Genomic DNA, 57,671 nt, shown 5'->3' with positions numbered 1-57,671 from the left:
CAGCAATTGAACTTGGTGAATACGACGGAACATTAGACACAATAATATTGTATTTTGAAGCTAAATTTAAATCATACATATCAAACCCTGCGCTACGTTGTGCAATTTGTTTGATACCGTATTGTTGTAACTTCGCAAATACTTCTTCTGATAAAGGATGCTGTTGTGATAAAGACAATCCATCAAAGCCTTGAACGCTATCCACGTTCTCTTCCGTTAAAAATGCTTTATTTAATTCTACTTCGACTTTATTTTCTGTTGCCCATTCTTCGATAAATGGAATATCTTCGTCTCGAACACTCATTATTTTAATTTTAGTCATGCTGTCTCATCTCTTTTCTTCTTAGTTGTTAGTCTTGATATAAATGTGATAAAGAGGCTAGTCGTTCTGCCGCTTCGGCTAATTGTTCATCATTAAGTGCTAAGGATATACGGACGTAGTGGCGTCCATTCTCCCCAAAAGGAATACCTGGTGCTACTAAAATTGATTGTTCTTGTAATAAATAGTGTTCGAACGTTTCACTGTCATAGCCAGGCGGTGTTTGAAGCCATGAATAGATACCACCTTTAGAATGCACAAATGGTAACTTCGCTTCACTTAAACGTTGTTCGAAGGCATCGCGACGACGTTTAAATGTTTCATTCTGTTGGTCTAAAAAGTCATCATAATGATTTAATGCATAGGTTGCGGCATCTTGTAAGGCACCAAACATCCCCGCATTAGTATGCGTTTGATATTTTTTAAGGGCTTGAATCATATCTTTATTACCCACTGCAAATCCTACACGGAAGCCTGACATATTATATCCTTTCGATAATGAAAAGATTTCGATTGCAACGTCTTTGCCATGTTCAGAAGCAAGAATACTCGGGTTCTTAGCGTCAAATCCAAAAGCACTGTAGGCAAAGTCGTGAACAATCTTAGTGCGTGTGCCTGTAAATTTCTGAATGGCTTCATCAAATACTTCTTTCGTCGCCGTAGAGCCTGTTGGGTTGTTTGGATACGTTAAATAAATGAGGGCAGTATTGTCTAATGTTGCTGGGTCTACTTTGTCCCAATCTGGTAAGTAATCTGGAGGATCTAAATTGAGTGGTACTGGATTGGCATCTGCAAGCATGACCCCTGCTAAATAATCTGTATAACCCGGGTTAGGTAATAAGACATTTTCTCCAGGATTGACGATACAAGTTGGTAATGCGACTAACCCATTCTTTGTACCATACAGAATGCAGACTTCTTCATCTTTATCTAACGTGACATCATATTGACGTTGATAAAAATTGACGATGGCTTCTTTGAAAGATTCTTTACCGTGGAAGGCGCCGTATTTCTGGTTCTCCGGTATACGTATAGCCTCTGCGAAGTGGTCAACAATACCTTTAGGTGTTTCTCCGTCTGGAATACCCACTGCCATATTAATAAGTGGAAGAGGTCCATGTTCAACTTTACGCCCCATTGTTTTACCGAAGTAACTTTCCGGTATCGCTGCTAATCGTTTTGATATTACCATTTGTGTCCATCCTCCTTTAAATTAAAAAAATAAAAAAGCTATATGCCATTTTTAATTAAAAGTGACATATAGCCGAAAAAAATCATATATGACACTTATCTTCAGAGGGACCGCTTTCGTTCCCACTCCTTCTCTAAATAAGTTCTATCGAATTAATTTTATTCTATCAGTTCGATAAGTATTGTCAATATTGATAATTTTCTGAAATATTGTTTGTATTTAAAAATTACTTGCCACGTGCAATATCGTCTAACATCGCTTCAGCTGTAATCTTTGCGCTTGTAAGGACAATCGGCACGCCGGCGCCTGGATGTGTACTCGCTCCAGCAAAGTATAAATCTTTATAATCTCTAGACACATTAGGTGGACGATAATAATTACTTTGTGCCAATGTCGGCATTAACCCAAATGCTGTACCAAATTTAGCATTGTAACGACTTTCGAAATCTAACGGCGTGAAGATGGTTTCTGACACCACGTCCTCACGTATATCTTTCAATGCTTCAATCGTTTGAATCTTGTTGTAAACGACTTCTTTCGCACGTTCAATTGTCGCTGGGTCGTGCCAATTAATATTTCCTGTTTTTAATTCAGGAACAGGCATCAAGACATACATTCCTGTTTGTCCTTCTGGTGCTAATGAATCATCTTCTACAGCTGGGAAATACAGATATAATGACGGGTCATCAGGCATTTTACCGCTAAATATATCATCAATATTACCTCTAAAGTCTTCGGCAAAGACAACATTGTGTACATGTACTTTATCTCGTAAATCGCGATTTATGCCAGCATACACTAGAAATGCAGAACATGAGTAGTCCATGTTTTCAACCTTTTCAGAAGAATATTTCTTAAGAGGTGAATGCGATGGCATCAGATGTTGCGCTGCATATGGGAAATCAGCTGTACAAAGTACTTTGTCGAAACGATGAATTTCGTCATTCACGCGTAAACCGTCTGCGCGTTTAAATTTAGGGTCGATGATAATTTCTTGAACATCTGAATTCAAGCGCACTTCTACGCCGAGATCTTGGCCTAACTTCAATAAACCTTGTGCTAAGCTGTACATACCGCCCTTAATGTAATACACACCATGCACCATTTCTATCATTGGAATAATCGAATAAATAGAAGGGCCTTGTTTCGGATCGATACCTATGTATAGCGTTTGAAAAGCTAAAAGTTTACGTATTTTCTCATTAGACACGTAATTATCAATGAGCTGATCTGCCTTACTAATCGTACGTAATTTCAAGCCACGATATAATGACAGCGGATTGTAGAACTCACTCGGTTTGCGGAAAGTACGCTCTAAGAAATACTTACGCGCAACTTCATAACGTTTATACACATCCGTTAGGAACGACATAAAGTCTTGCGTAGAACCCGGCTCAATCGCTTCTAACGCCTGACTCAGTTGTGGCAAATCAGTAGAGACACTCACTTTATCTTTATCTGAGAAGTATATATCAAAGATGTGCGTTAACTGTCGCATGTCTATATAATCTTCGTAGTTCTTACCACTTTCTTCAAATACTGCTTTATATACATCAGGCACCATAACGATGGTGGGCCCCATATCGAAGGTGAAGCCATCTTTTTTGAACTGACTCATGCGTCCGCCAACTTGTTCGTTTTTCTCAAATAGGGTAACTTGATGACCATGCGCAGCCAACCTTGCCGCTGCTGCTAAACCTGTCACCCCTGCGCCTACTACGGCTATTTTCATACCATTACCACCTAAGCTTTATATTTTTTCTTTAAACTACGGTAAATCTTATTCTTCTTCCAAGTTGACACATAGACGCGTTTATCAAGCGTATAATCTGCTTTTCTCACTTCATTTAAAATGCCTCGATACACTTCAGCAGCTAATTCAATAATCATACGTGATTCTTTATTGTACACATCTAAATTGTTAAGTACAGCATCATAGTTATCATCAGCTAACTTGGCGTAAAATTCCCAAATACGTTGATAATTCTCTGATGGTTTATCACGATCAATTTCTTTTTCAATAGAAACATCAAATTCATTTAGGCGTTCAATACTAAAGTAAATACGACCATTACGATAGTCTTCCCCTACATCACGTAAAATATTTGTAAGCTGTAATGCTTCACCTAATTGTTTACCATTATCATAAGCCTCTTTTGTTGGTGGCGTAGATAAGATTGGAATAAGCAATACGCCCACCGTACCTGCTACCCCGTAACAATAGTCTAGTAGACCTTGATCGGTTTCAAACATTTCAAAGTGTTGATCCGCTTCTACAGTGTCAATCAAGTCATAGAGGGCCTGATAATTCATTTGAAAATGTTTACTCGTATCAGCAAAAGCCAACATGATTTGTTCATCACTTTCAAATGCCTTAGGTATACTAGCGTGAGCTTCAATTAACTGAACATCACGGCGGATTTTATGTAAATACTCAACATCTTGATGTATATCGATACTATCATCAACAATTCGACACACGGCATAAATTGCCCACACCGCTTGGCGTTGTTGTTCTGGTAACATATCAAAAGCATATGAAAAACTCTTTGAATAATCCTTCATAATTTGATGACAATATTGATAACTTTCCTCTATAGTTCTCATGGAGAGCCCCCTGTTTATGCGTTAATGATTAATATTAAAAGTACGTCCTTTCCATTGTACCGTTTTTTTAAAATGAATATGACGATAAGAATTCATAAAAATGAAAATAAATGCTAAAAATAGTATTGGACTTAACATTAAAGACCATGTTGAAAACGAGCCAATACGTTTATGTAATTGAATAAATTGTAGCGTAGCTAAGCCACAGGATAAACTAATACGCTTAAAAGAAATAGATTTTGATAAAAAGCTAAGCATTAAGACAAATGGCATTAGCATATTTCCTATCATCCATATGATGATTAGAGTCATAATACGCCCCTGTGTCTGAGAGGCGCCTACTGCTAAATGTTTGGTCCAGCCTTCAATTAAGCTTCTTAGTCCTTCTTCATACATTCTAAATCCCACATAGTTTTGGCCTTCATAACAAGTCACTGGCAACTGTTGTTGTTTGAAAGCTTCACCTAATGCGAATCCTTCAATAATATGATTACGTGCATTGTAATGGCCTTGTGTTAAAGTATAATCGGCTTGATTCATCACCGTTACAGGACCGAATGCTAACGATTGTGGTTCCTTCTTTGCCACACTTGAGAATTGATTCATTCCCACTACCGTCATTAAATTGAATAAAGCCGATAACTGTTCATATGGCTTTTTAACGTAATGATACGGTTGAATGCTTAATAATCCACGATATCGTTGTTTCTCATAACTTTGTATGATGGCCTCTAAAGCTTGGTCATCTAATAATACGACATCTGCATCGATAAATATGACGATATCTGAAGTTGCGTAGTTCATTCCTTGATAACAAGCGAAAGATTTGCCATACCACCGTTTGTTCTTCTCATCCTCAGTTACAGCGTAGACGTTCGCACCCCATTCTTTCGCGACTCGAACCGTGTCATCTTGCGAGCCGTCATCCATTACAATGATTTCTCCTTGTATCGTTTGTCGCTTCAAACTTTTAAGTAAATGTGGTAACCGTTTAGCTTCATCTCTTGCAGGAATAACGATACTGATAGATTGAGAGATGCTAGCAGTATTTTCTTTTTGAAAATGTAGCAATTGACGTCGATTGTACATCAAATACCCACTTAATATAGACGTCCCTATCAAGCCGTGCAATAGCGATTCTAATACTTTCACTAGCGATTCTCTCCTTTCATCTATTCTTGCAAGTCAGCGTGTTCTCTATCATTAATTTTATCAGCAACTTGTTGCCCACTTAGCGTCACCATTGGCATACCGCCACCAGGATTAACAGAACCACCTACAAAGTAGAGATTCTCAAAATACTGACTTTGTTTAGGGAACTTAAAGCCCTTATTTTTCTTACGATCAGCTACCACACCATAAATAGCGCCCTTATTTGAAGCGTAATAACGCTCAATATCATGCGGTGTCCATATATCTTCATATATTATATGTTGTCTTAAATCCGTTAAGCCCATTCGTTCTAATTTATCTAATACGCGTTCACGAAATTTATTATATTGTACTTCGGTAAACGGTGTATCTTGAATATATGGAATATGCGGTAATACTTTTAAATTCTCACAACCTGCAGGTGCTTGCGTTTTATCTGTTTTGTTACTATTCACGAGATAAATTGTAGGATCTTGAGGTAAGACCTTTTCATGAAAGACTTCATGATAATTGCGTTTAGAATCGCTTGAGAATAAGAAATTATGATGTGCTAATTGCGGGTACTGTTTATCCACGCCTAGATGCATGACATATCCTGAACTTGCAGGTTCAAATGTCTTCTCTAATTTCGCTAGCTTTTTCTTTGAAAAGTGCAACAAGTCTCGATAAGTTGGAATCACTTCTCTATTAGAAACAATGTAATCTGCATCAACATAGTCGCCGTCATCTAATCTCACGCCTGTTACATGATTAAAATATGTATTAATGCTTTGGACATCTATTCCGGTGTGAATCATTACGCCTTCTTCCCTAGCAAGTTGTTCTAAGGCTTGTGCTAAATGATGAATGCCACCTTTAACGTACCATAAACCTTGTTCATATTGCATATGAATGAGTAATGTTAATACTGCTGGTGCGTCATAAGAAGACGATCCTACATATTTAATAAAGTAACCCAGCATATCTCTCAATTCCTGTTTATCAACATATCGATTAATGGCTTCTTGCATCGTTGAAAAGTAATCTACACCTTTTAAAGAATTGAAAGGCCCTTGATATTTAATAATTTCGCTTACCGTATCTAAGCCTAATGCAAAATATCCTTCTTCAGTAAAGCGATGTATTCTTTCGGCATATTGTAAAAATTGATGTAACTGTTGGACGTCTTCTTCATTTAAACTTTGATTCATTTGAGACATTATTGTTAAATCTTCATATAAATCAATCACTTCGCCATTAGTAAAGAAACTTCGCCACTGTAAAGGTAAACACTCAATAGTGACATAGTCTGACATTTTTTTATGACTATATCTAAATAAATTTTCAAAGATATAAGGCATGGTAAGGATAGAAGGTCCTAAATCAAAACCAAAGCCTTCTTCTTCTAGACGATTTACCTTTCCACCAATATGATTATTCTTCTCGTAAAGATTCACTTCGAAGCCACTTTGCGCTAAACGAATTGCTGCTGAAATACCACCTAATCCGCCACCAATAACTATTATTTTTTTCTTAGTCACGATGGGCACCTCTTTTCAATTTTAATTGGTACACTTTTTCTAATCTTGGACGATTATAACGTTGGGTTATTATAATAGGAAGATTCGCTAATATAACATAAAAAATATTAATGATTTTAAGATATGTCGGTGCTTTTAGAAACGCTAGCACAGGTAGCATTGATAGCCAATGTACAAACTCTGCTCGTCTCATTTCTATTATCATTGTGTGTAAATCATTCAAATTAAATGATGTTAATTGTTTTTTATTATATATTTTTTGGTTCAACTGACTACCTTCAGGTATGTAATGTTTCCATTTATTGGTCTTAAATAAGTCATTCCATATCTTGCCTTCCTTTTCCCAAGAAAATGACTTAAAAAGTTGGCTATACTTTATAAAGAAAGCATGAGGAAGCCTAGTACCTAAAGTAGCTAACATCATTTGAGTCATAAACCAATACATACTATGAAAAATTCCAAGTTTTAATATCTTTTTAAATGTCATTTTGCCCAACACTTTCTCATTATTTCACTTTATACATAGTTTTAATTTATTCCCTATATTAAAAAAAGCTAAACTATTCTATATTTGGGCATAAAAAAAGAGGCCGACATGTGTCGACCTCTCTTCTCGATAACTCGATGTGCTATCCAGTTATCTTAGTAAATCTTACCACCAACCGTGAGAAGCACGGAAAGCAATTGCGTTATCCATTGAACCGTAACGGCTGTTAGCGTAGTTAATCATACCTTTAGTTTGTTGAGCTACTGAACCAGTACCCCATGATTCCATAGTTTGACCTAAACCTCTGTAACCGTATGGGTTAACAGCGTTAGGGTTACCGCCTGATTCTGGCATTACGATAGCGTTCCAAGCAGCTTCAGTACCACCGTTAGCTAAGAATTGAGATTTAACTGAACCACCAGTTGAAGCTGATTGTGGTGCAGAGTATGAAGCTGTGTTGTTGCTGTATGATGGAGCAGATACAGTTTTAACTTGAGCATGGCTAGCTTGTTGGTTAGAGCTTACTGATTGGTTTGAACCTTGGTTGTAAGATGCTGAGTAATCAGTTGCTTGAGATTGTTGAGCTGGAGCAGCTTGAGTAGTTGTAGCTGCAGCTGTGTCAGCACCACCAGTGTAAGTGTAGTTCCAAGACCAAGTTGAACCGTTTGAAGTGAAGTTGTATTTGAAACCATCTTTAACGAATGAAATGTTATAAGCGCCAGCTTGTACTGGGTGAGCGTTTAATTGAGATGGGTTATTTTGAGCTAAGTTAGCTAATTGTGCGTAGTTTGAAGTTTGTTCAGATGCGTGTGCACTGTGATCTGTAGTTAATGCATAACCTGTTACTCCTAATGCTACTGCTAATGACGAAGCGATAACTGTCTTTTTCATAAAAATAATTCCTCCAAGAATTTAGTTTATATTTTCGATTTGTTAATTTCTTTGTGTTAATGCGTTTGTGTTTTTTGTTTAACTTTTGACATTAGCTACTATAACACAAAAAAATACGAATAATATTACGCTTATCTTACAAAAAATTACAATAGAGATTATATTTTGTAATATTGAAATATTACTGAAGTGTGTTGTAACAATACATTTTTAGGTTTTGAGTTTAAAATTTCATTATGAAATAAGGATTTACATTACTCTTTTAAGAATTTTACAATCGTTTTACATAATTCGTAATATTACAAATTACGACTTTGTTACACACCTGTAATATTTCTAACATCTTGTTTTTCATTAAATTTTTCTATTTAAAACAAAAAAATCAAGAAACTATTCTATAAAATAGTCTCTTGAAATGATTTACTTGGTTAAAAACTATAATATCAATTACTTATTTTTAATAATCTTTTACGCCCCATAGTACTTTTTCACATTTTCGAATAATGTATTTTAGTATTTCTATGCGTGACGTTTTTTTATGATCTGCTGGAACAACTAACCATGGCGCATAAGAGGTATTCGTTTTTTCAATCATATCGTGACTCGCTTCGACATATAAATCCCATTTTTCACGATTACGCCAATCTTCGTCAGTAATCTTCCATTGTTTATCGACATTTTGTTCACGATCTTTAAATCGTTTTAATTGTTCATCTTTATCTAATGTAAGGAAGAATTTTAAAAGAATAGCCCCTTCATCTGTCCACATTTTCTCAAAAGAATTAATTTCATCGTACGCACGTTGCCATTCTTTTGTAGTGGCGAAGCCTTCAATTCGTTCAACAAGTACGCGACCATACCAACTGCGGTCAAATAACTCAATGTGTCCGCTTCTTGGCATATCTTTCGCAAAACGCCATAAATAATGATGCTTTAGTTCTACATCTGTTGGCGCACTAATTCCATTTACTTCATAACCTGTTGGGTCAAGTTTTTCTCTGATACGTTTAATATTGCCACCTTTCCCGGCTGCATCCATACCTTCAAATACTAAGATAAGCGGAATCTTTCTATCATATAAAGCAAATTGAATTTCTCGCATACGTTGTTGTAATTCAGTAATTAATTGCTTATATTCACCTTTTGATACTTTATCTACATTAATATCGAATAAATCTGTTTTAAAGTCTGGCGTGAATTCACCATCAACGTGCTTTTCTTGTTTTTGATGTTTATCAATCGCATGTTCTAAACGTTCTATAATATGATGATACATTTTTTCTATCGCATTTTGTCGTTCGGTATAATCAATAATCTTCCATTGTTTATCTCTTTTAATAAATTGATGCATATCATCTAAATACGTTTCAGTAGGTAAGACATTGCCATATTCTTGTACCTTCCAACGCATTAAAGGATTCTCTTTTGTTTGTTTAATGTGTTCTTGGCGTTTTTCTTCATTAATTTCAATGAAGAATTTAATAATTTCATAGTTATCTTTTTTCAGCATTTTTTCAAAAGAATAAATCTGTTCTTTTAAAACATCATAATTTTTATATCTATTATGTTTAATTTCATTCTCACGATAATCTAAATAATGTGAATACCAACTACGGAAATAAACATTAATATCTCCTTTTGCAGGTAAAGTGTTCCAATATTTTTGTAAGAATTGATATCTTAAATCATCTGATTGTGGTGATTGCGTGGCAATAAAGCGTGTATATTTTGCGTCAAAGTTTAATAATAATTCATTTGATAAACGCGTTTTACCTGATGCCGGAACCCCTTCAAATAGTATCATGACAGGAATGCCTAATTCGTGTGTTTGTCTTGTTAACTCTGCCGTTCTTAGTGCTAATGTTTCAATTTTATTAGCCATATACCATCCATCCTTTTGTTTAATTACTATTTATTTTATTGTAACACTATTACTCACAAGCTATTTTATAATAATTTTATTTTTCGAAAAATGAGGAACCAATAATTGGTCATAAAGACATCCTTATCAATTCCTCACAATAGTATTATTTCAAAAATTTACAGCCTTAGCCCATAAATTTATAAATATCGTTAGTATATAATTTTAAAACTTTACGTAAGACAATATCTAGAATAAATGCAGTTAATAACGGTACAACGAAGAATCCTAATACAATTAATAGGATACTCATTATAGCTGAATCCACATGTAAAAACTTAAACGCACTGATTGGTCCGATCATACCGATGAAACCAAAACCTGCGGATTCTTTTGTACCGGCAATACCAATTAAACTTCCAGCGATACCTGAAACTGCTGCAGTAATTAAAATAGGTAACATAATAATTGGATATTTAACCATGTTAGGCATCATCATTTTTACCCCACCGAAGAAGATAGAAATTGGTACGGCAACACGATTCACTTGGCTAGTACCAATGAGTAATACTGCTTCAGTAGCTGAAATTCCAATAGATGCTGATCCAGCAGCTAAACCTGTAATACCAATCGCAATCGCAATTGCTACCGTTGATAACGGCGAAATAATAATGAAGCTAAATACCATAGAAATTAACATACACATTAAGACTGGTTGTAATTCAGTGAAACTATTAACTATATTTCCAATACCAGTTGTAATCATATGGACATAAGGTAGAATTAGCACACCAATTGTCGCTGATAATCCACCCACTACAGTTGGATAAACGATAAGCGCCATACTGCCTACGCGTTTTTCTACTAATAAGATTAAAAGCACTGCAATGGCAGCAGTAATCATCGTATTAATTAAGTCACCGATACCTGCAATAACCCAAACGCCATTTTTAAATTGTGCGGCGCCACTTCCCACATATGATGCACATGCCACGACAGCAATCGCAAGTGGTGTCATTTCAAATTTCAAGGCGATAAGTGCTCCGATTAAAGCTGGAACAGTAAACTGCATTGCTTGTACGACATGTAGAAAAGTCGCAAACACGGGATGATGATGCATGAGCGCTTTAAAGATTTCACCCAAAATGGCATTAGGTACTAAACCAACAACAATCCCGATTGCTACACCGGAAAGTACTCTAAATGTAAAATCTTTGACTCCTATATTTTTAAGCTCTGTTGTCATATTGATACCTCCTAAGATGTTGATACACACTTAAATTAGTGATGATGCATCTTACTATATCACAATATCTAAATTTTCAGAATATTTATTTAATATTTTATTTTTAAATAGTACAATTTAAGCACAAAATGAAGAAACCGAAGTTCAAATATTTAATTTTTTAGTCCTACCCCTTCCTTAAATGAGCTTTAATAATAGAAGAAAATAATAAAAAAGAAACGTATTTCTACTATTATAATAGTAAAAATACGTTTACATAATTGTGTAACTATTTCTTTATCATTTAATCATTAATTGCTGGGTCTTTTTTTACTTCGTCTAAATCAATGCCTTCTTTACGTTTTTCTTTTTTGTAACGTAAGAACATTAAACATAATACTGCTAACCATGCTGGTGCAACTAATACACCAATTCTAATATCTTTATCTAATGCGAGTACGATAAAGATAAAGACGAAAAACGTTAAAATTAGATATGCGCTTACTTTATCACCTGGTAATCTAAATTTACTTTGTTCATGTAATTCCGGTTTATTTTTCAAGAAACCAAGATAAGCAATCATAATAATTGTCCAGATGATGATATTAAGTACGGTAGATACCGTTGTAATATATACAAATACTTCAGTAGCATTTGGAATAACGTAGTTTAATACTACGGCGATTAGTAATAAGCCACATGTGATTAAGATTGAGTAGTATGGCACGCCGTGTTTATTCGTTTTTTGTAAAAATGGAGGCGCCTGTTTACGTGCAGCTAAACCATACATTGTTCTACTGTCTGCAAAGATACCACTATTACACGCAGATGCTGCAGCAGTTAATACAACAAAGTTAATAACACCGGCCGCAAATGGAATACCCACTAAGCCAAACAATTTTACATATGGGCTGTCAGCTGGATTCAATTTATCCCACGGTACTACTGACATCACGACTGCTAATGAACCGATATAAAAGATTAGAATTCTATAAGGTACATTATTGATCGCTTGGGGAATAGTTTTATGAGGATTTTTCGTTTCTCCAGCCGTAATACCAATGAGCTCAATTCCAATGAATGAAAAGATAGCCATTTGGAATGAGAGTAAGAACCCTGTCATACCATGTGGGAAGAAACCGCCGTGGCTCCAAATATTAGATAATTTCGCTGTACCACTTGCTGTGTGAGTACCCATGACAATCATGACAATACCCACTACGATTAATGCAATAATCGTTGTTACTTTAATTAATGCGAACCAAAACTCTAATTCCCCAAATATTTTAGCGCTCATTAAATTCAAAACCATCAATACTAATACTGTAAATAAAGCCGTTAACCAACTTGGAATAGTCGACCACCAGAAATTCACATACTTCGCAACTGCTGTTACCTCTGCCATACCTGCTACGATCCATGTAAACCAGTACGTCCAACCTACAATAAATCCTGCCAATGGTCCGATATAAGTGTGCGCAATATCGGCAAATGATTTAAATCCTAAATTCGAAAGAAGCATCTCTCCCATTGCTCTCATGAATAAGAATAATACCAAGCCTACAACAATGTAGGTTAATAAGATAGATGGTCCAGCCAAATGAATCGATTGACCTGCCCCTAAAAATAATCCCGTCCCTATTGCTCCGCCAATTGCAATTAATTGAATATGCCTATTAGACAATCCTCTTTGTAGTTTATCTTCCATAGTCTTCTTCTCCATCCTATGGAGTAAGCTATTCAGTTTGAAAAGTTCTAGATGTACAGTTAAACAACATACCCCTTTGTTTTTTTAAAATGCTGAGTAACAAGTAACTTTTTGAATATTTATACTTCTTAGTTTAATAATATGCTTCAATTTATCTGAAAAATCAAATTATTTTAACTTTATGTTAATTTTCTTATATCATCTATATTTATACCTAATGCATGGACAATTCCTTTATGATGTACTTCGGTAATAAGTTGTGCAATTTCTCTTTCATCAACGTCATCTTTATGTAATGACCAATATTCAAACGTATTAATAATGATAGCTACAAGATACTCTTTGCCTAGGTCGATACGTACCTTAGAGCCACTGCCAATTTGATTTAGAAAGTCAAGTCGATGTGAGACCACTTTTCTAATTTTCATACGGAAACTAATAATACCTGGATTTGTTAATAACACTTTCAATACATCTGAATAAGGGTCTAAAGACTTAAAGAGATTGACGATACTTTTTGTTTTAAAGATATTCATCTCATCAAATTGACTTACATCAAATTCTCGTTGTGTTTTAATATAATTTAAAATTTCATCTTCGATATCAGATAATAATTCATATTTATCCTCGTAGTATCTATAAAATGTACTTCTAGTTACATATGCTTCCTCAGCAATTTCATTAATCGTCACTTCTTCAAAATTTTTATGTTGTAACAATTTAATTAATGCTTCTTTAAGTAATCGTTGTGTTAGTTGTGTTTTTCTGCTATAACTCATTTTTTCACCCTTCCATAGTTATCAATATAATACATTTTAATACATTGTGTATTATTTTAAACACTGAAGATTATTTTGTTCTCCTTTTTTCTAAAAAAAGTTGTTACATTTAATCAGTACTTTTAAAGGAGGATTATTATGTCAGAGAATATAAATACAAAATTCGATTTAGATACTCATGGAAAACCATATAGTAAATTCATGGTCATGGTTGTGATTTTGCTTGCAACATTTGCTGGAGCTTTAATGCAAACATCATTGGGTACTGCACTACCAACATTAATGAAAGACTTTGATATAGATTTCAGTACAGCTCAACAAGCTACTACATGGTTCTTATTAGCGAACGGAATAATGGTGCCTGTATCAGCTTACTTAGCTACACGATTTTCTACTAAATGGCTACACGTCATTGCATACGGCATTTTATTAGTCGGTTTAGTTTTAACAGCTATCGCTCCATCAAATAGTGATAGTTGGATTATATTTTTAACTGGTCGTATCGTTACAGCAATCGCTGTTGGTTTAATGATGCCTTTAATGCAAATTATTATTATTAATATGTTTCCACCAAATAAACGTGGAACTGCAATGGGACTAAGTGGTTTAGCTGTAGGTCTTGCACCAGCACTTGGACCAACATTTGCTGGATGGATACTAGATAAAGACCACGTCATTTTAGGACTAACAATTAGTGATTCATGGAGAAATATATTTGTCATCCCAATTATTGTTGTTGCTATTGCATTCGTTTTAAGTTTCATCTTCATGAAAGACGTCATACCAAATAGAAAAATCAAATTAGACATCTTATCTCTTATTCTCTCTAGCATTGGATTTGGACTATTTTTATGGAGTTTCTCAAATGTCTCTAGCGAAGGATGGGGAAGCTTCAATTACGTCATATTACCATTAACAATTAGCTTAATTATTATAGCTTGGTTCTGTATACGTCAATTTAAATTAGACGATCCATTCTTAGACTTACGTGTATTTAAATCTAAAGGGTTTGTAGTTGCGACAATCGGACTTATCGTCGTTACTATGGCGATGTACGGGGTCGAAATGATGTTACCAACTTATTTACAAAATATTCATGGGTTCTCACCTTTTAAATCTGGTTTAACATTATTAGCCGGCGCATTAATGTTAGGTTTTATATCACCCATTTCTGGTGCCCTTTATAACAAAGTAGGTATAAAACGTTTAGCCTTTGTTGGATTTTTAATTTTATCATTTGCTTCATTACCATTTGGATTTTTAACTGATACAACATCGCCTACACTTATTTTGGTTTTATACTCAATTCGTATGTTTGGTGTTGCTTTAATGATGATGCCATTAACTACAAATGCAATGGATGCACTTCCAACTGAAATGGGTACACATGGTACTGCATCAAACAACACTGCTAGACAAGTTGCATCTTCTATTGCTGTAGCTTTACTTACATCTATTACACAAAACATAATTAACAATAATATGCCATCTAAAAGTTTAAAAGATGCTAATCCATTACAGTTTGCCGAACACGCACAACAAGCTTCTATTGATGGATTTAACACAGCTTTCTTAATAGGTGTAGCTTTTGCAGTAATTGGTTTAATAATTGTTCCTTTCTTGAAAATGAATAATTCAGAAAGTGAGGAAAAATAAATGATTATTTTAATAGTATTAACAATAGCTATGTTTGCATCATGGCTACTCATTCCACATAAACTTACTCGTTATATTTTAGGTTCAATTACAACTTTATTATTCATAGGTTTAATCATCGGCATTGTGTTAAATATGACACATCACTTCGGTATGGAAAAAACGACAGTCAATGAACCAGAGAAACAAATATATTCAGCTGGTTCAGACAAATCACCTACGAATATGTTAATTGCAAATGAAATTGGTAATAATTCTTATAACTATGTCATGGTGTATAAAGATAAACAAAGTGATGATAAACCATCTGCTCACTTTAAACCAAGTACTAACAAAGAAGATGTATCTGACTCAGTAAAGAAAGTAGCATATTATGAAACATCTAACGTCAATAAAGCTACAGTAAAAACTAAAAAAGAATACTGGACTTGGAAAAATGATTATTATCGCTATTTATTTGATTACGGTAAAGAGGATAAAGAACTGATTAAACAAACATCAGTAGTAACTGTGCCAAGTGACACATGGGTAGTCTTAGACGCAAAAGAAGCGAAAAAACTTCAAAAACAACAACGATCGATGTCATCTAAATCACAAGATAAAATGAAAGAGGCACTTCAAAAGAAAATGATATCTTATAAAAAAGAACATCCTAAGGCTTCTGAAAAAGAAATGAAAGATTATTTAAACACGGAAAAACAACGTTTAGCTACACAACAAATTAAAGAAATGCTTAAGTAAATTTAAATTTTAATTCCATAGATTGCCCACAAATTCTACGACTTTGTGGGCATTTCTTTATGTATTTTCAAAGAACTGAGTACCCTTTTTCGAAAAAAGTTATATAATTAACTTTATTATTATATAAATATAAAATAATATATTTATACGAGTTAGTGTGAGTTATGGAATATAAAGGAGGTTCAAGAAAATGAATATAGACCAAATCAATCTTCAATTTAACAAGACAGTGACAAACTATGATTCTGTGTTAATTGTCTTAACCTATCAAGACCAATTCGTTTTTGTTAAGAATAAAAAAAGAGCGTGGGAATTGACTGGAGGAAAGATTGATAATAATGAAACGATGAATGAGACTGCTATTAGAGAAGCTTATGAAGAATCTGGTGCCATTATCAATGAAAGTGATATTGAATATATAGGATACTATGTACTTCCTAACGGGCATACTACTACAATTGTGAAAGCTGAAGTAAGTTATTTTGAAGATATTCCCAAAGAATCAGAAACTACTGAAAGAATACTTACGAAAGAACCACTAGATAAAAGTGTATTATCGTTTCAAGATGGATTATATGAAGAAATATTTAGAGGCGCGTCATGAATAATACTAAAAAAGGTTATTTATTTAATATCATTTCCGTAGCTATCATGTCTTTGACGCCCATATTAAATAAAGTTTCACTCACTGATTTGTCACCTATCCAAGCGAGTTTTTTAAATGCTTTATTTTCAACTTTAATATTATTAATAACTGTATTACTTGCTAAAAGTAGAATTAAAATACATCACAATAAGTTTATTTGGTTATTAGGTATTACTAATACAATAGGCATTTTACTTCAATATGTAAGTTTAAGTTTGTTAGATCCAGTTAGCGTAGGATTATTAGGAAGATTTTATATTATATTTGCGTTACTTCTTTCAGTGCTCTTTCTGAATGAAACGTTATCTAAACATGATGCACTTCCTATTGCGTTTGCTATCATAGGTTCATTTTTAATCACTCATTTTTCAGGTGATTTTAACAGTATATTAGGTGTGATTGCCGCCCTATCTTATACATTCTTTTTTGCATTAACGAATATGTTAGCTAAAAAGACCGTAAATAACATCGATTCAAAAACCATTCTGCTATACAATCAAGCGACTTCTACTTTGTTATTAGGCATCATATTAATTGTGACGAATCATTTACATACTATACATATAGGTATAGGTTTATTTTCTATTTTACTTTCTGCTTTGTGTAGTGGCGTAATAGGACTGTTATTATTCTATGAAGGTCTTAAATACATTTCATTTCGTGAAGCGAATATTATCAGAACCCTCAATCCTATATTCGTGTTTATATTTTCTTTTCCATTTTTCCCTTTACCATTGACGCCTAAATTTATAACCGGTGCAATATTAATCATTATTTCTATCATTTATATGAATCTATATAAAGATAAAAAAACGTCTTCATAATAACTTTTTTATTAAAAGTGCCCCCAACATTAGACTTCAACCTAACTTTGGGGGCATATGAATTGATTCAATTTATAAAATTTATTTAACTAACAAACTAAGAAATTATATTTATGTCCATCTGGATCTGCAAAAGTTGCACCGTAATAGCCTTGGTATACACCAGGTTCATCTATCACTTTGCCACCTGACTCTACAACTTTTTTAATTAAGACATCTACTTCCTCATTTGTTTTGACTCCTAATGAAATGATTACTTCATTAGGTTGAGAAGATACTGCATCATGCGTAACTTTTTCAAAATGATTATTCTCAATTAAGATAACAATAGTTTTCCCTATTTGAATTCCTAACATTTTATCTAACATATCTGGATTTTTATTTATTTCAAATCCTAAATTCTTATAAAATTGTTTGCTACGTTCCAAATCTTCTACGTGCAAATTAAACCACATTGATTGAATCATGTGCATTACCTCATTTTCCAAAAAAATTAGAAACCTACTTTATTAATCCATTGTTCTAGCGTTAAGTGATTTGGATTGATGTCGTCCATTTGATTGAAATCAACTACATAACCTTTCTCTTCAAGCCAGCCACGTTCAGCAGTGCCACTTGAAAATGACCCTTTAATTTCTGTAGGTTTACCAGTAACTGTGGCAAATGTTCTCACTACTTCATTTAATGTAAGTTCATCTGAAGCAATTTCGATAGCTTGATGATTAAAACGTTCAATATTTGCGAAAATATTAGCAGCAATTCTAGCGATATCGATAGATGAAATCATCGCAAATTTCACATCTCGGTTAATAAATTCTGGGATAATAATTTCACCATCTTCAACTTTAGTAATTCTTAAGAAATTGTCCATAAAGAACGATGGTTTAATGATTGTGTAGTTTAATGAGCTTGCTTTAAGCTCATTCTCAATCTTAGCAAGTGCTTCAAAGTGAGGGCCTGTGCGATCACGGTTCACGCCACCCGCTGTACTGTAAACCATGTATTCTACTCCTTGTTGTTCTGCTATATGAATAATCATTTTGCCTTGGCGTAATTCTTCTTCTACATTATCAACAATGATAGGTTGAACACTATAAGCACCGTATTGACCTTTCATTGCTTGTTTTAAACTATCCTCATTACTTAAGTCGCCTTCGAAGATTTCTAAGTTTTCATTATCAATAGATATTAATTTGTCATTATTTTTATTACGTGTAAAGGCACGTACTTTCCAATCATCTTCTAATAATTGTTTGACTACTGCATTACCTTGTTTTCCTGTAGCGCCAATAACTAAAATACTTTTATCCATTACTTATCTCTCCTATTGTAAGAACCAATAATCTTCTTTTTCGCCCTTTAAGTACGTGTATTCTTTAGGTGTATCACCATTCATTTTTATATCTTTATTAATTAAGTCACGAATGTCCCAAACTAAATGAATAAATTTTTGTAATTTATTTCCAAAGAAGCCATTTGGCGCATCCATGTTCAATACCTTTTCCACATCTTCCACAGAAATATTCATCTCTCCGGCAATATTTTCTAAACTTAACGTTGATTCATGGAAATGAGCTTTAAGTTCTTCACTTGTCACACGTCTTTGTTCTTTATTTAATGACATCTTCATCCACTCTTTTCTAAAAATTTTTCCAATGTCCAAAACTTAAATATTTGAAATATAAATTAACACGTTTTATAATAAACGGAGCATTATCCGTTTGTCAATAATATGAATTTTAAAGAGGTGGTATGATGCGTAAAGATGCATTAAAGAATCGGCAACGTATTGAAGATAAAGCGATTGAATTGTTTCGTGATGAAGGCGTAGATAATGTAAGCATGAATCGATTGTCTAAAGAACTAAATATTGGTATGGGCACCCTTTATCGTCATTTTAAAGATAAAGGAGATTTATGTTACCACATTATTGAACACGACTTCGACGACATTATGAATCAAATGCTTGAAATTAAACAACGCTATACTTCTAAAAAAGATATTATGAGCCATTCACTCGACATATTTTTACAATTTAAAACGGATAATAGCGATTTACTTACTTGTATTGAAGGTAACGATAATGCTCAATTATTCAGAGCAAGTAACTTTTTCAAGAATTTAAATCAGTATTATTTTGACTTATTTAATGATTACGATAACGATGCATGGGCTATATTCAAAACAGACATGCTTTTAAAATCTTTAACAACTGCAACATTTGAATTTCAAAAAAATGTAAGACAATTATCAAATGAAACATTCCGTGATAATTTAATTCGACTATATTTACCTAATGAGGTGACAGAATAATGGAAAGAATCACTTTAATTACTGGTGGAAATAAAGGTTTAGGCTTTGAAACAGCGAAAGAACTAAAAGAACAAGGCCATAAAGTTTATATTGGCTCTCGTGATGAAGCACGCGGTCAAAAAGCAGCTGAGGAACTTGGCGTAGATTACGTCCAACTTGATGTCACAGATGACACTTCAGTTCAAAATGCTTATAACACAATCAAAGATAAAGAAGGACATTTAGACGTATTAGTTAATAATGCGGGCATCTCTGGCGGGTTCGCTAAACCTGCAGATTTAACTGTTGAAGACGTGGAGAAAGTTTATAACACAAACGTCTTTGGTATTGTAAGAATGATGCATACATTTGTTCCACTTCTTGAAAAGTCAGAACAACCTGTTGTAGTAAATGTAAGTAGTGGTTTAGGTTCATTTGGTATGGTAACTAACCCAGACACACAAGAATCTAAAGTGAACTCACTCGCTTACTGTTCATCTAAATCTGCAGTCACAATGTTAACATTGCAATACTCTAAAGGTTTACCGCATATTCAAATTAACGCTGCAGACCCAGGTTCAACAAACACTGATTTAGTTGGTGACTTCAGTAATAACTCTAAACCAGCCTCTGAAGGTGTGATTCCAATTGTAAAACTTGCAACAATTGATAAAGATGGTCCAACTGGTACATTCATCGATGGTAACGGCACAATGCCTTGGTAATTTAACCTTTATGAATAATTAATATCTAGGAGGCTTTTTCAAATGAAAAGTATTAACTTTGAAGAACATTATGTTGTAGATGAAATCCAACAGGAAACAATGAAACACATGTCATCTGATTCTAAAGGTGTCCCAATGAAGACAATGCTTGAAGGTTTAGAACAAAAGTCTGGTTTTACTGATGCAGACGAAATTAAACATCATGATAAACGTATCAAATTCATGGATGAACAAGATGTTCAAATGCAAGTTTTATCTTACGGTAACGGTGCGCCTTCTAACTTAGAAGGCGAACGAGCTATCGAATTATGTAAGAAAGCAAATGACACTTTAGCAGAATATGTACAAGAACATCCTGACCGCTTCGTAGGCTTTGCGACATTACCTATTAATGAACCAGAAGCTGCTATCGAAGAATTTAAACGTTGCGTAAATGAACTTGGATTTAAGGGCGCCTTAATTATGGGTCATCCTAAGAGTGGTTTCTTAGACCAAGATGAATACGATGGTTTATTCGCTGCAGCTGAAGCAATGGATGCACCAATTTATCTACACCCATCACCAGTGCCTAGCGATGTGTATCAAGCGTATTACAAAGGTAATTATCCTGATGTGACTGCCGCAACATTTGCTTGTTTCGGTTATGGTTGGCATGTTGATGTAGGGATTCATGCAATTCACCTAGTATTAGCAGGTATTTTAGACCGTTACCCTAACCTAAACTTAATCATTGGACATTGGGGCGAATTCGTACCATTCTTCTTAGAACGTATGGATAATATCTTATTTGCTGACCACTTAAAACACCCTATTAGCTATTATTTCAAAAATAATTTCTATATCACACCAAGTGGTATGTTAACAAAACCACAATTCGACTTAATTAAAACAGAAGTTGGTGTTGATCGAATTCTTTACTCAGCAGACTATCCTTATGTAGAACCTGAAAACTTAGGTACTTTCTTAAGCGAATTAGGTTTAACTGAAGAAGAACAGGAAAAAATTAGTTATAAAAACGGGGCTAAATTACTAGGCCTAGATAAATAAAGAAGTGTAGTTGTGGATAATCCTAGTGGAAAAGAAAGAGTCTCAAGACTACAGGCTTGAGCCTTTTCCACCGGAAAGTGACACAACTTAAACGAGTGACCCTCTATCTTAGAACATTTTCAAGAATTAAGATAAAAAATATATTAATCGGAGGTTATATATATGGAAACTTTAGAATTAAAAGGTGCTAAATTACGTTATCACAAAGTAGGAAATGGACCGGTATTAATTTGCATTCCTGGCGCTAACGGCACAGGCGATATCTACATGCCATTTGCACAACAATTAAAAGACAAATTCACAGTTGTTGCTGTAGACCGTCGTGGCTATGGTCAAAGCGAATTAACAGAACCCCTACCAGATGAAGTATCAAACCCAGACAGTCGCTACCGTGTTAAACGCGACGCTCAAGACATCGCAGAATTAGCAAAACACTTAAGCGACGAACCTGTCTATGTATTAGGTTCAAGTTCAGGTGCCATCGTAGCAATGCACGTATTAAAAGAACACTCTGATATTGTTAAACGCATTGCTTTCCACGAACCACCAATCAATACATTCTTACCAAATGCTAAGTATTGGCAAGATAAAAATGCTGAAATTATTGATATTGCTGTCAACGAAGGCATGCCTCAAGCAATGAAATTATTCGGTGAAACATTAAATACTAGTAAACTTGACCAACAATATATGTCTAAACCGGCGCAAGCTGAAGACGACGCTGAAAGTAAAAAACGCTTTGAAGAAATGTTAGGTTGGTTCAAATATGAAATTCGTCAATATACTGAATCAGATATTTCTATCGAAGACTTAAACAAACATAAAGATATCATTACTTTATTAAATGGTACCGCTTCTAGAGATTCATTCCCTCAAGAAGTCAACTTCTACATTTCTGAACAAACTGGCATCAAAATCGTTGATATCCCTGGTGGCCACCTTGGTTATGTTCAAGAGCCAGAAGGTTTCGCAAATGTAGTACTTGAAATGTGGGGATAACCAACATAAAGGAGTGTTCGGACTGTGCTTTTCACAAGAAATAAGCCGTATACGAATGAAACGTTATTAGCGAAAGAAGACATTCTAGAACTGATTCAATTTGAGCGTTTCTGTCGTGATAATTCACTATGGAATAGCATGGCGTCATGTTTCGCTGATGATTCCTACGTTAATATTTCATGGTTTAAAGGAACAGGTCATGAATTCGTTGTTTCTTCAAAAGAGATGAATCGATACGCACCACATCAAATTCATAATTCACAAATTTGGATTAACGACACACGTGCGGTAGCGATTATGCAAGCAACGATTCAAACACGTTTAACGATTCAGAATGTGGAGATGGAACTTCAATCTGATGCCAAGTTAGTTTATTGCGTTGAAAAAGATGACCAAGGTGTTTGGTACATTACGCGTCTTGAATGTATTTATGAAAAAGACAGCTTAACACCGATCAAACCAACGACCATTAATTTACCTAAACAAGATTTTGAAGGCTATCGACAAAGTTACGCATGCTTGTCTTATGCTTTAAATGAAATTGGTTATGACGTAAACAGCGAACTTCAAGGTATTGATCGACCAGATGAGGTCAACGCATATTATGAAGAAATCGACAGTTGGTTAACTTTTAAAGAAAAGGAAGCGTAAATAGATATGAAGAAAATTGATTTACATGCACATTATATTTCACCTGGATTCTCAAAATTCTTAGATAAATATTTCAATGGTAAAGGTGACGGTGTAGCAACACCTGCCTTCTCTCCTGAGGGATATTTAGATTTAATGAATCGTATGGAAATTGAATATGGTGTACTCTCTATTTCAAGCCCTCACATCAGTGCTGCTCCTGATAATGAGATGGTTGAATTAGCGAAAGAAGTAAATGACTATGCGTCTTCTTTCACTCATAAATATCCTGAGCAATTAGGGTTCTTTGCGACATTGCCATTACCGTTAGTGGATGAAAGTATTACGACTATTGATGAAGCGTTGGATCAGCAAGGTGCATTAGGTTTCACTTTACCTACTAATGCACGCGGAATCTATATCGGTGATGACCGTTTAGATAGTGTATTAGCTAAGTTAAATGAACGTCACGCACTCGTTGCATTGCACCCTAATGAACCGAAACCAAATATTGAAGCGATGAGTGAAGTCGTTCCTGCACCATTAATGGAATTCATCTTTGATACAACACGTACTATCATTTATATGAGTCAAAACAATGTGTTCAGTAAGTATCCAAACATTAAGTGGATTGTCCCTCATTGTGGCGCATTATTACCAGTGATTGCGCAACGCGTCGCTATGGGTAATAAGATGTTTGGTAGCGAACGTCAACCTGATGATTTAGAACAAGTAATGAAGGAACTTTATTTCGATTTAGCTGGAAAAGTATTACCCTATCAACTGCCAAATCTTGCTCAATGCGTAGATATGGATAAAATCGTATATGGTTCAGATGCACCATATACAACAGATCAAGTTGTTACAATGTTAGCGGATGAACTTGAATCAACAGAATTAATCTCACGTCACGAACTCGAAAAAATGTTATATGACAATGGTAAACAGTTGATCAAAACAGTTACAGATGGTGAATAATAAATATGGAGGCATAGGTACATTGATACCTATGCCTCCATAATTTATATCTTTATGCTAATATTTCATCCATTGAGCGGTTAACGCTACTTGCATACATATTGCCAAATTTAAGTAAGTGCACCATAAATAAATATAATCTATAAAATTCTAAACGTTTACGTGCGCCTTTTCCAGAAGGATAATGTTTCTCATATTCATCATAAAATTCTTGGGTAAAGCCACCAAACACAGTGGTAATGCCTAAATCAAATTCTCTATCGCCGTAAAATGGTGCTGGGTCGAATAGCGCCGGACGCCCATCCTTAAGGAACATATAATTGCCGCCCCATAAATCGCCATGTAATAACGACGGTTTACTACGATGCGCCTCCAATTCATTTATCATTACAGTACGCACTTGTTCATACACTTTATTATCTTCTTCGTTCCATAGCCCTTTACGCATCAATTCATCTCTTAAGTGATCCATGCGACGTTCCACAAAGATTTCAATCCATGAATCGGACCATGAATTATCGAATGAAATATCCCCGCCTTCATGTGGCAAATCAAATCCAAATTGTCCATCCGATTGTTGTTGACTATGCATCTTAGCTACAAGTTGCCCTAACTCACGTTGACTTCCGCTCGTTCCTTCATCTAAATAGCTTAAGATTAAGTACGCATCACCGTTAATTTCACCATTCGCAATGACGCGTGGCGCTGTTACATCCGCTTCTTCAAACGCATTAAGTCCCGCAATTTCCGCTGCATAGAAAGACTTGTCACGATTGCGTTGAACTAATAAGAAATACGTATCATCTTGCGTCGTTACCTTAAACGCTTCGTTCACATCCCCACCACTCACTGGTGCAATGTCTTGTATATGATCTAACGGTAATTGGTCTTGCCATTCTTTTTTCATGATGTTAGCCTCCTTAGATTTTTTATCAGTATTTAATTATTATATTTCCTGAAAATGCCTCCGCTAATCTTTCACGAAAATCTCTTTATTCAAATTTGTAATTAAAGTTAAGGCAAATTTTCAAACACTAAAGAATTTAACTATGCAATTACTGGTGAAAATGCTAGTCTAATATAAGAATGTTTTTCAATGATATTAAATGAGGATAGTAAGCCTCAAATACAATGAAATAGGAGCATTATTATGTACAAATTAATTAAACCACTTTTATTCAAATTCGACCCTGAAAAAGCACACGGCATGACTATCGACGCTTTGAAGTTTGCACAAAAACAACCTTTCTTATTACCAATCATCCACAAACTATTCACTTATGATAACCCATCACTATCTCAAACCATTAAAGGTATTACATTTAATAACCCTGTTGGCTTAGCTGCAGGTTTCGATAAATCATGTGAGGTACCTAAAGCACTTCAACATGCTGGTTTCGGTGCCTTAGAGTTAGGCGGTATTACACCTAAACCGCAAGACGGTAACCCAAAACCACGTATGTATCGTTTAATTGAAGATAACGCGTTAATTAACCGCATGGGCTTCAATAACATTGGTATGAATAGAGCGTTGTGGAACTTACGTCGTCATGCGTACAACATCCCTGTTGGCTTAAATGTAGGTGTAAATAAAACAACACCTTATAATGAACGCTATCAAGACTACATCAAAGTAATTGATACATTTAAAGCTGATGTCTCGTTCTTCACTGTTAATATTAGTTCTCCAAATACTGAGAATTTACAAAGTTTCCATGATAAAGATGAATTTTCAATGTTATGTCAAGCATTGAAAGATTTTAAAGCTCATACCGAAGTTAATGTTCCTATTTTCTTAAAATTAACTTCAGATTTAGAACTCGATGGTTTTAAAAATATTTTACCAGCGATTACAGAAACATTTGACGGTATGATCTTAGCCAATACTACACGTAAACGTGACGACTTAACATCATCTAATAAAGTGGAAGATGGCGGCCTAAGTGGTAAACCCCTTTTCAAAAGAAACTTAGAGTTAGTGAAATGGGCGTACCAACAAACTAATGGTGAATTCTTAATTATTGGTACAGGTGGTATCTTTAGTGCACAAGATGCAATTCAAATGATGAGAAATGGTGCATCATTAGTACAAATTTATTCATCTTTAGTCATTGAAGGACCTGGATTAACTAAGAAAATCAATAAAGACATCGCGACTTATTTAAAACAAAACAACTATAATAACGTAAGTGAGATTATTGGTTTAGACGCCAAATAATCATAAATATACTTTACTTCCCGACAGAAAGTAATATACTGAAACCAAAGATAAGAAAGTTTATCGGAGGAGTATTGCATGGCTATAGAAGATAAAGAGAAAAATCCAGCTAACCAACAATCAGCGACAAAAGAAACCGAAACTTCTACGCAAAATACCAAACAACATGATGATGACGATAATAGTATTGGCTATAACGGAGAGAAAAAAACTGCCCTCGATCTTGAAATCGAACGTGAATTATTAGAAATGATGGAAAATGAAGATCCTGAACCTGAAAAACAGAAAAAAGGTCTAAAAATAGTCGGCCTTCTTTCTACAGGAATCATCGCAGTTTTAGCTATTATTCGTTTTATCAACCGTACAATATAAAAAATAATTATCCCAACTTGATTTAAAATATAAGCTCAAGTTGGGATATTTTTATGGTATTTAAAATTGTTGAAGAAATGCTTTTGCTTCTTGATTAATCGTTTTAAAATCAATACCTTGTGCCATAGCAGCAAAGACACAACCACAATAACACTGTCTAAAGATATTATAATCATTACACATTTCAATCGATCGCTCATAACCTTTATTTTTCTTAAAGTCGCTTGGTAAATAGCTCACATCATATATATTTTGAACTTCCATACCTAATTCATTAATAAGTTGCGCATTCTTTTTAGGTGATAATGTTAACGCACTACCAAAATAGTCATACCCATATTTCACTGCTGCTTCTGCCACTAATTCTAGACGCATTTCAAAACATGCTGTACAACGTAATCCACCTTCTGGCTCATCAGTTAAACCACGAGATTTTGCCATTTTCATAAATTCATGAGGTTTATATTCCGCTTCAATATATTGAACATTCTGGCCAGTTCGAGCATTAAAATCTTTAACGAATTGTTCTTGAACTTTAGCGCGACGTAAATATTCATTTTTAGGATGAATATTAGGATTAGCAAAATAAATTGCTACATCTGCATATTGTGTTAAATACTCTAGTGTATAGGTGCTACACGGTGCACAACAGCTATGGAGTAGAATTTTAGGACGTAATTCTTGGCGTTCCCATTGATTAATTAACTTTTTCAATACTCTGTCATAGTTAATTTTTTGATTCTTCATTTTCGCTATAATCGGATCAGCTTTTAACATAAAAATACTCCTTAAATATTCTATAAATTAATTATATAATATTTAAGGAGTTTAATATATCAATATTCTTTCTTTATCATTAGTACATAATAGATAAACATTATACCGCCAAATAATAACCCTGAGATACAACACTTCACAAACTGACTTTGAAAATGAGGCGCCTCATGGAAAATATACGGGAAGAGCACCCCAGTTAAAATAAACGTCACTATAGCAAAGTAGAATACTAAAAATATACATTTAATAGCCTTTTTCTTTATTAAATTTTGATATTCTTTTCGAGAGTAAACTTTAGATTCGTCTAAACGATTTCTTCTATTTATATATAATGAAACAATAGTTAATAGCGCAAATAAAACTAAAAGACTTATTGTTCCGAAACTTATTGAATTTTTAGTGGCATCCACAAGAAAACTTATAAAACTTAATATCGCAATAACAATATATGTTAATAAAAACATAATAGCTAGATTATGTTCTAATACGCTTTGTTCACGTTCGTCTCTGCCAGTAGAATTTTGAGTAAACCAGTTAAATAATTTTTCATTAAATTTATTCATTATGCTCTACCCCTTTTTTGTATTCTTTTATAATTTTGCTTTTTCCTAAAAAGTATGCAAGTAATCCAAACATTAAACCAGCTATAATATTTTTGAAGAAAAGCATACCTAATTCAATAGCTTCATGAGAAAAATATAGTTGAATTAAATCGAATAGCATCATAAAAGCGCCAAATATTACTGTTGCTAGCACACAACTCATCTTATGTTTCTTTAATAACTGTTGATATTCTTCTTTAGAATATACACGCTCTTCATCTAGTTTTTTCTTTCTAATACCAATCAGTAAAAATATATTAACCACAAAGAACAGGACAAATATTCCAATGGTAGGAATATTAACACGCTGCACTACAACATCATTAATTAAACTAATTGTTACTAATATTAATAATCCAAAATAAGCAATTAAAAAAGCAGTGGTAAACTGTGCATAAATTTCTTGCTGTTCTCTCTCATCTCGTTCACTTGTAGTTCCGATTACTCGATTAATCATCTTATCTCGAAAATTAGCCATTATTAATCACCTCTAAATCACTAATAGCTTCTTTATGTCAAATATAAACGACACAATTAACTATAATTTGCTGATTTCATAGTGTTATGGTACAATAAATGTAATAAAAAACGCCTAGACAATTTTGAGAGACTGACTAGGTGTAAAAATAAAGGACATATTACTGACTTTTACCAAGCCAATATGTATCTCCAATATCTATTATTGGGCCGACGTTTTCTTAATGGCAGTTAAGAAAACGTTTATTTTTTTTATTTTAATTTAAATATTAAGATAATTAAATAACCCGACATTAATAGAAGTTCATTCATTGGTAGATGAACCATTATATTTATTGTCATCATGATCTCCTCCTCTCACCCAATAGGATTAATAGAGTTGGAGGTACACAATAACGTAATAGGTTCCCTCATTTTTATGATATCAATTATACATCGTATTCCATAGAATAAAATTTAACATTGTATGTAAAATAACATATATCTAATATAGTATAATTTGATTATATATCAATATTATATTATAGTAATTGTAACAAAACGCACTTAGTGTTTTGAGAGGGCTTTAGTTATAAAAATAACTGGATTGCTTATTTATCGGAAGATGAACCATTATATAAATAGTTATCATGATTTCCCCTCACACCCAATGGGAATAATAGTTTTGGAAACATATCATAACGTAATAAGTTCATTTTATAGCTCTTATCATACGAGCAGTAAAAAATACCTAGACTTCTCTAGGTGTAAAAATTAAGGACATATTACTGACTTAAAGCTAAGCCAATATGTATCTCCAATATCTATTATTGGGCTAACGTTTTCTTAACGGCAATTAAGAAAACGTTTATTTTTATATTTATTTATTAATTTCTCTTTGTATAATAGTGGCCGGACCGTGATTCACGATGTCATAAAAGTAATTAATTAAATCTTCTTTAGGTATACGTTGATTGTCTTCTACCCAATGTCTTAAAAAGGATAATCCTGCTCCTGAAACATAGCTCATAAAATATGAAAATGGTATACCGCTTATTTCTCCCTTCATGCTTGTAAAGCTGTTTAAGTAATTATTTAGCAAGCTATATAGTTTTTCATGTAATGTAGAATCTTTACCAACTTTAAACATTAATTGATAAAATTCGATATTTTCTTCAATATGAGAAATTAAAAATTCCATTATTTCTCGTAAATCATCAGTAGTAAATTTGCCTCCACTGTTTTGTTTACTTTCTTCAATAAACACTCTAACTTTTTCCACTTGTTCATCTTCCATTTTTTCTAATAAATCATATTTATCTAAATAATGCGTATAGAATGTACCACGATTAATATCAGCTAAATCAGTAATTTGTTGTACTGTTATTTCATTAAAATTATGTTGATGAAGTAATTCAAGAAATGCTTGTTTAATTGCATTTTGTGATTTTCTAACTCTACGATCTTGAACCATAGTTTAGACCTCTCTTTATACGGTATGTTCTTATACAATTATATCTATTTTGTTGGTTTTCGTACAATGTCCCCTCTGTTGATTGTTGTATGTTCTTACTTTAACCCTTACTATGAAAGTGTATTCGGAAGTGCATTTTCAAAAAAGAAAGGATGAACTAAGATGATAAAAAATAATTTAGGAAATCCAAAATTAGAAGTTACAAATGTGGAAGAAGTAAAAGAAGGATTAAATCATATCGTAGTAGATAGCGTGCAATACGGTAATCAAGAAATGATTATGGAAAAAGATGTACCTGTTACTATGAAAGATGACGAAATATTATATGTAAATGTGTTCCGTCCAAATAAAGATGGTCAATTTCCAGTAGTCATGTCTGCGGACACGTATGGCAAAGATAATAAACCTAAAATTACAAATATGGGGGCTGCTTGGCCAACATTAGGTTCTATTCCTACATCAAGCTTTACTCCTGAAGAATCTCCTGATCCTGGTTTCTGGGTGCCAAATGATTATGTCGTGGTCAAAGTCGCATTACGAGGCAGCGCTGGTTCTAATGGCGTCTTATCTCCTTGGTCTAAACGTGAAGCAGAAGATTATTATGAAGTAATTGAATGGGCGGCTAAACAAGAATGGAGTAACGGTAATATTGGTACAAATGGTGTGTCTTACCTAGCTGTAACACAATGGTGGGTAGCATCTCTAAATCCGCCTCACTTAAAAGCAATGATTCCATGGGAAGGATTAAACGATATGTATCGTGAAGTTGCCTTTCATGGTGGCATACCAGATACTGGATTCTTCCGTTTCTGGATTCAAGGTATCTTCGCAAGATGGGAAGACAATCCAAATATCGAAGACTTAATTCAAGCGCAAAAAGACCATCCATTATTTGATGATTTCTGGAAACAACGTCAAGCACCACTTTCTAACATCACTACACCGTTGTTAACTTGCGCAAGTTGGTCTACGCAAGGCTTACACAATAGAGGTTCTTTCGAAGGGTTTAAACAAGCAAGTTCTGAAAATAAATGGCTTTATGTACATGGTCGTAAAGAATGGGAAAGTTATTATGCTCGTGAAAATCTTGAACGTCAAAAAGAATTCTTCGACTATTATCTAAAAGAAGAAGATAATGATTGGTTAGAAACACCGCATGTGATTTATGAAGTTCGTGACAAATTCTATCGTGGCCAATTCAAAACAGCGGAGAACTTCCCGCTTCCAAACACTAATTATCAAGCTTTATATTTAAATAATTCAGATATGTCACTTAATGAAGAATCTATATCAACAGATGCAGTTGCTAGTTATAACTCAGAAAGTAATGAAGATGAATTACGCTACACATATACTTTCAATCAAGATACAGAACTCGTGGGTAATATGAAATTAAAATTATGGGTAGCTGCTGAAAAAGCAGATGATTTAGATTTATTTGCGGGAATTAAAAAATTAGATCGTAGAGGCAATGAAGTTCACTTCCCTGATTTCAACCATATTGAAAAAGGACAAGTCGCAACAGGCTGGTTACGTGCTTCTCATCGTGAACTTGATAAAACTAAATCTACTATTGCACAACCATGGCATACACATGAACATGAATATAAAGTGAGCCCCAATGAAATTGTGCCAGTTGAAATCGAATTATTGCCATCTGGTACATTATTTAGAGAAGGCGAATCTCTAGTAGTCGTTGTTAAAGGTAACGAAATTATTAAAGGTAATAGCACACCACTACCAAATATGAAAACACGTTACGAACACGAAGAAACTGTAAATAAAGGTAATCACTTAGTTTATACTGGTGGCGATTATGATTCACACTTGATTATTCCAGTGATTGAATAATAGAATTAACCAGTAAGAGAGAAATCAATGCGATTTCTCTCTTTATTAATGTTGCACGATATTATCTTTCTCATCATATTCAGTAACATCACCTTCTGGGGATACGCTATAATAATAAACAACCTTACCACTCTCATCAGTGAGTTTAACTTTAAAATATATTTGCATATATTTTTCTACATCTTTGACATGATATTTTTTAAATCACTGTAGCCTTTCTCTTTTTCGTAGTTTTTGACTTTAGTCATTACCTTGTCAGCTGTTTCTTTACTCACTTTGTTATTATCAAAGTATTTAGTAGACTGCTTATCGAAGTCATCATCTGATTCTTCTATGTCATTACTTTTGCTTTCTTTTGCTTTACTCTCTTTCTTATTTTTATCTTCATCTTCTGATTTACTATCTTCTTCGTCATCTTTGGACTTTGCCATTTCTTTATCTTCATTTTTATCTTTTTGCTCTTTATAATTATCAATTTCTTTATCATTAAATTTCAATGTAATCTCAACTAAACCATTTAAAATTTCATTACCTTTTTTATCTTTAATATTTACGACATTAGTTTTAAATGTTTTGTTTTTATCGTATTTACCTATAGCATAAATTTGAACATCTTCATTTGCACCAAATGGCCCATAATCTTTTGAGCTATCATATTCCCCTTGATTTCTATCATTGATATAAATTTGAATATCATCACTATCAAACTTACTACTATTTTCAATACTTTCAATGCGCACACGTTTTTCTCCAAAATCCTCTTTAACTACTGTGTGTGTTCCAGCCATATTTAAGTAAAGTTTTCCTTGTCGCTCTTTACCATTTACTTTTTTCACTGCAGGCATTGAATAATTGCCCATAGTAAAGTTTCCAACATCTACGACACTTTTCTTTTTCAACTTGATATCATGTTTTTTCCATTATGAGTATAGGTCAGTGTACCTTCATCTTCAGAATACATAGCCACATCTAATCGAGGTATATCATATACATATTTATCAAAGAATACATATTTTTTACCTCTTTTTTCTGCACTAAAAAGTTGTGTTTTTAAATCAGTAGATACAATTGCTCCACTTGAATGACCTACTTTAGCTTCTAATATCGCCTTTCCGATCTTATCTGCATAGCTATTAAGTTGTCCATATTGGTTCAACACATCTATAAAAGCATTGGCCTCTTCTTCTGTTAAATTTTTATTTTTAGATGTTAAGTACTTAGATAAAGTTTTAGCATCCTTATGTTTTATAGCCTGAACAATATGTTCTGCGTCTTTTTCAGGTGATAATTGGTGTTTTAATACAAAGAAAGCCACTAATAAAGAAATAATTAAAGTGACCACTATGATAGAAGAAAGTATATAAATTTTTTTCGATTTTCTCGGTTCATTTTGAAAAGGCGGAACCGAACTAGTCTCTGTGACTAGTCGAGTTCCACATTGTGTACACACTTTCTGGCCCGGAACTATTTTGCTTCCGCAATGTTTACAATAAGCCATGACGTCCACTTCCTAAGATATCCCATAAATACTTCGTACTCCAGAATTGGTTAATAAGTGATGAACCGTAGAAATAAAATACCAAGCTCACGATAATAATAAGAATAATTGAACTGTAAAAACTTGGCACACGCAATAATTGATGTGCACTATATTTAGAAATTAAATAAATACCTGCGCTAATTAATACAAAGAAGGATAATACTATAAGAAGACCGCCAACTTTATATAATTGAAGGAAGATAGAAATTAATCCTAACAACAATATAGAAACTGTAAGTGTATTCACTAATACAAAATCAGAAAGTACTTTCTTAAATGGTATAGGTTGCACTACTGTTAAACGTATAACGGCAAACGTCGCAATACTTACTACACCTGTTAAAATAGCAACACCTACAACTATACGTGCAGTAATTGACGTACGTGTAATACCGAATTCTTCAATGGCATCAGGTATAAATGAATGCACAAATAATCCTACGATAAATAATCCTAGAATAATTAAAGAAATTAATAAAGTATAACTAAAGGCATGTGGACTTTTAATAGTAGCATCATGACTACTAAATGCTTGTCTGAAGAACTGTTTACTTTCATTTAGTACTGCTCTGACTTTAAAAGTAAACGGACCTGGGGCATAGCGTTGTTGATATGATGGGTAACCTTGCGCATATTGCGATTGGTAATGTTCATTTTGATTTACGTTTTGAGAATGAACATTCTGATTTGAATGTACTTCACTTGTACTTTCAGCATTAGGTGTAGATTGTGTTGTTGATGTTACTACTTTCTGAGTATTGCTTTGATTATGATCCAAGTTTGATGATTCTGATGTTGATAGCGTTGATTGTGGAGTTGCAGCGGGCAATTTTGTTCCACATTCTCCGCAGAATAAATCTCCTGGTTGATATGTCTGACCACAATTTGGACATTGCATCTTAATGTACCTCCGAAATATGAAATTTTAAGTTATTATACCATTAAATCATATTGCGTAATATATTATTTTAATAATTTTAAATATAAAAAAGAGATAAGTATGTCATCTCCAATGATGTACACTTATCTCTTCATTATTTTTTATGAAAGTATATTCACTTTATTCTGCTTCTCTAATTTCATCATGAACATCTGCATAATCAATTTCAGTTTCTGTGAATGTCTTATTATCAACTGGGAAATGTTGTTCGAATGTTTCAAAGTTTTGAATTTCTACTTTAACATCATCCACTTCAAAATCTAAGACATGTCCACCAAAGTTGCGGTCATCGTTTGCAAAATGAATATGGAAACCAGCTGAACCAATGCCATGGAATAATTCTGGTGTGAAGAAACCAATAATTGTTCCTTTAATATCTTCACGTGTTTCTTCAGGTTGACGACGTGCAGAATCAATTAAACGTGTATAAGGTGGTTCTTGTTTAGGCATCATACGTACATGCATCTTTTTGAAAGTACCACTAATTTTTACAGCTGAGAACAAATTATCGCTTAACATATGTTCTTTAACTTCGTTTAACACTGTTTCAGAATCTTTATCAGCTGTTTGATACGCTTGATCCGCTTCGAAACGCGTAATTGTAGCATATGGTGTCATTTCGTCACCATTCAATTTCTTAAATTCTTTGTGTTCATTAGCATGATAAGCTTCGCCATTAAGGAAGATAACTTCGCCATTAGAACCAGTTAATGTAGCTAGTCCTGAATCACCATGTTCTAATAACTCATTAATTGTAGCGGTACCTTCTAATAGTCCGGCCATCAATGTACCTAATGTACCGTGTTGATATAATACGTGACTCATATTATTATTCACTCCCGTTGATTTGTTTGCTTAAAATTAGTTTAAAGAATCTGGTAATACGTTTGTAGATAACTTAATGTTATCTTTGTAGTTTACTGGAATATCGATTAATACTGGACCTTCAGTTTCATAGCCTTCTTTAAGTGCAGCTTCAAGTTCTTCTTGGCTTCTTACGCGAAGACCTTTAGCACCAAATGATTCAGCATATTTTACATAGTCAACTGGTCCAAATTCAACACCAGATGAACGGTTGTATTTCATTTCTTCTTGGAATTCTACCATATTATATTTACCATCATTCCAGATTAATTGGATGATGTTTAATTTTTTACGGACAGCTGTTTCAAGATCTTGACCTGAGAATAAGAAACCACCGTCACCTGCAACTGATACAACTTGTGTATTAGGTCGTACTAAAGCAGCTGCGATTGCCCATGGTAACGCCACACCTAATGTTTGCATACCATTACTGAATAATAAGTGTCTAGGGTTATAGCTTCTAAATTTACGAGCCATCCAAATGTAATGACTACCTACGTCTACAGTAACAGTTGTATCGTCAGTTAACGTGTTTTGCAACGTTTCAATGATTTCTAACGGATGCATCACACCATCTTCATGTGTATATTTAATTCCAGTTGCTTCAATAATATCCGCTCTTAATTGTTCTAAATCATCTAAATGTTTTTGATCAATGATTGTGCCATCAATATGTTCTGATAATAATTGGATTGTACCAGCAATATTACCTACTAATTCTTTTTTAGGACGTAAGTAATTAGTAATCTCTGCTTGAACTTCATCAATTACAATAATTTCTGTATCTAATTCTTTATTCCAGTTACTTGCTTCATATTCAATTGGGTCATAACCGATAGTTACTACTAAATCAGCTTTTCTTAATAATTCGTCACCTACTTGGTTACGGAATAAACCAACACGACCAAAGAAGTGATTCTCTAATTCGCGGTTAAGGACGCCAGCACCTTGGAATGTTTCTACAACTGGTAAGTTTGTTTTTTGAACTAATTGACGAATTGCTTCAGTTTCTTTCTCACTTGAACTTCTCATACCTGCAAGTAATACAGGGAATTTAGCTTCTTTAATATCGTTAATAACTTCTTTAATATCATCTACTGATGGAACGCCTAAACGTGGTTGTTGGCATAAATCAATAGCTTTTGATTGTACAGGAGCTGAAATAACGTCTTGTGGAATACTGATGAAACTTGCACCATTTTTACCTGAAGTAGCAGTACGAATTGCATTAGTCATAACTTCAGATAATGATTCAGGATCTTGAACTTCTGCACTGTATTTAGTAGATGATTTCAATAATGAAACATTATCTACCGCTTGGTGCGTTTGACGTAATAAGTCATTACGTTTAACTTGACCACCAATTGCTAAAACAGGGTCCCCTTCTGAAGTCGCTGTTAATAATCCAGTTGTTAAATTACTTACCCCAGGACCACTTGTTACTAAAGCTACACCTGGATTACCTGTAATACGTCCTACACCTTGAGCCATCATAGCCGCATTTTGTTCATGACGTGTTACGATAAGTTCTGGACCATCATCTTCTAAAGCATTAAATAGATAATCAATTTTCGCTCCAGGAATCCCAAATACATAATCAACGTTATTATTTTTCAAAGTATCAATGACCATATCCGCAGCAGAATAATTTTCTTTAGTCATTTACATTCATATCCTTTCAAACAATCTTTTAGTTTTATATAAAAAAGAAGCCACATTACACATGTCTATTTTTTAAGGGAAAAAGAGGGAAAGACTTAGTTACATGTTTATTGCGGCTTCTTTATATTTAAGTTACTTCATTATTTCAATGTTGCATTGTAATCTCAGTTAAATAAGCATATACAAATGTGAGATGGGAGTCTTCTATTTTATATGTCATTCTTGTGTAAACAATTCACTTCTACATAGTGACTATTGCTTCTTACAATCTTTTAGGGGAATGATTGTAAAACACATGGATAGAAACATTTGAATATGATGTAACTTCATTACGTTTTATATTATAGTACGCTTTGATGTATTAATAAAATACATATTTTCGATAGAAACCATTCCATTTTGGAATAGGTCAACTAACTTTAAACAATTTATACGTATTTTTTCACTTTAAAAGGTCTAATCACTTGACTTATCGATAATTATTAGAGTGCTATTAGAGACAATAATCATACTTTTTATCTTTTTGGTGTTATTTTATACTTTTTTATTGTTTTTATTTCTTTTATATCTGATATAATCAAGTCTATCATTTAAAATTTACTTGTTAGGTTATGTCATTTTATAAAAAGTAAGAAAACTTGAAATTTTCTGAAATTTTAGACAAAATATCAAGTTTTTGTGCTATGATAATACATGTCAATTAATTAACAAGTTATTAAATAGAGAGAACAAAATATTCAGTGGAGGTTCATCATCATGGCCAATGTTTTCAAAAATTTTACCAGAAAAGAAGATCCCACTATCTATCAAAGTAAAGATGGACACTTAAAACGTACTTTACGTGTTCGAGATTTTCTTGCATTAGGTGTAGGTACTATCGTATCAACAGCTATTTTCACCCTACCTGGAGTTGTAGCTGCTGAACATGCAGGACCTGCAGTATCATTATCATTCTTATTAGCTGCTATCGTAGCTGGTTTAGTAGCTTTTTCATATGCAGAAATGGCGTCAACAATGCCATTTGCCGGTTCGGCGTATTCATGGATTAACGTATTATTTGGAGAATTTGCTGGATGGGTAGCCGGTTGGGCACTTCTAGCCGAGTACTTCATTGCCGTCGCCTTTGTAGCTTCCGGTTTCTCCGCTAACTTGCGCGGACTTATTTCACCATTAGGTATTGTCTTACCTAAGTCATTGTCTAATCCTTTTGGTGCTGACGGTGGCGTTATTGATATTATCGCTGCACTCGTGATTATTATTACAGCTATTATCTTATCTCGTGGTGTGACAGAAGCAGCACGTGTGGAGAATGTTTTAGTTATTTTAAAAGTATTTGCAATTGTTTTATTCGTAATCGTGGGCTTAACAGCTATACATGCTTCAAACTATGTGCCATTTATTCCTGAACATAAAGTAACAGAAAACGGTGACTTCGGTGGATGGCAAGGTATTTATGCTGGGGTATCAATGATCTTCTTAGCATATATCGGATTTGACTCAATCGCTGCAAACTCTGCAGAAGCGATTAATCCAGAGAAAACAATGCCTCGTGGTATCTTAGGTTCTTTAGCAGTAGCGATTGTATTATTCGTAGCAGTAGCATTAGTATTAGTAGGTATGTTCCACTATTCTAGATATGCAGGTAACGCTGAACCTGTAGGCTGGGCGTTACGTCAAAGTGGACATGGTATTATTGCAGCAGTCACACAAGCGATTTCAGTTATTGGTATGTTTACTGCCTTAATCGGTATGATGTTAGCTGGTTCACGTTTACTTTACTCATTTGGACGTGACGGCTTATTACCTTCTTGGTTATCAAAATTAAATCATAATCATTTACCAAATAGAGCACTTTTAATCTTAACAATTATCGGTGTGTTAATCGGTTCAATGTTCCCATTCGCGTTCTTAGCACAATTAATTTCAGCAGGTACATTAGTTGCATTCATGTTCGTATCTCTTGCAATGTATAGCCTAAGAAAACGTGAAGGTAAAGACTTACCAGTACCAGCATTTAAAGTGCCAGGTTTCCCAGTATTACCAGTTATCACATTTATTCTTGTTTTACTTGTATTCTGGGGCTTAAGCTTCGATGCTAAACTTTATACTTTAATTTGGTTCCTTGTAGGTATTGTTATTTACACGTTCTATGGTGTAAAACACTCTAAGAAAAATGAGGAAAAAGATTACATCGTACCTAAAGACTAAATATTATATGAAAAGCGGTAGGCGAAATGCCTACCGCTTTTTTCAGACACATACAAATGCCTATCTCAAATCTCGAGATAGGCTTTATTAATGTCTATAGCTCTTTTACCAACCTTGGCCTTCGATACTATAATTATCTAATTGTCCTTTTTCTAATGCTTGTAGAGCATCTTCAATAACATCTAAAGCGTGATCAAGTTGTTCATACGTAATAACTAATGGCGGTTGGAAGCGTAGTACATTGCCTGCTACTGCGATAATGACGACGCCATGGTCAAAACAGTAATTGCAAATCTTCAGCGCTTCTTTAGATACTCTGGTCTTCGCTTGTTTATCTGACACAATATCAATACCAATTGATAAACCTATACCTCGTACATTGCCTACATAATGATATTTCTCTACCCATTGATCCATGCGCTGACGTACGTGGTGTCCCTTTTCAGAACTAGCAGTTAACAGATTGTCTTCTTCAATCATCCCCAGGGTTGCTAAAGCCGCTTCACAACTTACTGGGTTTGCACCAGTTGTAAACAGGTGAGCTGGGGCTTCTAGGCTATCGATAATTTCCTTACGTCCCACGATAGCTGACATCGGTAAACCGCCAGCCAATGATTTACCGAACGTAATTAAATCTGGCGTAAAGTTGAAATGCTCTACCGAACTCCAAGTACCTGTGCGACCAAGCCCTTGTTGAATGTCATCTACCGCAAGTAAAATGCCATGTTCGTGACACAAAGCTTCAAGTGCTTTGAAATAACCTTCTACCGGTTCAAGTAAGCCTCCGTCGCCTTGAATCGTTTCGACTACGATACACGCCACTTCTTCAGCCGGCACATATTTTGCAAACATTTCTTTAAGCGGAGCGAGATATTCTTCGATTGTATTCGCATTTGGTTGTTCATACATCCCTCTATATTTATCTGGAAAAGGAATATGGTAAAAGCCATTAAGCAATGGGCCATAGTGTTTACGCATATTCAAACTAATCGCCGACATAGAGAGTGAGCCAAACGTTGACCCATGATACGCATTTGTAAAACTAATGATATAAGGACGCCCTGTATATGCGCGTGCAAATTTAATAATTCCATCATTGGCATCCGAGCCACTCAATCCAAACGTTACACGTTTTTCATAATCCCCTGGCGCAATTTCACATAGTTTTTTAGATAACTTAACTGCTGGTTCATGGTACATGTAAGCAGGCGTATAATGAATAAACTTCTCCGCCTGTTTTTTAATCGCATCAGTGACACGTTTCGGTGCATGTCCCACATTTTGAGAACTTGCACTGGAAAGTAAATCAATGTATTCTTTCCCATCCACATCGACTAATGTTGCCCCGTATCCATGATCAATGGCTAACGGATAATATTTAATTCTCCCAGATGCTGCAAAATATCGTCCGTCTTCATTAATTAATTCCTCTGCCTTACTCATGATTACTCATCCTCCCATAACGTGCTATCCCATATACTTTTATATTTTTGAAAAGTTTGGCATTTGCAATCAACTTCTTTTAATGATAGTAATCAATATCTTACTAATAATTATCAGATTTGTAAATATATTCTGAATACTTAAAATAATAAAAACTAACTAATATTAAATATAAAAAAGAAGCAGGATAGAAATTAAAAATAATTTCGTCGTCCTGCTCCGATAAAGATAACTGATATTGAAAAAGGGCTTAATATAAGTGTACTTTTAATTCAGCTGGCTATTATCAAAAAATTAATTGAGACTGAAACATTTATTTTGTTTCGACTTCTTTCTAATTACTTTCGTATGGGATAACATCATCGCCATATTCTTTTTTAATATAATCTTTTATTTCTTTAGATTGCATCACTTTTAATAATTCTTGGAACTTTTTATCATTTTTATGTCCCTCTTGAACTGCGATAATGTTGGCAAATGGTGATGATTTACCTTCCATTACAATTGCATCTTTAGACGGTTTTAAACCATTATCAATGGCATAGTTGGAATTCATAATGACTGCTGCACCTTCACCGTTTTTATATGTTTTAGGTAAAAACTCAGCACCTTGTTGATGATTAAATTTTAAATTCTTTTTATTTTCAGCAATATCTTCAAACTTAGCATCTTCAATTTTGACACCTTTTTTCAACTTAATCAGACCTTCATCTACAAAAAATGATAAAAATCGTCCTTCCTCTGCAGGGTTATTTGAAACATAGATGGTTGATCCTTCAGGAATATCTTTCAAATGTTTATATTTTTTACTATAGACACCCATTGGCGTTGTAAATACTTTACCTAATTCTTCTATTTTATAGCCATGACTTTTCTTCTCAGCTTTTAGATACGGTACGTGTTGGAAGAAGTTAGCATCTACATCGCCTTTATCTAATAATTTATTTGGTACTTTATAATCATTAACCTCTTTAACTTCTAGATCATAACCCTTTTTCTTTAATTGTTCTTTAGCTTTCTTCAACACATCTCCATGGGGTGCAGGTGAAGCAGCAACTGTGATTGTCTTATCATCCTCTTTATCTTTGCCACATCCTGCTAACACGATAATTAAAACTAAAATACTGATCATACTTAACCATTTTCTCATGTATATCGACACCTCTTTTTTAAAATGATTCAACTACACTTCAACTCTTAAATAGTTAGAAGACATAAAAAAATACTTTCTATTATTTAAGAGAAAGTATCGATACACTTTCTCTTATCTCTTAAAGTATTGTCTACTTTATGTGAATTAGCACCATTTCGTTACACGACGGTTGCTGGGCTTCTTAGGGCACATCCCTCCACCACTCTTGATAAGAGTTAACAAGTTTTATTGAATTGATATTATATTAGCATTAGAGATAAACAGAATCAATATATTTTTAGAATATTCTAACAAATAAATGTGTAATTGATAATTATATAGGGAATAATAATTTAAATTGCCAAAAAGGAAGGACCATTATGTTACGCTACGCCTACCACTTACTCAGTGCTTTGTTTATCAGTATAATTTTGCTTATTACAATGGCAGTTATAGATGTGTTAGCACAGTCGACTCATTTAACATTATTACTAATTAATATAGATTTTCTTGCAGATCCGAGTAAAACACCATTAATTCTTGAATTACTAATCCATGTATTTATTGGTTTTATCATTTATATTATTTTCTTAGCGATTTATCATGTTTCTAAACCATTCTATAAAATCAGTTACTTTTTATTATTCATTGTTTTTGCGGTATTATACCCCCTATTAATTGTTATGGCTCAACGCTCATTTTTCCACTTTAATTGGGGAGAATATGGTTTATGGATGATTGCGCACTTGATTTTTATGATTTTAATGGCTTTTGCAATTCCTTACTTTTCAAAAAAGAAATTCTAAAACAACTACATGAAAATCTTAAAAAAATCTTTACTATCATTAACTTATATTTACAAACTATCGTTTCTTTAACTTAGGTTAAAAATTCAATATTGTTTACTTTAAACCCCTATTCAATTGTTATATCAGTGCTACACTAAAGCTGTAAATGATAATAAATGAAATGGGGTTTTCAATGTGAAGAAGGTCTCTTTAATTGCATCAACTGTTTTAACTAGTACAGTATTACTAACTGTAGCAAATCCAGCTCATGCATCTGCTTCAGAAGTTGTAACACAAGATAATGCCCAACAAGTTGCAACGATGGCGATGTCAAACAGTGGAGGCAACCCTAATTTACAAAACTTCGAAAAAGCAGTAGATAAAGGCGATTACTATGAAATCGTTAGTCAAAATAAATTGAATGCCGGTAATGGTATTTACAGAGTTTACAAAACTGGCGAAGTAGATTATAAAAACGATAAATATAGCCAATTTAGTAGACTCCAAGATGGCGAAACACACGCTGAACATGGCATTGCCAAAGCAGCTGAAGTAGAACCTCAACATAAAGGGAAATCTAAAGTTGCATCAGTAGATTGTGCACGTGAACTTAACGCATACTATGTAGGAAATGTTGATTCTTCAGAAGTTCCTTCTGCCAAACAAGTCAAAGCGCACACATCAAAACAACATGCCTCATATAAAACTTTGCCTCAAACTGGCGAAGGACAACATGAACCTACTAGTCAATTATTCGGTAGCTTATTCCTCTTATTAGGAAGCGCCTTAATGATAAATAGAGCAAACAAAAAAGTTTCATAATATAAAAAGTACGCCTTTCAACCACATCAGTTGAAAGGCGTAACTTATGTCATTATTGATTATCTTGATTGCTTTGTTTGTCTTTGTTGTCATTACCTTGGCTATTTTCACTATCAGAATCTTTGTTATTGTCTTTTGATTCTTGTTCTACACCTTCAGGATCTTGCTCTTTCGCATTACCTTTTTTAGGATTGTAGTTTGCACCTTGAGTATATTCATTACCAGCGTTCCATAATAAGAATTCATTCACACCATTATCTTTCAATGCTTGTACCTGTTCTGAAACTTGTTTAGCATCATAATCGATATAATTACCGCTACCTAAGTATGAAGCTGTGAAATCTTGAATCCATGGACGAGAAATAGGTTTATCTTTACCAAGTGTATCCAATAAGTTATTTTCTTTTTGAATGTAACGGTTAACTGTTTTATATGGCTCAGTGTCAGGTGCTTGTAAACCGAAATCGCCATTGCTCCAGTGAGATGGATAAATCATTGATGAAATCGCATCTACATTTTTAGAGATTTTAGGGAAACTTTGACCAATACCTGGTGCATCTTTAACTAATGCAGAGTAACCGAATACGTCAGCAGAAACATTTACACCCATTGGTTTTAATTCTTTATTCGCATGTTCTAAGAATTTAGTAATCGTATCAACACGTTGATCTCCAGAACTTAATTTACTATTTTTATAGTCCCCTTTGTTGTATGTTAAACTGTCTGCTTCATTTTCAAATCCTTCTGGGAAACGTACATAGTCAAATTGAATGTCTTGGAAACCAGCTTTAGCAGCCGCTTTAGCTACTGTGATATCGTAATCCCAAACTTCTTTCATAAATGGATTAATAAAGCTATCGCCTTTACCATTTGTCCATACTGAGCCATCACTATTTTTAAATGACCATTCAGGATGTTCATTTGCCAATTTAGTATCTTTAAACGTTACGATACGTGCAATTGGATAAATATTGTTATCATGTAATTTTTCCAACAATTTCTTACCATCAACAATATCTAATGTATTTTTGTCTACATTTTTATTACCAGTATTTAATTTCATCGTAATGTTACCTTCGTCATCTTTTACGTCGATAACCATTGTATTCAACTTAGAATCTTTGATGAATTTAATTAGCTCATCTAATTTTTCACCTTGTGTTGAATTACTAGTAACATAAATACCTTTAACGCCATCTTTAGGATATTCGACTTTGTTAGAATTATCGTTCTTCTCGTTATTCTTTTTCAACTTGTCACTTTGACTATTACTAGATGATTGTTCGTTCTTTTGGTTGTCCCCTTTTTGTCCACTATCAGAAGAATTATCTCCATTACTACAAGCGGCGAGTAACAAAGCACTTGTTGTTAGTACAGCAAATATTTTGTTCTTTTTCATTCCCTTAGCCTCCGAAAATTAATTATATGTATAATTAGGCTCTCATTATTTAGAATAGTAAGCGATTTGTAAGGTTTAAAATATCCTAAATAAAAGAACCCAACTTTTATCTAGAATAGCATACTTTTATTAAGAATATTCAATCATATAAAATTTTATAAAATAAATTGTCTAATGATTGTATATTTTTAAATCCAAACAATATTAATAGTGTCCTCAGATATTTAATTCTTTATAAATATGACGAGCATTATCAATCAGCCATTAGATTTCATCAATGTGATATAGAGGGACATGATATTTTTCATGTAATCGCAATGATAAAGTTGACTTACCTGATCCTGGACTTCCAATAACTAAAATACGATAATTCATCATTTCTCCTTCATATAGTTTATTTTTTTAAAATCAATTCTTTAAATAAGTACAATTTATTGAACTATAAACTGTTAATTAAGAATTTTCAATAAATATAAGTTATTTAGCTTGAGAATGTAATTGATTTTTATCATAATAAATATGAAAGTTAATTAAAGGAGTGGAAAGAGTAATGAATAAAGAACAATTAGAAAAAGTATCTAAAGGAAAAGGATTTATCGCAGCATTAGACCAAAGTGGCGGTAGTACTCCTAAAGCTTTAAAAGAATATGGTGTCAATGAAGATCAATACAGCAACGATGACGAAATGTTCCAACTTGTACACGATATGCGTACTAGAGTTGTTACTTCACCTTCATTCTCTGCAGACAAAATTTTAGGTGCGATTCTTTTCGAACAAACAATGGATCGCGAAGTTGAAGGCAAATATACTGGCGACTACTTAGCTGATAAAGGCGTTGTTCCTTTCTTAAAAGTCGACAAAGGTTTAGCTGAACAACAAAACGGTGTTCAATTAATGAAACCTATCGACAACTTAGATGAAACTTTAGACCGTGCGGTAGAACGTCACATCTTCGGTACTAAAATGCGTTCAAATATCTTAGAATTAAATGAACAAGGTATTAAAGACGTTGTTGAACAACAATTTGAAATCGCTAAAAGAATCATTGCTAAAGGTTTAGTACCAATCATCGAACCTGAAGTAAACATTAATGCTAAAGACAAAGCTAAAATTGAAGAAGTATTAAAAGATGAACTTAAAAAAGGTTTAGATGCTTTAAACGATGATCAATTAGTAATGTTAAAATTAACTATCCCAACTAATGCTAACTTATACAAAGAATTAGCAGATCATCCAAATGTTGTACGTGTAGTTGTATTATCAGGCGGTTACAGCAGAGACGAAGCTAACAAATTATTAAAAGATAACGACGAATTAATCGCAAGCTTCTCACGTGCATTAGCAAGTGACTTACGCGCTAGCCAATCACAAGAAGAATTCGACAAAGCATTAGGCGAAGCAGTAGACTCAATCTACGACGCATCAGTAAATAAAAACTAAGGCGCGTAAGTGAGCGCTTAGGTTTTGAGCAGAACCGAAAAGTGAGCAAAACTGTTCTTCAAGTTTTGTCGAGCTTTGAGTATTTCTGCCGAAAAAACCTGCTCACTGTAGCCCGATTATCATTCCGGCGAAGTTCATTACTTCGCTCGAAAGTAAATGAAATGCCGACTGGTTCAATTGGACCAGTCGGCATTTTTAATATCTACTTCCATATGCCCCCAGAAGAATTATTTATAGATTTTTTCTAATTTTTCTTTAGTTTCTTCAATTAATGCATCTAATTCTTTTTTCTTTTTTTCATCTTGCATTGCACTTTGGCTAGCTTTCATAAAACCATGGAAGACTTCTTGTAATTGTTCACGAGATGCTTTCATTTGTTCAAAATCTACATTTTTGAATTTTTCTAAGCGTTGTGTAAATTCATCTTGATCAATATTTTCTTCTAAAAATTGTTTACCTTCATCTGTAATAGTATAGATTTTTTTATTACCTTCTTTTGAAATTGATACGAATTCTCTGTCTTCTAACATTCGTAAAATAGGATAAACTGAACCTGGACTTGGTGAATAAAATCCTTTAAAACGTTCTTCTAAATCTTTAATAATTTGATAACCATGGCGTGATTCTTCTTCTAACATTTTTAAAATAACAAATTGTAAATTTCCTTTTTTGAAGAATCTATCACGTCCACCTCGGCCACCAAAGCCTTCAAAACCTCTAGGTCCTTTACCTCCATCAAATTGTTCAAATCTTTGCATACCTTGTCTCATATCTTGCATATGTCTTCTAAACATCATATTAATCACCTTTTCTTTAATTATTATTCAATTACTTTTCGATATATCGGTATAATAAACGATATATCGTTAAATGTAAGGCGATATATCGGAATAAATTTCTAAAAAAATAAATACCGCTCCAACAAACCTTGTCAGAACAGTACTTATACGTTTTAAATATTTTCAAATTCTTCATTCACAAGTTGCTCTAAATTACCGAATAGTGGTTTCCACTCTTCAATTGTATAACGAGAAACTAAGCCCTTATACCAAAAAGGATCTTTCTCAAGTAACGTCATTAACATATCTTGATTTTTAACTTTAAATATTAAATATGCTTCTTTCACATCTTTACGCTCATCAACAGTTGGACCAGAAACAATTAGATGCCCTTGTTTAATCAACTTCTTTAAATATAAGACATGTGGAATAACGTACTTCTTCCATCTTTTTAAATCAGTGTGTTCAAATTTTACGATATAGTGTTTCATAATGCCCCTCTCTCTAAATATGAATCAATATTTTACCAAATTTACCGCCAGTTACGACAGGTACATTATCGCCATATTTATCTTGTACATATTGTTCCACACTCGCAAGTTGTTGTTCATCTAGCTCAATCTCAACCTCTTTTAACCATTGCGGTAATTGCTGCATAACATCATCAAGCGTTTTATCGTTGTGTTGAGTATGACGCTCGATTAATGTCTCATACGTGTAGTCATTGAAATACAGTAATTGAAGTAAATAATACATATCCGCTGTCATTTCCTGACTTTCTACTCTTAAAAATGCTATAATCTCATCAACAATTGAGTTTTCCTTAGGCCCAGCAATTAAACTGACATATACATATTTCTGTGCAATATCGATTGCCTTATTAACCGCTTCCCACGTCGTAACTGCCGGACACATAGACGCAAATACTAAATCATGATAACTTAATTCTTCAATTCGTACATCTTCAAACGATTGATTAATGGTATCTAGCGTTACACCATAGTGATGAGCATTTTCTTGTAACATGTCATGTAATATTGGAGATGGCTCTAAGCTTGTAACTTTTGCGCCTTCTTTAGCAAATGGAACACTAAACACACCTGAGGCGGCACCCACGTCTAATATACTTAAATTGCTAAATGAACCGGTTTGTTTTTCGACCCAATCCATAATACGTTTTGTACGTTTCTGGCTTTCTTCAGTAAATGAATTTTTATTAAAGTTTTTTGCCCACTTTTCAAATCCAGGTGCAGATGGATCACCTAAACCTGCACGCTTCATTCTTTTATCTTGAGTGTTCTCATCATTTTCCCAAGCTTCTTCCCAAAATTGGTTACTAAATATATCTTTTTGCATAAGGAAACTCCTTTTCCAGATTATATATTGCTATCTTACCTTCCCATTCACCCTTCATAAACTCATACGCTTACTATTAAAAAAGCTTTTAATCACTCATATTTAAGAGAACATCCATCTCCTAAAAGTAATTAAAAGCTTAGTTTTTATTTCACAACATCTAATAAAATTCTAAAATTATAATTCTTCTCCGTTTGACTCAATCACTTTGCGATACCAGTAAAATGAATCTTTCTTCGTACGTTCTAATGAGCCATTACCTTCATTATCACGATCAACGTGAATGAAACCATAACGTTTTTTCATTTCACCAGTTGTAAATGACACAATATCAATAATACCCCATGGTGTGTAACCCATTAATTCCACGCCATCTCTATCTACGGCATCAATGGCTGCTTCAATATGTTCACGTAAATACTCGATACGGTAGTCATCATGGATATTGCCATTCTCATCAAACTCATCTACTGCTCCAAATCCATTTTCAACAATAAATAAAGGAATTTGATAACGATTATATAATGCATTCAATGTATAACGTAAACCAACTGGGTCAATTGCCCATCCCCAATCACTCTTCTTGATATAAGGATTGTCCACTGAATTTGGTAAGCCACCATTCACAATATTATCTTCAACGCTTGCTTCGTTATCATGTTTAACCACAGTAGACATATAATAACTGAAACCAATGTAATCTACCTTACCTTCGCGTAAAATCTCATTGTCCCCATCTTGCCAGCCGATATTGAAGCCTTCACGTTCAAACATCTTCTTAGCATAACCTGGGTAATAACCACGTGCTTGTACATCTGGGAAGAAGAAACGCATACGACTCGCTACTTCAGCTTCCATAATATCTTGAGGATTACAACTATATGGATAAATTGGCACGTGAGAAATCATAGCACCAATTTCAAACTCTGGATTAATTTCTTTCCCAATTTTAACCGCTTTAGCACTCGCAATTAATTCATTATGCGCTACTTGGTATAACACTTCTTCTCGATTATCATCTTCAGTTAGTGACACACCTGAATTCGTCCATAAAAAGATAGGATTGTTAATATCCATTTGGTTATTAATTTCATTAAATGTCATCCAATATTTCACTTTATCTCTGTAACGTTTAAATACAGTTTCTGCAAAATGAGCAAAGAAGTCTGCTACTTTACGATTTCTAAAACCACCATATTCACGAGCTAAATGTAATGGCATTTCAAAATGTGAAAGCGTAATAACAGGTTGAATATCATATTTTAATAATTCATCAAATAAGTCATCATAGAATTTTAAACCTTCTTCATTCGGTTCAAATTCATCACCATTTGGGAAAATACGTGTCCAAGCAATTGATGTTCTTAAACATTTTAAACCCATTTCGCTAAACAATTTTACATCGTCTTTATAACGATTGTAGAAATCAATCCCTACGTGGTTAGGATAATATTTACCAGGTTCTACGTCTTGCGTAATTTCACGTGCTTTACCGTGTGCACCTGCAGTCATCACGTCAATAACACTTAAACCTTTACCACCTTGATCATAGCCACCTTCAAATTGGTTTGCTGCTAATGCGCCACCCCATAAAAAGTCTTTCGGTAATTTAGACATTATTAAAACCCCTCTATTTTTTTCTTTAAATATATCAAATAATCTTGGATTATAATAACAATTGCTAAAATAACTCTTATATAAAAAAACTACTGACAAAGTTAATCTTTATCAGCAGTTTCGTTATTATGATATTATTTCTCGTCATAAAAACCTAATTGAAGGTCTTTAGAAGTTTGACGACGTATTTTTCTCATTAACTCAACGTCAGTAATTAATGATTCACCATATGAAGGAATCATTTCTTTAATTTTAGCGTTCCATCCGCCAATTTGCTCTGGGAAGTTCTTTTCAAGCACTTCTAACGCTACTGATACTGATGTAGAAGCCCCTGGTGATTCACCAAGTAAAGCAATTACAGAATGGTCTTCAGAATTAACCACTTCTGTACCGAATTGGATAAATCCTTTACCTTCTTTTTCAGTATCTTTAATAACTTGAACACGTTTACCTGCAGTGTATAATTCCCAATCTTCATCACGAGCTTCAGGGTAGAACGTACGTAAGTGGTTCATACAACCTTCTTTAGTCATAATGATTTGGTCGAATGAATATTTAAGTAATGGTAAGTTTTTAACAGCTGCAGCTAACATAGTCGTAATATTGTAAGGTTTAACAGATTTGAATAAATCTAAGTTTGAACCATTTTTAAGGAATTTAGGACCTACATTTGCGAATGGTCCGAATAATAAAGTTCTTTCACCTTCAATATAACGTGCATCTAAGTGAGGCACAGTCATTGGTGGTGTGCCTGGTGGCTCTTTACCATATACTTTTGTATCATGTTGTTCAATTACTTGTGGGTTAGTACAAGCTAAGAATTGTCCTGTAATTGGGAAACCACCTAAATGTTTACTTTCAGGGATGCCTGTTTTTTGTAATAAAGGAATTGCGGCACCGCCAGCACCGATAAATACATAATCAGTTTCTTCTTCAAATACGTTACCAGTTTTACGGTCTTTAATTTTAACTGACCATTTACCATTAGATAAGCGTTCAAAGTCTAACACTTGATAACTGTATTTAACTTCGACATTATCGTCTTCTTCTAAGTGTTTCGCCATTTTACGAGTTAATTCACCGAAGTTAACGTCAGTACCTTCGTCGATTTTACTAGCAGCCATTTTGCCATCATCAACGCGGCCTTTCATCATTAATGGAATCCATTTTCTCATTACTTCGATGTCTTCAGTATATTCAATGTTATCGAACATTGGCGCTTCTTTCATCGCTTCGTAACGTTTTTTCAAGAATTTTTTATTATTAACGCCTCTAACAAAACTAATATGAGGTAGAGGATTAATAAATTCTCTTGGGTTCTCAATATGACCTGCTTTTACTAAGTGACCCCAGAATTGTTTAGAAATCTCGAATTCTTCGTTGATTTCTTTCGCTTTTTCGATATCAATTGATCCATCTGGTTGTTGTACAGTATAGTTCAATTCACATAATGCAGCGTGACCAGTACCCGCATTATGGCGTTCGTTAGAACTTTCAAGACCTGGGCGATCCATACGTTCATAAAGCTTGATGTTCCAATTAGGCTCAAGCTCGTTTAACATTGAACCAAATGTAGTACTTAGAACACCAGCACCAATTAAAATCACACTTTTTGATTCTGTCATGGTTGTACACCTCTTCAAATTTATTTAATTAACAATTTAATAAATATTACTTACTCTCCCTATGTTTAAGTAACATTTAAATGTAAGAATTGTTTGTTAAGCCTTTCACTACTATGGTAAAACAAATATGGTAAATTGTAAATCTAATAAACTTAAATAAAATTTCAATCTAATATATTCTTGATTTAATATATTTGCTTTCAATCCCCCTTTTGAAAAATTAGGCATCCAATTGCCTAAATGACAACTGAACACCTTCACTTTCTTCATCTATTTTCTACTTTATAATTTAGAGTGTAAGAACTTTTCAATATAAAAAGCAGATTCCTCAATAGATTTATATTCTGTATTAATCACGGTCGCATTTAATTTCTTAAATACTTCCTCTGCATACGCAAGTTCTTTCTTAATACGATCAAGATTGTTATATCGTGATTCACTTGATAACCCTAATGTTTCCGCACGATTTTTACGAATGTTCGCAATGTACTGTGGGCTTGCTGTTAATCCAAACACTTTTAGTCCTTTTTGTTTATAAACATTATCTGGAATGTTAATTTCTGGAACTAATGGGATATTCGCAATTTTGTAGCCTTTGTTCGCTAAATACATACTTAATGGTGTTTTAGATGTGCGAGACACACCAACAATTAGCGCATCCGCTTCACCTATATCAGTAAAGTGTTTACCATCGTCATATTTAACTGAATACTCAATTGCTTCGATGCGTTTGAAGTATTCTTCATTTAGTTTACGTAAGGCGCCACTTTCCATTAACGGTTCATGTTTTGTCACCTTTTCAATAATACTAATTAAATCAGACATATAGTCGACGTAAGGAATCTCATGTTCACGCGCAAATTCATGACCTAATGCATTAAACGATTCACTCACAAGTGTCGTCGCAACAATCGCATGTTGTTCTCGCGCTAAATTTAAAATATTTAAAAATTCTTCTTCATCTTTAATGTATGGAAATTTCTTGATTTCAACATTTGTTAAATCTGGAAATTGCGTTAAAGTCGCATGAATCATACGTTGTGCTGTTTCGCCAATAGAATCAGATACTATAAATAACTTTAAAACTTGTTCATTAGATTGCGTTTCGTTCACGTTATTACTCGCTTTCCTCCACTTGACTCTGCGCTGTCGCTAAAATTGCACCTGGCACACGGAATGGTGAACATGACACATAATCGATAGCTAATTGATTGAAGCGACGAATTGACTTCGCATCGCCACCTAATTCACCACATACGCCAATTTTAATATTAGAATTTACTTTTTTCGCCTGTTCGACTGCAATTTCGATTAATTTGCCAACACCGTCTTTATCCAATGTTTGGAATGGGTCAAGCTTCAATATATTACTTTCAGTATACACATTTATGAATTTACCTGCATCATCTCTAGAGAAACCATATGTCAATTGTGTTAAATCGTTCGTACCGAAACTGAAGAAATCACAATGTTGAGCTAACTCATCTGCCACTAAGCATGCACGTGGTGTTTCAATCATCGTACCTATTAAGTAATCGACTTTATCATCTTTCTCTTCTCCCAATTTCTCAATTGTTTTAACCAGTTTCTCTTTAAGCGTTGTAAACTCTTCCACAGTTGATACTAATGGAATCATGATTTCAGGTTTACATGCTATACCCTCTTTTTTAAGTTTTAATACGCTACCCATAATTGCTTCAACTTGCATCTCGTATAATTCTGGATATGTGATAGCTAAACGACAGCCTCGGTGGCCTAACATTGGGTTCACTTCATGTAAGTCTACAATGCGCTTATTCAATGTTTCTTTAGAAACGTCGAGTTGTTGTGCTACATTTTCAACATCTTCATCTGAATTAGGTAAAAATTCATGTAAAGGTGGGTCAAGTAAACGCACAATGGTAGGACGTTCTCCTGATAGTCTGAAGATTGCTTCAAAGTCTTCAATTTGGTATTTACGGATATTATTCAATGCTTCTACGCGTTGTTCATATGAAGATGATAAGATGAAACGACGCATCTCAACAAGACGTTCAGCACCAAAGAACATGTGCTCAGTTCGCACTAAACCAATGCCTTTCGCATTAAAATTATAGCCCGCTTCAATATCTTGAGGTGTTTCGGCATTCATGCGCACATCTAAACGTGCAACCTCTTCAGACCATTCCATAAAGTTCGCAAATTCTTCACTATGCTCTGCACTTACTGTTTTAATTTCGCCATGATAAATATCCCCGTTAGCGCCGTCAACAGAAATTATGTCGCCTTCATGTAATTCGCCCCCATCGTAATAAACCGTCTTAGCCACAGTATTGATTTCTAAATTAGAGCATCCTGTCACACAGCATTTACCCATACCACGTGCTACAACCGCTGCGTGAGATGTCATCCCACCATGCGTAGTTACAATCGCTTCACTCGCTACCATACCTTCAATATCTTCTGGCGACGTTTCTGGACGCATTAAGATGACTTTCTTACCTGCATCGGCTTGTGCTTTCGCATCTTCAGCTGAGAAGACGATTTGACCTGTTGCCGCACCTGGACTTGCTGGTAAGCCCATTTTTGAAATGGCTGTCGCTTCTTTTAAAGATTTTTCTTCAAAATTAGGATGCAATAATTGATCGATAGATTTTGCTTCTACTTTCGTTACAGCTTCGTCTTTAGTAAGTAAGCCTTCTTCTACTAAATCAACCGCAATTTTAATCGCAGCACGTGCTGTACGTTTACCATTACGTGTTTGTAATAAATATAATTTGCCATTTTCGATTGTAAATTCAATATCTTGCATATCTTTATAATGTTGTTCTAATTGTTTCGTCACATCTACGAATTCTTGATGAACTTCTGGCATTTGGTCATGCAACGTTGAAATATCTTTAGGCGTACGAATACCTGCAACCACGTCTTCACCTTGGGCATTTAACAAGTATTCACCAAACAATTTATTCTCACCTGTCACTGGATTACGCGTAAAGGCTACTCCTGTACCACTATTATCACCACTGTTACCAAAGACCATCTCTTGGATGTTTACCGCAGTACCGATATCGTGTGGAATATCATTTAAATCACGGTAGATACGTGCACGGTCGTTATCCCAAGATTTAAACACCGCTTCAATCGCTTCTTCAAGTTGTTTTAATGGTTCTTGTGGAAAAGGTTTATACACTTCTTCTACATAAATTTCTTTGAAACGTTCACAAATTTCTTGTAATCCCTCAGCTGTAATTGCAGCGTCATTCTCAAAGTTATGGCGTTGTTTATAGTCTTCAAAGTATGTATCAAAGGCTTGCATTGGCACGTTATATACAACTTCACCAAACATTTGTAATAAACGTCGGTAACAGTCATATGCGAAACGCGCGTCCCCTGTTTTCTCAGCTAGCTTCTTCACGTTGTCATCATTTAAACCTAAGTTAAGAATCGTATCCATCATACCAGGCATTGAAATTTTCGCCCCACTACGTACAGATACTAATAATAAATTGCTATCTGAAGAGAATGTTTTACCCGTTCTTTCTGAAAACGCTGCAAGATGATCAACCAATTGCGTTTTAACTTCCGTCGATAGTGATTGACCTTGGCGTAAGTATTCAATACACGCCTCCGTCGTAATTGTAAAACCATCTGGTACAGGAAGCCCTAAACGTTTCATTTCAGAAAGGTTTGCCCCTTTACCTCCAAGTAAATCTTTCATCGATTTTTGTCCTTCATCAAAAGCATATATATATTTAGTCATATATGTCACCTCAATTAATTATTATGTCACACTAATTATTTTAAAGTATGTCATATAATCAATTTGAATACAAATAAAATCATATTCATTAAGCAAACGTTTACAAAAAAGACACAAATAATGCGATATATTAGTGCATATATTTGACTACATGCTACTAACATATCGACATTAATTGTGTCATACTATTTCTTAACATTAATTTATACTGAACTATATTTTTCAAAATAATCAATAGAAAATTGCTTAAATGACTCTGCCACAGCCGTAAAGTAATGGGAGGTCTTGTAGCCAATCCCTATCATACGATAGCAATTAGGACTGTTTATAGGTATTGCTACGATATTATTATCGTCGTGAATTAAAGCTTGTTTTGGTGTGAATGAGATACCAATATTCATTGCCACAAGCTTTAATATGGCACTCGAATCTTCTACTTCAACTTGGTAGTTTGGCGTGATGCCCTCATTTCCCAAAATAGTATCTATAATATCACGAAAGCCATAACCGCTGATCTGACCAATTAAACCTTCATTCCTAATTTCTTGCAAAGAAACAATGTTACGTTTAGCCAAATAATGCTGTTTGCTCACTGTTAAGTAAATATCATCTTGAAGTAGTGGTATCCAAGTAATATCCTTGTGGACAATAGGTATGGTTGAAATTGCGAAATCTACTTTATCATCTAATATAAGTTGAGTCGCACGTTCCGAGGTTGCTTGATATTGTTTAATCTTTGTCCTAGGATGCTCTCTTAAATATTGTTGGACTAAAGTGGGCATCACATGCGGAAATGTTACCGCAAAGCTCACTTGCCCTTGTTCTAATCCAGTAATATTTTTTAAGATACGTTCACCTTCATTAAGAGCATTAAATGCTTTGTCCACCTGCAATTTCATAAGTTCGCCATATTGATTTAAATGAATTTGACGTCCTTTACGATTAAATAACTTTACTCCTAATTCCTCTTCTAATGAATGTATCGCTTTACTTAACGCAGGTTGTGAAATATTAAGGTGTTTTGCAGCTTGAGTTATATTATTTACTTCTGCTACCACTTTAAAGTAGTTAAGTTTCGTTATTTCCACGTAAACAATCACCTCCAATTAATAACTTTAAGTTATTAATAAATAGTTATTATGAATTATACATTATCAATTTCTGATGCTACCATAAAATTGTACATTATTTATTTTTTAAATTTTCAAAAAGAGGGATAATTATGAGATTAGAAAATAAAGTTGCATTAATTACAGGTTCAGGCGGTGGTATGGGATATGAAACCGCTAAACGTTTTGTCGAAGAAGGCGCAACAGTCGTTGTATCAGATTTAAAAGAAGATATCGTCAATGAGGCTGTTGAAACGCTCTCAAAAGCTACTAATAACAATGTTTATGGATATGTATTAGATGTATCCAAAGAAGCAAGTGTTGAAGAAACATTTACTCGTATTAAAGACGAAATTGGTAAATTGGATATTCTAATTAATTGCGCTGGCATTACTGGTGCAGATAAGACAACGGATCAATTGACTGAAGAAGAATGGGATCAAGTTTTTGCGGTAGACGTCAAAGGCGTATTCTTCTGCACAAAACATGCCGTGCCGTTAATGCGCGAAAACGGTGGAGGTTCAATCGTCAACTTCTCTTCTATCTTGGGATTAGTGGGTACTGACGAACTAACGCCATACGCTGCTGCTAAAGGTGCGGTTACCAATATGACGCGCCAAGATGCCATTAGCTTTGGTAAAGATCATATCCGTGTTAACTCTGTACACCCAGGTACTATCTTAACGCCATTAGTGAAAAAATTAGGCGAAGAAACAGAAGGTGGCTTAGAAGCCTATACAGCTAAAATGTCTGAACGTCACCCTATCGGCTATTTAGGTGAGCCCGTAGATGTTGCTAATGCAGTATTATTCTTAGCTAGTGATGAAGCACGTTTCATTACAGGCGCTGCACTAACAGTTGACGGGGGTTACACAGCTAGATAGTATTTTGTCGTTAAACCATTAAAAGCTATACTAAACACTATTAAATACACTAAACAAGGCTGAGACACTTTATTATTGTCCCAGCCTGTTTTTTATTGTTATTTATTTTTAATAACCTGAAGTTAATTATTCACCATGTTCTGCGCGATATTTCTCAACTTCTGCATCACGTAATTCTACGCGACGAATCTTACCTGAATTTGTCTTTGGTAAATCTTCTACAAACTCAATCGCACGTGGATATTTATACGGTGCGACTTCTTGTTTCGCAAACGTTTGTAATTCTCTCAC

Annotated in this window: 56 protein-coding genes and 1 riboswitch (2 of these 57 cut by a window edge); of the genes, 18 read left to right on the top strand and 38 right to left on the bottom strand. The window is 34.0% G+C overall.

Annotated elements, in window-relative coordinates:
- The 12 genes from CD128_RS03665 to CD128_RS03610 all read right to left on the bottom strand — a co-directional run.
- Positions 1–322, bottom strand: partial view of a D-lactate dehydrogenase gene (locus CD128_RS03665; protein ID WP_103328729.1) — the beginning only. It extends 677 nt beyond the left edge of the window; 322 of the gene's 999 nt are visible here — the first part of the coding sequence; the start codon lies at positions 320–322; its stop codon lies off the left edge, out of view.
- A 28-nt stretch (positions 323–350) separates the two neighbouring features.
- Positions 351–1,511 carry an aminotransferase class I/II-fold pyridoxal phosphate-dependent enzyme gene (locus CD128_RS03660; RefSeq protein WP_103328728.1) on the bottom strand — a complete coding sequence of 387 codons (1,161 nt, stop codon included), beginning with the start codon at positions 1,509–1,511 and terminating at the stop codon, positions 351–353.
- A 226-nt stretch (positions 1,512–1,737) separates the two neighbouring features.
- On the bottom strand, positions 1,738–3,243 hold the full coding sequence (locus CD128_RS03655; RefSeq protein ID WP_103328727.1) for a phytoene desaturase family protein: 1,506 nt from the start codon (positions 3,241–3,243) through the stop codon (positions 1,738–1,740).
- A gap of 11 nt (positions 3,244–3,254) precedes the next feature.
- Positions 3,255–4,118: a phytoene/squalene synthase family protein gene (locus CD128_RS03650; RefSeq protein ID WP_103328726.1), complete on the bottom strand. Its 864-nt coding sequence runs from the start codon at positions 4,116–4,118 to the stop codon at positions 3,255–3,257.
- 21 nt (positions 4,119–4,139) lie between these two features.
- Positions 4,140–5,270: a glycosyltransferase family A protein gene (locus CD128_RS03645; RefSeq protein ID WP_103328725.1), complete on the bottom strand. Its 1,131-nt coding sequence runs from the start codon at positions 5,268–5,270 to the stop codon at positions 4,140–4,142.
- Between the two features lie 20 nt (positions 5,271–5,290).
- Positions 5,291–6,790 carry a phytoene desaturase family protein gene (locus CD128_RS03640; protein WP_103328724.1) on the bottom strand — a complete coding sequence of 500 codons (1,500 nt, stop codon included), beginning with the start codon at positions 6,788–6,790 and terminating at the stop codon, positions 5,291–5,293.
- The gene (locus tag CD128_RS03635) at positions 6,783–7,277 is read right to left on the bottom strand and encodes a glycosyl-4,4'-diaponeurosporenoate acyltransferase CrtO family protein (RefSeq protein WP_103328723.1); all 495 of its coding nucleotides are present in this window, start codon (positions 7,275–7,277) and stop codon (positions 6,783–6,785) included. Before CD128_RS03635 ends, CD128_RS03640 begins: the two co-directional genes overlap by 8 nt.
- Positions 7,278–7,442: 165 nt before the next feature.
- Complete coding sequence (locus tag CD128_RS03630; protein ID WP_103328722.1) at positions 7,443–8,168, bottom strand: aggregation-promoting factor C-terminal-like domain-containing protein; 726 nt, start codon at positions 8,166–8,168, stop codon at positions 7,443–7,445.
- A gap of 457 nt (positions 8,169–8,625) precedes the next feature.
- Positions 8,626–10,050, bottom strand: coding sequence for a phosphate--AMP phosphotransferase (locus CD128_RS03625; protein ID WP_103328721.1), 1,425 nt, complete (start codon positions 10,048–10,050; stop codon positions 8,626–8,628).
- A 166-nt stretch (positions 10,051–10,216) separates the two neighbouring features.
- Positions 10,217–11,275 (bottom strand): PTS transporter subunit IIC, encoded by a 1,059-nt coding sequence (locus CD128_RS03620; protein ID WP_103328720.1) that lies wholly within the window; start codon positions 11,273–11,275, stop codon positions 10,217–10,219.
- 283 nt (positions 11,276–11,558) lie between these two features.
- Positions 11,559–12,962, bottom strand: coding sequence for an amino acid permease (locus CD128_RS03615; RefSeq protein ID WP_103328719.1), 1,404 nt, complete (start codon positions 12,960–12,962; stop codon positions 11,559–11,561).
- A gap of 179 nt (positions 12,963–13,141) precedes the next feature.
- A complete protein-coding gene (locus tag CD128_RS03610; protein ID WP_103328718.1) occupies positions 13,142–13,741 on the bottom strand; it encodes a TetR family transcriptional regulator in 600 nt (199 codons plus the stop codon).
- 138 nt (positions 13,742–13,879) lie between these two features.
- On the opposite strand from CD128_RS03610, the gene CD128_RS03605 reads away from it, so the two are divergent.
- The 4 genes from CD128_RS03605 to CD128_RS03590 all read left to right on the top strand — a co-directional run bounded on the left by CD128_RS03605 (position 13,880) and on the right by CD128_RS03590 (position 17,608).
- Positions 13,880–15,397, top strand: coding sequence for an MDR family MFS transporter (locus tag CD128_RS03605; protein WP_103328717.1), 1,518 nt, complete (start codon positions 13,880–13,882; stop codon positions 15,395–15,397).
- Positions 15,398–16,138, top strand: a complete 741-nt coding sequence (locus CD128_RS03600; protein ID WP_103328716.1) for a DUF4811 domain-containing protein — start codon at positions 15,398–15,400, stop codon at positions 16,136–16,138. It begins immediately after the preceding gene.
- Positions 16,139–16,328: 190 nt separating this feature from the next.
- On the top strand, positions 16,329–16,742 hold the full coding sequence (locus CD128_RS03595; RefSeq protein ID WP_103328715.1) for an NUDIX domain-containing protein: 414 nt from the start codon (positions 16,329–16,331) through the stop codon (positions 16,740–16,742).
- Positions 16,739–17,608 (top strand): DMT family transporter, encoded by an 870-nt coding sequence (locus CD128_RS03590; protein ID WP_103328714.1) that lies wholly within the window; start codon positions 16,739–16,741, stop codon positions 17,606–17,608. The genes CD128_RS03595 and CD128_RS03590 overlap by 4 nt, the downstream gene beginning before the upstream one ends.
- 89 nt (positions 17,609–17,697) lie before the next feature.
- On the opposite strand, the gene CD128_RS03585 is transcribed toward CD128_RS03590, so the two are convergent.
- Genes CD128_RS03585 through CD128_RS03575 form a run of 3 tightly spaced genes read right to left on the bottom strand, consistent with a single transcriptional unit; the run spans position 17,698 to position 19,232 of the window.
- Positions 17,698–18,075 (bottom strand): VOC family protein, encoded by a 378-nt coding sequence (locus tag CD128_RS03585; RefSeq protein WP_103328713.1) that lies wholly within the window; start codon positions 18,073–18,075, stop codon positions 17,698–17,700.
- 26 nt (positions 18,076–18,101) lie between these two features.
- Positions 18,102–18,920 (bottom strand): NmrA/HSCARG family protein, encoded by an 819-nt coding sequence (locus CD128_RS03580; protein WP_103328712.1) that lies wholly within the window; start codon positions 18,918–18,920, stop codon positions 18,102–18,104.
- 12 nt (positions 18,921–18,932) lie between these two features.
- Positions 18,933–19,232: a DUF2316 family protein gene (locus CD128_RS03575; protein ID WP_103328711.1), complete on the bottom strand. Its 300-nt coding sequence runs from the start codon at positions 19,230–19,232 to the stop codon at positions 18,933–18,935.
- A 131-nt stretch (positions 19,233–19,363) separates the two neighbouring features.
- Here CD128_RS03575 and CD128_RS03570 point away from each other — a divergent pair, with 131 nt between their 5' ends.
- The 6 genes from CD128_RS03570 to CD128_RS03545 all read left to right on the top strand — a co-directional run bounded on the left by CD128_RS03570 (position 19,364) and on the right by CD128_RS03545 (position 24,279).
- Positions 19,364–19,921, top strand: coding sequence for a TetR/AcrR family transcriptional regulator (locus CD128_RS03570; protein WP_103328710.1), 558 nt, complete (start codon positions 19,364–19,366; stop codon positions 19,919–19,921).
- A complete protein-coding gene (locus tag CD128_RS03565) occupies positions 19,921–20,625 on the top strand; it encodes an SDR family NAD(P)-dependent oxidoreductase (protein ID WP_103328709.1) in 705 nt (234 codons plus the stop codon). Before CD128_RS03570 ends, CD128_RS03565 begins: the two co-directional genes overlap by 1 nt.
- 42 nt (positions 20,626–20,667) lie before the next feature.
- Positions 20,668–21,672 (top strand): amidohydrolase family protein, encoded by a 1,005-nt coding sequence (locus CD128_RS03560; protein ID WP_103328708.1) that lies wholly within the window; start codon positions 20,668–20,670, stop codon positions 21,670–21,672.
- Between the two features lie 162 nt (positions 21,673–21,834).
- Positions 21,835–22,671, top strand: coding sequence for an alpha/beta fold hydrolase (locus CD128_RS03555; protein ID WP_103328707.1), 837 nt, complete (start codon positions 21,835–21,837; stop codon positions 22,669–22,671).
- Positions 22,672–22,695: 24 nt separating this feature from the next.
- Positions 22,696–23,322 (top strand): nuclear transport factor 2 family protein, encoded by a 627-nt coding sequence (locus tag CD128_RS03550; RefSeq protein ID WP_103328706.1) that lies wholly within the window; start codon positions 22,696–22,698, stop codon positions 23,320–23,322.
- A gap of 6 nt (positions 23,323–23,328) precedes the next feature.
- Positions 23,329–24,279 carry an amidohydrolase family protein gene (locus CD128_RS03545; RefSeq protein WP_103328705.1) on the top strand — a complete coding sequence of 317 codons (951 nt, stop codon included), beginning with the start codon at positions 23,329–23,331 and terminating at the stop codon, positions 24,277–24,279.
- Positions 24,280–24,331: 52 nt separating this feature from the next.
- Here the strand turns inward: CD128_RS03545 and CD128_RS03540 are convergent, their stop codons facing one another.
- Complete coding sequence (locus tag CD128_RS03540; protein ID WP_103328704.1) at positions 24,332–25,186, bottom strand: fructosamine kinase family protein; 855 nt, start codon at positions 25,184–25,186, stop codon at positions 24,332–24,334.
- A gap of 243 nt (positions 25,187–25,429) precedes the next feature.
- Between CD128_RS03540 and CD128_RS03535 the strand changes: the two genes are divergently transcribed.
- Both CD128_RS03535 and CD128_RS03530 read left to right on the top strand, forming a co-directional pair.
- A complete protein-coding gene (locus CD128_RS03535) occupies positions 25,430–26,497 on the top strand; it encodes a quinone-dependent dihydroorotate dehydrogenase (RefSeq protein ID WP_103328703.1) in 1,068 nt (355 codons plus the stop codon).
- A 78-nt stretch (positions 26,498–26,575) separates the two neighbouring features.
- The gene (locus tag CD128_RS03530) at positions 26,576–26,869 is read left to right on the top strand and encodes a hypothetical protein (protein ID WP_103328702.1); all 294 of its coding nucleotides are present in this window, start codon (positions 26,576–26,578) and stop codon (positions 26,867–26,869) included.
- Between the two features lie 60 nt (positions 26,870–26,929).
- Here CD128_RS03530 and CD128_RS03525 read toward each other — a convergent pair whose 3' ends face one another.
- The 4 genes from CD128_RS03525 to CD128_RS03510 form a co-directional block, all read right to left on the bottom strand.
- The gene (locus tag CD128_RS03525) at positions 26,930–27,646 is read right to left on the bottom strand and encodes an epoxyqueuosine reductase QueH (RefSeq protein ID WP_103328701.1); all 717 of its coding nucleotides are present in this window, start codon (positions 27,644–27,646) and stop codon (positions 26,930–26,932) included.
- Positions 27,647–27,705: 59 nt separating this feature from the next.
- Positions 27,706–28,209 carry a DUF3278 domain-containing protein gene (locus CD128_RS03520; protein ID WP_103328700.1) on the bottom strand — a complete coding sequence of 168 codons (504 nt, stop codon included), beginning with the start codon at positions 28,207–28,209 and terminating at the stop codon, positions 27,706–27,708.
- Positions 28,202–28,726 (bottom strand): DUF3278 domain-containing protein, encoded by a 525-nt coding sequence (locus tag CD128_RS11790; RefSeq protein ID WP_135350988.1) that lies wholly within the window; start codon positions 28,724–28,726, stop codon positions 28,202–28,204. Before CD128_RS11790 ends, CD128_RS03520 begins: the two co-directional genes overlap by 8 nt.
- A gap of 858 nt (positions 28,727–29,584) precedes the next feature.
- Positions 29,585–30,178 carry a TetR/AcrR family transcriptional regulator gene (locus CD128_RS03510; protein ID WP_103328699.1) on the bottom strand — a complete coding sequence of 198 codons (594 nt, stop codon included), beginning with the start codon at positions 30,176–30,178 and terminating at the stop codon, positions 29,585–29,587.
- Between the two features lie 162 nt (positions 30,179–30,340).
- On the opposite strand from CD128_RS03510, the gene CD128_RS03505 reads away from it, so the two are divergent.
- A complete protein-coding gene (locus CD128_RS03505) occupies positions 30,341–32,029 on the top strand; it encodes a CocE/NonD family hydrolase (RefSeq protein ID WP_103328698.1) in 1,689 nt (562 codons plus the stop codon).
- A gap of 45 nt (positions 32,030–32,074) precedes the next feature.
- Here the strand turns inward: CD128_RS03505 and CD128_RS11990 are convergent, their stop codons facing one another.
- The 6 genes from CD128_RS11990 to alsS form a co-directional block, all read right to left on the bottom strand.
- Positions 32,075–32,197, bottom strand: coding sequence for a hypothetical protein (locus CD128_RS11990; protein ID WP_269458895.1), 123 nt, complete (start codon positions 32,195–32,197; stop codon positions 32,075–32,077).
- Between the two features lie 8 nt (positions 32,198–32,205).
- Positions 32,206–32,928 carry a zinc ribbon domain-containing protein gene (locus CD128_RS03500; RefSeq protein WP_135350987.1) on the bottom strand — a complete coding sequence of 241 codons (723 nt, stop codon included), beginning with the start codon at positions 32,926–32,928 and terminating at the stop codon, positions 32,206–32,208.
- The gene (locus CD128_RS03495) at positions 32,925–33,527 is read right to left on the bottom strand and encodes a TcaA second domain-containing protein (protein ID WP_103328696.1); all 603 of its coding nucleotides are present in this window, start codon (positions 33,525–33,527) and stop codon (positions 32,925–32,927) included. Before CD128_RS03495 ends, CD128_RS03500 begins: the two co-directional genes overlap by 4 nt.
- Positions 33,514–34,467, bottom strand: coding sequence for a zinc ribbon domain-containing protein (locus tag CD128_RS03490; RefSeq protein WP_103328695.1), 954 nt, complete (start codon positions 34,465–34,467; stop codon positions 33,514–33,516). The genes CD128_RS03495 and CD128_RS03490 overlap by 14 nt, the downstream gene beginning before the upstream one ends.
- Positions 34,468–34,629: 162 nt before the next feature.
- Positions 34,630–35,334 carry an acetolactate decarboxylase gene (gene budA / locus CD128_RS03485; protein ID WP_103328694.1) on the bottom strand — a complete coding sequence of 235 codons (705 nt, stop codon included), beginning with the start codon at positions 35,332–35,334 and terminating at the stop codon, positions 34,630–34,632.
- Positions 35,335–35,370: 36 nt separating this feature from the next.
- Positions 35,371–37,035 carry an acetolactate synthase AlsS gene (alsS, locus tag CD128_RS03480; RefSeq protein WP_103328693.1) on the bottom strand — a complete coding sequence of 555 codons (1,665 nt, stop codon included), beginning with the start codon at positions 37,033–37,035 and terminating at the stop codon, positions 35,371–35,373.
- A 756-nt stretch (positions 37,036–37,791) separates the two neighbouring features.
- Between alsS and CD128_RS03475 the strand changes: the two genes are divergently transcribed.
- A complete protein-coding gene (locus CD128_RS03475; RefSeq protein WP_103328692.1) occupies positions 37,792–39,243 on the top strand; it encodes an APC family permease in 1,452 nt (483 codons plus the stop codon).
- A gap of 105 nt (positions 39,244–39,348) precedes the next feature.
- Here CD128_RS03475 and CD128_RS03470 read toward each other — a convergent pair whose 3' ends face one another.
- Positions 39,349–40,686 (bottom strand): aspartate aminotransferase family protein, encoded by a 1,338-nt coding sequence (locus CD128_RS03470; protein ID WP_103328691.1) that lies wholly within the window; start codon positions 40,684–40,686, stop codon positions 39,349–39,351.
- A gap of 334 nt (positions 40,687–41,020) precedes the next feature.
- A complete protein-coding gene (locus CD128_RS03465) occupies positions 41,021–41,836 on the bottom strand; it encodes a MetQ/NlpA family ABC transporter substrate-binding protein (RefSeq protein ID WP_103328690.1) in 816 nt (271 codons plus the stop codon).
- Positions 41,837–41,947: 111 nt separating this feature from the next.
- A riboswitch (SAM riboswitch) is annotated at positions 41,948–42,054 on the bottom strand.
- A 144-nt stretch (positions 42,055–42,198) separates the two neighbouring features.
- On the opposite strand from CD128_RS03465, the gene CD128_RS03460 reads away from it, so the two are divergent.
- The gene (locus CD128_RS03460; RefSeq protein ID WP_103328689.1) at positions 42,199–42,624 is read left to right on the top strand and encodes a hypothetical protein; all 426 of its coding nucleotides are present in this window, start codon (positions 42,199–42,201) and stop codon (positions 42,622–42,624) included.
- Between the two features lie 177 nt (positions 42,625–42,801).
- A complete protein-coding gene (locus CD128_RS03455) occupies positions 42,802–43,428 on the top strand; it encodes an LPXTG cell wall anchor domain-containing protein (RefSeq protein ID WP_103328688.1) in 627 nt (208 codons plus the stop codon).
- 52 nt (positions 43,429–43,480) lie between these two features.
- Here CD128_RS03455 and CD128_RS03450 read toward each other — a convergent pair whose 3' ends face one another.
- Entirely contained in the window at positions 43,481–44,827 is a 1,347-nt protein-coding gene (locus tag CD128_RS03450; protein WP_103328687.1) for a putative glycoside hydrolase, read from the bottom strand.
- 550 nt (positions 44,828–45,377) lie between these two features.
- Here CD128_RS03450 and CD128_RS03440 point away from each other — a divergent pair.
- On the top strand, positions 45,378–46,268 hold the full coding sequence (locus CD128_RS03440) for a fructose bisphosphate aldolase (RefSeq protein ID WP_103328686.1): 891 nt from the start codon (positions 45,378–45,380) through the stop codon (positions 46,266–46,268).
- A 227-nt stretch (positions 46,269–46,495) separates the two neighbouring features.
- On the opposite strand, the gene CD128_RS03435 is transcribed toward CD128_RS03440, so the two are convergent.
- The 8 genes from CD128_RS03435 to CD128_RS03400 form a co-directional block, all read right to left on the bottom strand.
- Positions 46,496–47,062, bottom strand: a complete 567-nt coding sequence (locus tag CD128_RS03435) for a PadR family transcriptional regulator (protein WP_103328685.1) — start codon at positions 47,060–47,062, stop codon at positions 46,496–46,498.
- 158 nt (positions 47,063–47,220) lie between these two features.
- On the bottom strand, positions 47,221–47,538 hold the full coding sequence (locus tag CD128_RS03430; RefSeq protein ID WP_103328684.1) for a YciI family protein: 318 nt from the start codon (positions 47,536–47,538) through the stop codon (positions 47,221–47,223).
- Positions 47,539–47,551: 13 nt separating this feature from the next.
- Entirely contained in the window at positions 47,552–48,403 is an 852-nt protein-coding gene (locus CD128_RS03425) for a class I SAM-dependent methyltransferase (RefSeq protein WP_103328683.1), read from the bottom strand.
- Positions 48,404–48,580: 177 nt separating this feature from the next.
- Positions 48,581–50,020, bottom strand: a complete 1,440-nt coding sequence (locus tag CD128_RS03420; protein WP_103328682.1) for a 6-phospho-beta-glucosidase — start codon at positions 50,018–50,020, stop codon at positions 48,581–48,583.
- Between the two features lie 134 nt (positions 50,021–50,154).
- Positions 50,155–51,645: an L-lactate dehydrogenase (quinone) gene (gene lqo, locus CD128_RS03415; RefSeq protein ID WP_103328681.1), complete on the bottom strand. Its 1,491-nt coding sequence runs from the start codon at positions 51,643–51,645 to the stop codon at positions 50,155–50,157.
- 282 nt (positions 51,646–51,927) lie between these two features.
- Positions 51,928–52,758 (bottom strand): pyruvate, water dikinase regulatory protein, encoded by an 831-nt coding sequence (locus tag CD128_RS03410; RefSeq protein ID WP_103328680.1) that lies wholly within the window; start codon positions 52,756–52,758, stop codon positions 51,928–51,930.
- 4 nt (positions 52,759–52,762) lie between these two features.
- The gene (gene ppdK, locus CD128_RS03405; protein WP_103328679.1) at positions 52,763–55,387 is read right to left on the bottom strand and encodes a pyruvate, phosphate dikinase; all 2,625 of its coding nucleotides are present in this window, start codon (positions 55,385–55,387) and stop codon (positions 52,763–52,765) included.
- A 203-nt stretch (positions 55,388–55,590) separates the two neighbouring features.
- Positions 55,591–56,475 carry a LysR family transcriptional regulator gene (locus CD128_RS03400; protein ID WP_167797480.1) on the bottom strand — a complete coding sequence of 295 codons (885 nt, stop codon included), beginning with the start codon at positions 56,473–56,475 and terminating at the stop codon, positions 55,591–55,593.
- A gap of 134 nt (positions 56,476–56,609) precedes the next feature.
- Between CD128_RS03400 and CD128_RS03395 the strand changes: the two genes are divergently transcribed.
- Positions 56,610–57,380, top strand: a complete 771-nt coding sequence (locus CD128_RS03395) for an SDR family NAD(P)-dependent oxidoreductase (protein ID WP_197730765.1) — start codon at positions 56,610–56,612, stop codon at positions 57,378–57,380.
- Between the two features lie 126 nt (positions 57,381–57,506).
- Here the strand turns inward: CD128_RS03395 and mbcS are convergent, their stop codons facing one another.
- Positions 57,507–57,671, bottom strand: the final stretch of a protein-coding gene (gene mbcS, locus CD128_RS03390) for an acyl-CoA synthetase MbcS (protein WP_103328676.1). It continues 1,428 nt past the right edge of the window; 165 of the gene's 1,593 nt are visible here — the last part of the coding sequence; the start codon falls outside the window, past its right edge; the stop codon is at positions 57,507–57,509.

The sequence above is a fragment of the Staphylococcus croceilyticus genome (assembly GCF_002902575.1).
Lineage (GTDB): Bacteria > Bacillota > Bacilli > Staphylococcales > Staphylococcaceae > Staphylococcus > Staphylococcus croceilyticus.
The sequence above is the reverse complement of the archived record's forward strand: the minus strand, read 5'-3'. Positions and strand labels throughout refer to the sequence as shown.

Coding starts and splice junctions, on each gene's coding strand:
- CD128_RS03660 (WP_103328728.1), bottom strand. CDS start 1,511: ATGGTAATATCAAAACGATTAGCAGCGATACCGGAAAGTTACTTCGGT.
- CD128_RS03655 (WP_103328727.1), bottom strand. CDS start 3,243: ATGAAAATAGCCGTAGTAGGCGCAGGGGTGACAGGTTTAGCAGCAGCG.
- CD128_RS03650 (WP_103328726.1), bottom strand. CDS start 4,118: ATGAGAACTATAGAGGAAAGTTATCAATATTGTCATCAAATTATGAAG.
- CD128_RS03635 (WP_103328723.1), bottom strand. CDS start 7,277: ATGACATTTAAAAAGATATTAAAACTTGGAATTTTTCATAGTATGTAT.
- CD128_RS03630 (WP_103328722.1), bottom strand. CDS start 8,168: ATGAAAAAGACAGTTATCGCTTCGTCATTAGCAGTAGCATTAGGAGTA.
- CD128_RS03625 (WP_103328721.1), bottom strand. CDS start 10,050: ATGGCTAATAAAATTGAAACATTAGCACTAAGAACGGCAGAGTTAACA.
- CD128_RS03620 (WP_103328720.1), bottom strand. CDS start 11,275: ATGACAACAGAGCTTAAAAATATAGGAGTCAAAGATTTTACATTTAGA.
- CD128_RS03615 (WP_103328719.1), bottom strand. CDS start 12,962: ATGGAAGATAAACTACAAAGAGGATTGTCTAATAGGCATATTCAATTA.
- CD128_RS03610 (WP_103328718.1), bottom strand. CDS start 13,741: ATGAGTTATAGCAGAAAAACACAACTAACACAACGATTACTTAAAGAA.
- CD128_RS03605 (WP_103328717.1), top strand. CDS start 13,880: ATGTCAGAGAATATAAATACAAAATTCGATTTAGATACTCATGGAAAA.
- CD128_RS03600 (WP_103328716.1), top strand. CDS start 15,398: ATGATTATTTTAATAGTATTAACAATAGCTATGTTTGCATCATGGCTA.
- CD128_RS03595 (WP_103328715.1), top strand. CDS start 16,329: ATGAATATAGACCAAATCAATCTTCAATTTAACAAGACAGTGACAAAC.
- CD128_RS03590 (WP_103328714.1), top strand. CDS start 16,739: ATGAATAATACTAAAAAAGGTTATTTATTTAATATCATTTCCGTAGCT.
- CD128_RS03585 (WP_103328713.1), bottom strand. CDS start 18,075: ATGATTCAATCAATGTGGTTTAATTTGCACGTAGAAGATTTGGAACGT.
- CD128_RS03580 (WP_103328712.1), bottom strand. CDS start 18,920: ATGGATAAAAGTATTTTAGTTATTGGCGCTACAGGAAAACAAGGTAAT.
- CD128_RS03575 (WP_103328711.1), bottom strand. CDS start 19,232: ATGTCATTAAATAAAGAACAAAGACGTGTGACAAGTGAAGAACTTAAA.
- CD128_RS03570 (WP_103328710.1), top strand. CDS start 19,364: ATGCGTAAAGATGCATTAAAGAATCGGCAACGTATTGAAGATAAAGCG.
- CD128_RS03565 (WP_103328709.1), top strand. CDS start 19,921: ATGGAAAGAATCACTTTAATTACTGGTGGAAATAAAGGTTTAGGCTTT.
- CD128_RS03560 (WP_103328708.1), top strand. CDS start 20,668: ATGAAAAGTATTAACTTTGAAGAACATTATGTTGTAGATGAAATCCAA.
- CD128_RS03555 (WP_103328707.1), top strand. CDS start 21,835: ATGGAAACTTTAGAATTAAAAGGTGCTAAATTACGTTATCACAAAGTA.
- CD128_RS03545 (WP_103328705.1), top strand. CDS start 23,329: ATGAAGAAAATTGATTTACATGCACATTATATTTCACCTGGATTCTCA.
- CD128_RS03540 (WP_103328704.1), bottom strand. CDS start 25,186: ATGAAAAAAGAATGGCAAGACCAATTACCGTTAGATCATATACAAGAC.
- CD128_RS03535 (WP_103328703.1), top strand. CDS start 25,430: ATGTACAAATTAATTAAACCACTTTTATTCAAATTCGACCCTGAAAAA.
- CD128_RS03530 (WP_103328702.1), top strand. CDS start 26,576: ATGGCTATAGAAGATAAAGAGAAAAATCCAGCTAACCAACAATCAGCG.
- CD128_RS03525 (WP_103328701.1), bottom strand. CDS start 27,646: ATGTTAAAAGCTGATCCGATTATAGCGAAAATGAAGAATCAAAAAATT.
- CD128_RS03520 (WP_103328700.1), bottom strand. CDS start 28,209: ATGAATAAATTTAATGAAAAATTATTTAACTGGTTTACTCAAAATTCT.
- CD128_RS11790 (WP_135350988.1), bottom strand. CDS start 28,726: ATGGCTAATTTTCGAGATAAGATGATTAATCGAGTAATCGGAACTACA.
- CD128_RS03510 (WP_103328699.1), bottom strand. CDS start 30,178: ATGGTTCAAGATCGTAGAGTTAGAAAATCACAAAATGCAATTAAACAA.
- CD128_RS03505 (WP_103328698.1), top strand. CDS start 30,341: ATGATAAAAAATAATTTAGGAAATCCAAAATTAGAAGTTACAAATGTG.
- CD128_RS11990 (WP_269458895.1), bottom strand. CDS start 32,197: ATGCAAATATATTTTAAAGTTAAACTCACTGATGAGAGTGGTAAGGTT.
- CD128_RS03495 (WP_103328696.1), bottom strand. CDS start 33,527: ATGGCTTATTGTAAACATTGCGGAAGCAAAATAGTTCCGGGCCAGAAA.
- CD128_RS03490 (WP_103328695.1), bottom strand. CDS start 34,467: ATGCAATGTCCAAATTGTGGTCAGACATATCAACCAGGAGATTTATTC.
- budA (WP_103328694.1), bottom strand. CDS start 35,334: ATGAGTCACGTATTATATCAACACGGTACATTAGGTACATTGATGGCC.
- alsS (WP_103328693.1), bottom strand. CDS start 37,035: ATGACTAAAGAAAATTATTCTGCTGCGGATATGGTCATTGATACTTTG.
- CD128_RS03475 (WP_103328692.1), top strand. CDS start 37,792: ATGGCCAATGTTTTCAAAAATTTTACCAGAAAAGAAGATCCCACTATC.
- CD128_RS03470 (WP_103328691.1), bottom strand. CDS start 40,686: ATGAGTAAGGCAGAGGAATTAATTAATGAAGACGGACGATATTTTGCA.
- CD128_RS03465 (WP_103328690.1), bottom strand. CDS start 41,836: ATGAGAAAATGGTTAAGTATGATCAGTATTTTAGTTTTAATTATCGTG.
- CD128_RS03460 (WP_103328689.1), top strand. CDS start 42,199: ATGTTACGCTACGCCTACCACTTACTCAGTGCTTTGTTTATCAGTATA.
- CD128_RS03450 (WP_103328687.1), bottom strand. CDS start 44,827: ATGAAAAAGAACAAAATATTTGCTGTACTAACAACAAGTGCTTTGTTA.
- CD128_RS03440 (WP_103328686.1), top strand. CDS start 45,378: ATGAATAAAGAACAATTAGAAAAAGTATCTAAAGGAAAAGGATTTATC.
- CD128_RS03435 (WP_103328685.1), bottom strand. CDS start 47,062: ATGTTTAGAAGACATATGCAAGATATGAGACAAGGTATGCAAAGATTT.
- CD128_RS03430 (WP_103328684.1), bottom strand. CDS start 47,538: ATGAAACACTATATCGTAAAATTTGAACACACTGATTTAAAAAGATGG.
- CD128_RS03425 (WP_103328683.1), bottom strand. CDS start 48,403: ATGCAAAAAGATATATTTAGTAACCAATTTTGGGAAGAAGCTTGGGAA.
- CD128_RS03420 (WP_103328682.1), bottom strand. CDS start 50,020: ATGTCTAAATTACCGAAAGACTTTTTATGGGGTGGCGCATTAGCAGCA.
- lqo (WP_103328681.1), bottom strand. CDS start 51,645: ATGACAGAATCAAAAAGTGTGATTTTAATTGGTGCTGGTGTTCTAAGT.
- ppdK (WP_103328679.1), bottom strand. CDS start 55,387: ATGACTAAATATATATATGCTTTTGATGAAGGACAAAAATCGATGAAA.
- CD128_RS03395 (WP_197730765.1), top strand. CDS start 56,610: ATGAGATTAGAAAATAAAGTTGCATTAATTACAGGTTCAGGCGGTGGT.